54 protein-coding genes and 1 tRNA gene (1 of these 55 running past the window's edge) are annotated in these 57671 nt (G+C 41.6%); 23 read left to right on the top strand and 32 right to left on the bottom strand.

Annotated elements, in window-relative coordinates; all coding sequences use genetic code 11:
* Positions 1 to 2624: the 3' portion of a M16 family metallopeptidase gene (locus OFO12_RS07650; RefSeq protein WP_270870065.1), read on the top strand. The gene continues 112 nt to the left of window position 1, outside the view; only the last 2624 of its 2736 coding nucleotides appear in the window; its start codon lies beyond the left edge, outside the window; it ends in the stop codon at positions 2622 to 2624.
* 6 nt (positions 2625 to 2630) lie between these two features.
* Here OFO12_RS07650 and OFO12_RS07645 read toward each other — a convergent pair whose 3' ends face one another.
* The 8 genes from OFO12_RS07645 to gatC form a co-directional block, all read right to left on the bottom strand.
* A complete protein-coding gene (locus OFO12_RS07645) occupies positions 2631 to 3422 on the bottom strand; it encodes a shikimate dehydrogenase (protein ID WP_270870064.1) in 792 nt (263 codons plus the stop codon).
* Positions 3422 to 4435, bottom strand: coding sequence for an SPOR domain-containing protein (locus OFO12_RS07640; protein WP_270870063.1), 1014 nt, complete (start codon positions 4433 to 4435; stop codon positions 3422 to 3424). The genes OFO12_RS07645 and OFO12_RS07640 overlap by 1 nt, the downstream gene beginning before the upstream one ends.
* A gap of 87 nt (positions 4436 to 4522) precedes the next feature.
* Entirely contained in the window at positions 4523 to 5764 is a 1242-nt protein-coding gene (locus tag OFO12_RS07635) for a serine hydroxymethyltransferase (RefSeq protein ID WP_270870062.1), read from the bottom strand.
* A gap of 2 nt (positions 5765 to 5766) precedes the next feature.
* Positions 5767 to 7260, bottom strand: a complete 1494-nt coding sequence (gene lysS, locus OFO12_RS07630) for a lysine--tRNA ligase (protein WP_270870061.1) — start codon at positions 7258 to 7260, stop codon at positions 5767 to 5769.
* A gap of 1 nt (position 7261) precedes the next feature.
* Positions 7262 to 7729 carry a Fur family transcriptional regulator gene (locus OFO12_RS07625; RefSeq protein ID WP_270859740.1) on the bottom strand — a complete coding sequence of 156 codons (468 nt, stop codon included), beginning with the start codon at positions 7727 to 7729 and terminating at the stop codon, positions 7262 to 7264.
* Positions 7729 to 8397: a CvpA family protein gene (locus tag OFO12_RS07620; protein ID WP_270868871.1), complete on the bottom strand. Its 669-nt coding sequence runs from the start codon at positions 8395 to 8397 to the stop codon at positions 7729 to 7731. Before OFO12_RS07620 ends, OFO12_RS07625 begins: the two co-directional genes overlap by 1 nt.
* Positions 8398 to 8399: 2 nt before the next feature.
* Complete coding sequence (locus tag OFO12_RS07615) at positions 8400 to 9482, bottom strand: type IV pilus twitching motility protein PilT (protein WP_270859742.1); 1083 nt, start codon at positions 9480 to 9482, stop codon at positions 8400 to 8402.
* An 11-nt stretch (positions 9483 to 9493) separates the two neighbouring features.
* Positions 9494 to 9781, bottom strand: coding sequence for an Asp-tRNA(Asn)/Glu-tRNA(Gln) amidotransferase subunit GatC (gatC, locus tag OFO12_RS07610; protein WP_270859743.1), 288 nt, complete (start codon positions 9779 to 9781; stop codon positions 9494 to 9496).
* Between the two features lie 116 nt (positions 9782 to 9897).
* Between gatC and OFO12_RS07605 the strand changes: the two genes are divergently transcribed.
* Genes OFO12_RS07605 through hisG form a run of 5 tightly spaced genes read left to right on the top strand, consistent with a single transcriptional unit; the run spans position 9898 to position 12996 of the window.
* On the top strand, positions 9898 to 10449 hold the full coding sequence (locus OFO12_RS07605) for a hypothetical protein (protein ID WP_270868872.1): 552 nt from the start codon (positions 9898 to 9900) through the stop codon (positions 10447 to 10449).
* Positions 10449 to 11459, top strand: a complete 1011-nt coding sequence (locus tag OFO12_RS07600) for an L-seryl-tRNA selenium transferase (RefSeq protein WP_270868873.1) — start codon at positions 10449 to 10451, stop codon at positions 11457 to 11459. Before OFO12_RS07605 ends, OFO12_RS07600 begins: the two co-directional genes overlap by 1 nt.
* 13 nt (positions 11460 to 11472) lie before the next feature.
* Positions 11473 to 11781, top strand: coding sequence for a hypothetical protein (locus tag OFO12_RS07595; protein ID WP_270870060.1), 309 nt, complete (start codon positions 11473 to 11475; stop codon positions 11779 to 11781).
* Positions 11768 to 12388 carry a type III pantothenate kinase gene (locus OFO12_RS07590; protein WP_270866574.1) on the top strand — a complete coding sequence of 207 codons (621 nt, stop codon included), beginning with the start codon at positions 11768 to 11770 and terminating at the stop codon, positions 12386 to 12388. Before OFO12_RS07595 ends, OFO12_RS07590 begins: the two co-directional genes overlap by 14 nt.
* Positions 12385 to 12996, top strand: coding sequence for an ATP phosphoribosyltransferase (gene hisG / locus OFO12_RS07585; protein WP_270866573.1), 612 nt, complete (start codon positions 12385 to 12387; stop codon positions 12994 to 12996). The genes OFO12_RS07590 and hisG overlap by 4 nt, the downstream gene beginning before the upstream one ends.
* Before the next feature lie 148 nt (positions 12997 to 13144).
* Here the strand turns inward: hisG and OFO12_RS07580 are convergent, their stop codons facing one another.
* On the bottom strand, positions 13145 to 13342 hold the full coding sequence (locus tag OFO12_RS07580) for a hypothetical protein (protein ID WP_270870059.1): 198 nt from the start codon (positions 13340 to 13342) through the stop codon (positions 13145 to 13147).
* Positions 13343 to 13450: 108 nt separating this feature from the next.
* On the opposite strand from OFO12_RS07580, the gene OFO12_RS07575 reads away from it, so the two are divergent.
* On the top strand, positions 13451 to 13630 hold the full coding sequence (locus OFO12_RS07575; RefSeq protein ID WP_270868875.1) for a hypothetical protein: 180 nt from the start codon (positions 13451 to 13453) through the stop codon (positions 13628 to 13630).
* A 403-nt stretch (positions 13631 to 14033) separates the two neighbouring features.
* The gene (locus tag OFO12_RS07570) at positions 14034 to 14420 is read left to right on the top strand and encodes a hypothetical protein (protein WP_270868876.1); all 387 of its coding nucleotides are present in this window, start codon (positions 14034 to 14036) and stop codon (positions 14418 to 14420) included.
* Between the two features lie 4 nt (positions 14421 to 14424).
* Here the strand turns inward: OFO12_RS07570 and OFO12_RS07565 are convergent, their stop codons facing one another.
* The gene (locus OFO12_RS07565) at positions 14425 to 14577 is read right to left on the bottom strand and encodes a hypothetical protein (RefSeq protein ID WP_270868877.1); all 153 of its coding nucleotides are present in this window, start codon (positions 14575 to 14577) and stop codon (positions 14425 to 14427) included.
* 230 nt (positions 14578 to 14807) lie between these two features.
* Here OFO12_RS07565 and OFO12_RS07560 point away from each other — a divergent pair, with 230 nt between their 5' ends.
* From OFO12_RS07560 to dnaE, 4 genes are all read left to right on the top strand, one after another.
* A complete protein-coding gene (locus OFO12_RS07560) occupies positions 14808 to 15983 on the top strand; it encodes an OprD family outer membrane porin (protein ID WP_270865382.1) in 1176 nt (391 codons plus the stop codon).
* A gap of 78 nt (positions 15984 to 16061) precedes the next feature.
* Positions 16062 to 16631, top strand: a complete 570-nt coding sequence (locus tag OFO12_RS07555) for a cytochrome c (protein ID WP_270868878.1) — start codon at positions 16062 to 16064, stop codon at positions 16629 to 16631.
* Between the two features lie 9 nt (positions 16632 to 16640).
* Positions 16641 to 17183, top strand: a complete 543-nt coding sequence (locus tag OFO12_RS07550; RefSeq protein WP_270865380.1) for a DJ-1 family glyoxalase III — start codon at positions 16641 to 16643, stop codon at positions 17181 to 17183.
* Between the two features lie 831 nt (positions 17184 to 18014).
* A complete protein-coding gene (gene dnaE / locus OFO12_RS07545) occupies positions 18015 to 22142 on the top strand; it encodes a DNA polymerase III subunit alpha (protein WP_270870058.1) in 4128 nt (1375 codons plus the stop codon).
* Between the two features lie 89 nt (positions 22143 to 22231).
* On the opposite strand, the gene OFO12_RS07540 is transcribed toward dnaE, so the two are convergent.
* A complete protein-coding gene (locus OFO12_RS07540) occupies positions 22232 to 22912 on the bottom strand; it encodes an aspartate/glutamate racemase family protein (protein WP_270868881.1) in 681 nt (226 codons plus the stop codon).
* Entirely contained in the window at positions 22913 to 24232 is a 1320-nt protein-coding gene (locus tag OFO12_RS07535; protein WP_270865378.1) for a dicarboxylate/amino acid:cation symporter, read from the bottom strand.
* A 156-nt stretch (positions 24233 to 24388) separates the two neighbouring features.
* Here OFO12_RS07535 and OFO12_RS07530 point away from each other — a divergent pair, with 156 nt between their 5' ends.
* A complete protein-coding gene (locus OFO12_RS07530) occupies positions 24389 to 24592 on the top strand; it encodes a desulfoferrodoxin family protein (RefSeq protein ID WP_333720448.1) in 204 nt (67 codons plus the stop codon).
* 93 nt (positions 24593 to 24685) lie between these two features.
* Here the strand turns inward: OFO12_RS07530 and OFO12_RS07525 are convergent.
* The 3 genes from OFO12_RS07525 to OFO12_RS07515 form a co-directional block, all read right to left on the bottom strand.
* Positions 24686 to 24762: transfer RNA gene (locus tag OFO12_RS07525), tRNA-Ile, on the bottom strand.
* Between the two features lie 434 nt (positions 24763 to 25196).
* Positions 25197 to 25763, bottom strand: coding sequence for an elongation factor P (gene efp / locus OFO12_RS07520; protein WP_270859759.1), 567 nt, complete (start codon positions 25761 to 25763; stop codon positions 25197 to 25199).
* A 71-nt stretch (positions 25764 to 25834) separates the two neighbouring features.
* Positions 25835 to 26662 carry a DUF234 domain-containing protein gene (locus tag OFO12_RS07515; protein WP_333720447.1) on the bottom strand — a complete coding sequence of 276 codons (828 nt, stop codon included), beginning with the start codon at positions 26660 to 26662 and terminating at the stop codon, positions 25835 to 25837.
* Positions 26663 to 26768: 106 nt separating this feature from the next.
* Between OFO12_RS07515 and OFO12_RS07510 the strand changes: the two genes are divergently transcribed.
* From OFO12_RS07510 to OFO12_RS07500, 3 genes are all read left to right on the top strand, one after another.
* The gene (locus OFO12_RS07510; protein WP_270870057.1) at positions 26769 to 28082 is read left to right on the top strand and encodes an aminotransferase class V-fold PLP-dependent enzyme; all 1314 of its coding nucleotides are present in this window, start codon (positions 26769 to 26771) and stop codon (positions 28080 to 28082) included.
* A gap of 115 nt (positions 28083 to 28197) precedes the next feature.
* Positions 28198 to 31029 carry a tetratricopeptide repeat protein gene (locus tag OFO12_RS07505; RefSeq protein WP_270870056.1) on the top strand — a complete coding sequence of 944 codons (2832 nt, stop codon included), beginning with the start codon at positions 28198 to 28200 and terminating at the stop codon, positions 31027 to 31029.
* Between the two features lie 34 nt (positions 31030 to 31063).
* Entirely contained in the window at positions 31064 to 31216 is a 153-nt protein-coding gene (locus OFO12_RS07500) for a hypothetical protein (protein ID WP_270870055.1), read from the top strand.
* 91 nt (positions 31217 to 31307) lie between these two features.
* Here the strand turns inward: OFO12_RS07500 and OFO12_RS07495 are convergent, their stop codons facing one another.
* The 6 genes from OFO12_RS07495 to OFO12_RS07470 form a co-directional block, all read right to left on the bottom strand.
* Entirely contained in the window at positions 31308 to 32084 is a 777-nt protein-coding gene (locus tag OFO12_RS07495) for an undecaprenyl-diphosphate phosphatase (RefSeq protein ID WP_270870054.1), read from the bottom strand.
* Positions 32071 to 32685 (bottom strand): thiamine phosphate synthase, encoded by a 615-nt coding sequence (gene thiE / locus OFO12_RS07490; RefSeq protein ID WP_270870053.1) that lies wholly within the window; start codon positions 32683 to 32685, stop codon positions 32071 to 32073. Before thiE ends, OFO12_RS07495 begins: the two co-directional genes overlap by 14 nt.
* On the bottom strand, positions 32678 to 33280 hold the full coding sequence (locus OFO12_RS07485) for a hypothetical protein (protein WP_270870052.1): 603 nt from the start codon (positions 33278 to 33280) through the stop codon (positions 32678 to 32680). Before OFO12_RS07485 ends, thiE begins: the two co-directional genes overlap by 8 nt.
* Before the next feature lie 63 nt (positions 33281 to 33343).
* Positions 33344 to 34072 (bottom strand): basic amino acid ABC transporter substrate-binding protein, encoded by a 729-nt coding sequence (locus OFO12_RS07480; RefSeq protein ID WP_270862778.1) that lies wholly within the window; start codon positions 34070 to 34072, stop codon positions 33344 to 33346.
* Positions 34073 to 34083: 11 nt separating this feature from the next.
* The gene (locus OFO12_RS07475) at positions 34084 to 34812 is read right to left on the bottom strand and encodes an amino acid ABC transporter ATP-binding protein (RefSeq protein WP_270870051.1); all 729 of its coding nucleotides are present in this window, start codon (positions 34810 to 34812) and stop codon (positions 34084 to 34086) included.
* On the bottom strand, positions 34805 to 35512 hold the full coding sequence (locus tag OFO12_RS07470; protein ID WP_270859767.1) for an amino acid ABC transporter permease: 708 nt from the start codon (positions 35510 to 35512) through the stop codon (positions 34805 to 34807). The genes OFO12_RS07475 and OFO12_RS07470 overlap by 8 nt, the downstream gene beginning before the upstream one ends.
* Before the next feature lie 99 nt (positions 35513 to 35611).
* On the opposite strand from OFO12_RS07470, the gene putP reads away from it, so the two are divergent.
* Positions 35612 to 37117 carry a sodium/proline symporter PutP gene (putP, locus tag OFO12_RS07465; RefSeq protein WP_270870050.1) on the top strand — a complete coding sequence of 502 codons (1506 nt, stop codon included), beginning with the start codon at positions 35612 to 35614 and terminating at the stop codon, positions 37115 to 37117.
* Positions 37117 to 37659: an HD domain-containing protein gene (locus OFO12_RS07460; RefSeq protein ID WP_270870049.1), complete on the top strand. Its 543-nt coding sequence runs from the start codon at positions 37117 to 37119 to the stop codon at positions 37657 to 37659. Before putP ends, OFO12_RS07460 begins: the two co-directional genes overlap by 1 nt.
* Before the next feature lie 486 nt (positions 37660 to 38145).
* Here the strand turns inward: OFO12_RS07460 and OFO12_RS07455 are convergent, their stop codons facing one another.
* From OFO12_RS07455 to aroQ, 10 genes are all read right to left on the bottom strand, one after another.
* Positions 38146 to 39174, bottom strand: a complete 1029-nt coding sequence (locus OFO12_RS07455) for a GDSL-type esterase/lipase family protein (protein WP_270870048.1) — start codon at positions 39172 to 39174, stop codon at positions 38146 to 38148.
* On the bottom strand, positions 39167 to 40249 hold the full coding sequence (locus OFO12_RS07450; protein WP_270870047.1) for an SGNH/GDSL hydrolase family protein: 1083 nt from the start codon (positions 40247 to 40249) through the stop codon (positions 39167 to 39169). The genes OFO12_RS07455 and OFO12_RS07450 overlap by 8 nt, the downstream gene beginning before the upstream one ends.
* A complete protein-coding gene (locus OFO12_RS07445) occupies positions 40250 to 41767 on the bottom strand; it encodes an MBOAT family O-acyltransferase (protein WP_270870046.1) in 1518 nt (505 codons plus the stop codon).
* Between the two features lie 58 nt (positions 41768 to 41825).
* Entirely contained in the window at positions 41826 to 44102 is a 2277-nt protein-coding gene (gene metE / locus OFO12_RS07440) for a 5-methyltetrahydropteroyltriglutamate--homocysteine S-methyltransferase (protein ID WP_270870045.1), read from the bottom strand.
* A gap of 632 nt (positions 44103 to 44734) precedes the next feature.
* Positions 44735 to 45766: a tRNA 2-thiouridine(34) synthase MnmA gene (gene mnmA / locus OFO12_RS07435; RefSeq protein WP_270870044.1), complete on the bottom strand. Its 1032-nt coding sequence runs from the start codon at positions 45764 to 45766 to the stop codon at positions 44735 to 44737.
* Entirely contained in the window at positions 45763 to 46365 is a 603-nt protein-coding gene (locus OFO12_RS07430) for a TIGR00730 family Rossman fold protein (RefSeq protein WP_270870043.1), read from the bottom strand. The genes mnmA and OFO12_RS07430 overlap by 4 nt, the downstream gene beginning before the upstream one ends.
* 14 nt (positions 46366 to 46379) lie before the next feature.
* Complete coding sequence (locus OFO12_RS07425) at positions 46380 to 47153, bottom strand: nucleotide-binding protein (RefSeq protein WP_270870042.1); 774 nt, start codon at positions 47151 to 47153, stop codon at positions 46380 to 46382.
* On the bottom strand, positions 47150 to 47668 hold the full coding sequence (gene folK, locus OFO12_RS07420) for a 2-amino-4-hydroxy-6-hydroxymethyldihydropteridine diphosphokinase (protein WP_270870041.1): 519 nt from the start codon (positions 47666 to 47668) through the stop codon (positions 47150 to 47152). The genes OFO12_RS07425 and folK overlap by 4 nt, the downstream gene beginning before the upstream one ends.
* Positions 47668 to 48699: a M24 family metallopeptidase gene (locus tag OFO12_RS07415; RefSeq protein ID WP_270870040.1), complete on the bottom strand. Its 1032-nt coding sequence runs from the start codon at positions 48697 to 48699 to the stop codon at positions 47668 to 47670. Before OFO12_RS07415 ends, folK begins: the two co-directional genes overlap by 1 nt.
* Positions 48700 to 48708: 9 nt before the next feature.
* Entirely contained in the window at positions 48709 to 49176 is a 468-nt protein-coding gene (gene aroQ, locus OFO12_RS07410) for a type II 3-dehydroquinate dehydratase (protein WP_270859780.1), read from the bottom strand.
* A 121-nt stretch (positions 49177 to 49297) separates the two neighbouring features.
* Here aroQ and mqnF point away from each other — a divergent pair, with 121 nt between their 5' ends.
* The 3 genes from mqnF (at position 49298) to luxS (ending at position 52055) form a co-directional block, all read left to right on the top strand.
* On the top strand, positions 49298 to 50512 hold the full coding sequence (gene mqnF, locus OFO12_RS07405; protein WP_270870039.1) for an aminofutalosine deaminase family hydrolase: 1215 nt from the start codon (positions 49298 to 49300) through the stop codon (positions 50510 to 50512).
* Positions 50500 to 51372: a signal peptide peptidase SppA gene (sppA, locus tag OFO12_RS07400; RefSeq protein ID WP_270870038.1), complete on the top strand. Its 873-nt coding sequence runs from the start codon at positions 50500 to 50502 to the stop codon at positions 51370 to 51372. Before mqnF ends, sppA begins: the two co-directional genes overlap by 13 nt.
* Before the next feature lie 179 nt (positions 51373 to 51551).
* A complete protein-coding gene (gene luxS, locus OFO12_RS07395) occupies positions 51552 to 52055 on the top strand; it encodes an S-ribosylhomocysteine lyase (RefSeq protein ID WP_270870037.1) in 504 nt (167 codons plus the stop codon).
* Positions 52056 to 52119: 64 nt separating this feature from the next.
* On the opposite strand, the gene OFO12_RS07390 is transcribed toward luxS, so the two are convergent.
* The gene (locus OFO12_RS07390; RefSeq protein ID WP_270870036.1) at positions 52120 to 55563 is read right to left on the bottom strand and encodes an acyl-[ACP]--phospholipid O-acyltransferase; all 3444 of its coding nucleotides are present in this window, start codon (positions 55561 to 55563) and stop codon (positions 52120 to 52122) included.
* A 100-nt stretch (positions 55564 to 55663) separates the two neighbouring features.
* Between OFO12_RS07390 and OFO12_RS07385 the strand changes: the two genes are divergently transcribed.
* Both OFO12_RS07385 and OFO12_RS07380 read left to right on the top strand, forming a co-directional pair.
* On the top strand, positions 55664 to 56191 hold the full coding sequence (locus tag OFO12_RS07385; RefSeq protein ID WP_270870035.1) for a hypothetical protein: 528 nt from the start codon (positions 55664 to 55666) through the stop codon (positions 56189 to 56191).
* 526 nt (positions 56192 to 56717) lie between these two features.
* Positions 56718 to 57671, top strand: a 954-nt coding sequence (locus OFO12_RS07380; RefSeq protein WP_270870034.1) for a hypothetical protein, incomplete at its 3' end; no start/stop codon positions are given.

Genomic DNA, 57671 nt, shown 5'->3' with positions numbered 1-57671 from the left:
AAAACGGCCTAAAATACTTCATACAGCAAAACCCCGTCCCCAAAAACAGCGCATATTTTTACCTAAATGTAAATGCTGGCAGTATCGACGAAAACGACGACGAGCAGGGATTTGCGCACTTTGTCGAGCACATGGCATTTAACGGCAGCGAAAATTTCGACAAAAACGAGCTAGTCAAAAAATTAGAAAGCCTAGGCGTGAAATTTGGCGCAGATTTAAACGCGCAAACTAGCTTTCAAAACACGACCTACAATATCCAAGCAAGCGTGAGCGATGAAAATTTAAACGACATTTTCACGGTATTTAGGGACTACGCTAGGGGCGTAAAATTTGATCCAGCCGAGGTCGAAAAAGAAAAAGGCGTGATTTTAGAAGAGGCGAAAAAGGATTATAAAACCAGATTTTACGAGCAAAGAGCCAAGTCCCTGTATCCAAACTCGATCTTTCAAAGACGCTTCCCAATAGGCAAAAACGAAGCCATAGCGGGTGCGACGAGCGAGAGTTTGCGGGCGTTTTATGATAGAAATTATGCGCCAAATTTAATGAGCGTCATCGTCGTGGGTGATGTAAATTCGACGCAAATCGAAAATTTAATCAAAGCTAAATTTAGCGATTTAAAACCTCGCTCTAAAAAAATCGCGCGAGATACGAGCCTGCAAAAATTCGGCGCAGGTTATGCAAACATCGTAGAACCACAGATTGGCACAAATGCCGTAAATATCGTGTTTGCCGGCGAGCACAGCCCCTTAAACAGCATAGGCGAAATGAAAAAAGCCTGGCTTGATACCTACATCGCAAAACTTCTTAGCCTTAGCTACGATGCCCTAAATATAGGCGCGAAAATCCCCCTAAAAGCGGGATTTGACAGCGATGATTTATTCGGTGAGCGCAGACTTTACTCTTTTAGTGCAAACATTTTTGATTTCGACGCAAATGCCACGCTGACTAGCCTATTTAGCGCGATTAAGGGCGCTAGGGAGCATGGATTTTCGGCTGGGGATTTTGAGAGTGCAAAGGCAGAATTTATCAACTCCGTCCAAACCAATCTCATCAAAAACGACACGCAAAACAAGCAAATTTATGAAATTTTGGATTTTGTAATAAACGGCAACACTAAGCTTGACAAGCAGGATAAACACGATTTAAGCCTTGCGATTTTGGGCGAAATTTCGCTAAGCGATGTCAATGAATACTTCAAGCAAATCACGAGTGGAGCGCACTTTACGGAGATAATTTCGACGAAAGATCTAAATTTAAGCGCAAGGGAAATAGATAAAATTTATCAAAACGCAACCCCATTTGATTTTAGCAAAAATGGTCAAAATGATAAAAAACTTTTAGAAAACGAACCTCTTCCAGCCAAATTTAGCCAAAATTTTGACAGCGATAAAAACATAACCACGCTAAATTTCGATAACGGCGTCAAGGCGATTTTAAAGCGAAATTTGGGCAAAAAAAATAGCATACAAATCAGCGTGAAAAAACTAGGCGGAATTTCGAATTTTGCGAGCAAGGCTGAGGCTGAAATTTTAAGCGCATTGCTAAATTCAGGCACTATTGGCGAGTTTAACGAATACGAGGCTAGGAGGCTTACTAGCGGGTTTAACTACTCTTTGCGCTTTGGTATAAACGAGCTTTCTAGCGGGTTTAGCGGGGAGTGCGCTAGCAAGGATTTCGAGGCGATGATGAGGGAGCTGTTTGTGAAAATGAGCACGCCAAAAATCCACGCAAATTCGCTGGAAAAATACCAAAGTAGCGCGCTTTCTAACCTTGCGCTCAGAGATGAGACGATAGATTTTCGCTTCAACAAACAAATCGTAAATTCGCTATTTAGCGGGGATTTGCGCTTTAAAGCTCCGCTTGAAATAAGCGATGTAAAAAGCGCGAATTTAGCGTATTTTGGGGGCTTAGCAAATGAAATTTTCGCTAATGGAGGCGAGTATTTGTTTGTGATAAGTGGCGATTTTGACGAGGATAAAATCACCGAAATTTTGGCCAAATACGCAGGAAATTTAAAAGGCAAAGCTGGCATTGGCGAAATCGCCCAAACAAAGCTTAGCGCAAACGCCGTAAAAATCGAAGAAAACTACGGCGATAGCGATAAAAGCGAGGTTAGAATGATTTATCTAAACTACGATTTGAGCGAGTTTGATATTTTAAACTCATACAAGCTCAAAGCCTTCGAAAGTGCCGTAAAAACGCAAATCACCGAAAAAATCAGAGAGGCCAAAGGGCTAATCTACTCAGCCAGCGTGAGTGCCTCATACGCGCAGTTTCCGCAGATAAAATCTGGGCTAAATATCTCGTTTTCGTGCAACGAAAAGGACAAGGAAGCGGTGATTGAGGGAATCAAAGAAATCGTCGCTGATATCGCGCACAACGGCACTAGCGCAGATCAGCTAGAAAATTTCAAAAAAGCGCAAATTTTATCCATGAAAAGAGCCAGCGAAAACAACGATTTTTGGCTAAGCAACATCGCTTCGCACGAGCTTTTCGGCTATCCGTTTTACGATGATGAAATTTATGCTGCGCGCATAAACGCCCTTAGCAACGAGGATGTGAAATTTGGGGCAAATTTAATCGCAAAAGAGCCGTTTATCGCGATTTTAAATCCGAAAAAGTAAGTAAATTTAGCCTTTTAACGATACTGCGCGCGCCATAAATTCGGCAACTTGCGCAGTGTCAAATTTATTATCATAAAAAAGATTAAACGCTAATGCGCCTTGGTTGATTAGCATTTCGCGTCCGTCTTTTGTGCGAACGCCCTGAGTGCTAGCCAAATCCAAAAACGGCGTAATCTTGCCATAAATTGCGTCAAATGCGAATTTTGCTTCCTTGAAAACAGCGTCCAAAATTTCGGCTGGGGCTGGTAAAAAATCATCTTTTAGCCCTGCGCTTGTGGAATTTACGACCAAATCGTAGCTTTGAAATTTGAAATTTTCGTAGGTATAAAAATTCTCGCATTTAAAATTTTCTGGCTCTTTTTCGCTGCGGTTTAAAATGTCAAATTTAACGCCATTTTTCGCCAAAATATAACCAATCGCCCGCGTCGTGCCACCAGCGCCCAAAACAAGCACGCGCTTTAAACTTCCAAACTCCCTAATCGCCTCGTAAAATCCGGGCGCGTCAGTGTTGTATCCGTAAAATTTGGAGTTTTTTCGCACGAGAGTATTCACTGAGCCGATCTCGCGCGCCGCCTCGCTTAGCTCATCGCTTATCCTATAAGCTTCTAGCTTAAAAGGCACGGTGATGTTCGCGCCATTTAAGCCTAAATTCAGAAATTTTTGTTTCAAATCCGTAGCTGTTTCTAACAAAACCCGCCCATAAAAGGCATCAAGGCCTAGCTCTTTAATCGCCAAATTGTGCATTAAAGGCGATATAGAGTGAGATATCGGATTGCCAAAAACGGCAAATTTGTGCATTATTTCACTCTGTAAATGTATGCGCCACTATTAACCGCACGCATGTCGCTAATAGCCTTGTTTAGCTCTTCTCCACTAAATGGACCGACCAAAATTTTAACCACATCTTTGCCATTTACTTGGGTTTTTAAACCCACTGGATTATAGCCTTTGGCTGTGATTTTGCGCACATCTGAGCTGTTTGGATCGTAAGAGTTCGAAGCGAAAACTTGGATATAATTTCCAGCCCCCACGCTCGAATTTGCAGTTTTTGCCGCAGTGCCTACTTTGGCAGGTTCTTTTTTAGGCTCAGTTTTTGGAGTCTCTTTTTTGACTTCGGCTTTTTTAATTTCCTCTTTTTTAGGTTCAGGTTTTTTCGCCTCTACCTTTTTAGGCTCATCTTTTTTAACCTCAGCCTTTTTCACCTCTGCTTTTTTAGGCTCAGTTTTTGGAGCCTCTTTTTTGACTTCGACTTTTGGGGCTTCTTTTTTGATTTCAACCTTTGGAGCTTGCAACTGCTCTTTTACGGTTTTTACCTCTTCTGGTTTTGGTTCTTCTTTTTTAACCTCGATTCTTTGGACTACGACAGGCTTAGGCTCTTCTTTGACCTCGGGTTTTTTAATCTCTACCTTTGTTTGAGGGGCGGTGTTTTGCACCACTGGCTTTGGCTCATCTTTTACTTCACTTTTGATTTCAACCTTTGAAATTTGAAGTTCGCTTGGTTTTGGCGCAGGGGCTGGCTCTGCCTTTGGAGCTTGGGTTTGAGGCTGCGCGTTAGAAGTATCACTGCTAACCACATTGATCTCTGGCTCTTTTTTTACCTCTTCTTTTTTAGTAAGTTCTTCTTCGCTAGGCATTGTTAGGGCTGCGTTTGTGTCAATGTCGTTTTTGTTGATAGCTTTCATTATTATAAGAACTATCAAAAACAAAACTATAATTCCAGCCGCAATAGTCAAAAGCTTTTTTAGGCTAGCTGTGCCGTCTCCTGGCGCTCCGTTCATAGTGATATCGCTCATATCAAATTTATCTGTCATAATATCTCCTAAAAATTTATTTACCCTTTTTAAAAAATTTAACAAATCTTTTAAAAAGGGTAATAAGGCGCACGAAGCGCCTTAAAATCAATACATCGCTTTATCGTAAATGATAAATTTATGCGCCAAATCAACAATCTCTTTTTTAACTTTTGCTTGAAGTTCAGTGTTTGTTATGTCGCTAAGCACATCTGCGATTTTATTTGCGATAAACTCAAACTCAGCCTCTTTCATACCGCGAGATGTCAGAGCAGGGCTTCCTACGCGAATACCGCTTGTGATAAACGGACTGCGAATCTCGCCCGGGACTGTGTTTTTATTTACGGTGATTCCTGCATTTCCAAGAGCTATGTCGGCGTCTTTGCCGCTAAATTCTTTATTTAGGAAGCTTACTAGGATTAAGTGATTATCCGTGCCGCCGCTTACTAGATCAAATCCCCTTTTTACCAAAGTTTCGCCTAAAATTTTTGCATTTGCTTTGACCTGTTTTGCATAAACTTTCCACTCAGGGCTTAGATTGTGTTTGAAGCCAACAGCCTTTCCTGCGATGACATGCATTAGGGGCCCTCCTTGAATGCCCGGGAAAATCGAACTATTGATTTTTTTAGCAAATTCTTCATCATTTGTCATAATGATACCGCCGCGTGGTCCGCGAAGTGTTTTGTGAGTGGTAGAGCTAACTACATGGCAGTGCGGGAACGGATGAGCGTGCTCGCCAGCTACAACTAGACCTGCGATGTGAGCCACATCGGCAAAAAGATACGCACCCACGCTATCAGCGATTTCTCTAAATTTAGCAAAATCTATCTCTCTTGTATAAGCACTTGCGCCACAAACTATCATTTTTGGTTTTACGATACCAGCTATGTCTGCTACGCGGTCGTAGTTTATGCGACCATCAAGCTCGACGCCGTATTCAAAGCTCTCGTAATATTTTCCGCTACTTGAAACCTTTGCGCCGTGTGTTAGGTGTCCGCCGTGGCTTAGCGACATACCCAAAATTTTATCACCCGGTTTTAAAAACGCTCCATAAACGCCTTGATTTGCTTGTGAGCCTGAGTTTGGCTGAACATTTGCGAATTCGCAACCAAAAAGTTTTTTACATCGCTCAATAGCGATTGTTTCGATTTCATCGACAAATTCGCAGCCGCCATAATATCTTTTGCCAGGATAGCCCTCTGCGTATTTGTTTGATAACACTGAGCCCATTACCTGCATAACCTCTGGGTAAGTGAAATTTTCGCTTGCAATCATCTCTAAATGGTCACACTGACGAGCTAGCTCCTTGCTCATCAAATCAAAAATTTCTTTATCAAAATCTGCCAACATTTTTACTCCTTATCTGAATTTAACGGTTTCATAGCTGGAAACAAAATAACATCTCGAATCGATTTTTTATTTAATAAAATCATCACCAATCTATCAATCCCAAGCCCCCAACCAGCGGTAGGTGGCATAGCATAACTTAGTGCTTTGACATAATCAGCATCCATTTCGTGCGCTTCGTCATCGCCTGCGTTTTTCGCGTCGATTTGCGCCTTAAATCTCTCAAATTGATCAAGCGGATCGTTTAGCTCGTTAAATGCATTTGCAATCTCCTTGCCAGCGATATATAACTCAAATCTCTCGGCGATTTTTGGATTTTCGTCGCTCCTTCTAGCAAGCGGGCTAATCTCGATAGGAAAATCCACGATAAAGGTCGGATCTATGAGCTTGGCTTCGACATAATTATCGAAAAGTTCGCTTTGCAAGTGGCCCAAATCTAGCTTTTCATTGACTTCGAATTTATCGGCTTTAAGCTTTGCTAAAATTTTGTCTTTATCATTTATAATCTCAGGATCCAATCCGCCTATTTCAACCAGCGCGTCAAGGTATTTTATGCGCGCAAAAGGCTTAGTAAAGTCGATTTCAAGCTCGTCGTATTGAAGCTTTTTATCAAGTCCTAGCTTATCCATTACAGCCCAGATTAAATTTTGTGTCAGATCCATGACATCATTATAATCATGCCATGCCCAGTAAAACTCAATGCTGGTAAATTCAGGATTGTGCGTTAAATCCATGCCCTCGTTGCGGAAATTTCTATTGATTTCAAAAACAGCTTCCATACCGCCTACAATCAGCCGTTTTAGGTAAAGTTCAGGTGCGATTCGCAGGTATCTATCCACATCAAGAGCGTTGTGGTGCGTGATAAAAGGCTTCGCGTTTGCGCCACCTGCGATTGGGTGCATCATCGGAGTTTCGACCTCCAAAAATCCATGCGCCTCAAAAAAGTTGCGAATTTCACGGATTATGACAGAGCGTTTGATAAAATCGCTTCTAACCTCTGGATTCATTATCATGTCAAGGTAGCGTTGGCGGTATCGCATTTCGATATCTACTAGGCCGTGGAATTTCTCAGGTAGTGGAGAAATCGCTTTTGAAGCTAGTTTGATATTTGAGGCATGTATCGAAAACTCGCCAGTTTGCGTGATAAAGGCGTATCCTGTAACGGTAATAATATCGCCTACTTCGAGATTTTTCTTAAATTTAGCGTAATCTTCCTCGCCGATACTGTCGCGCGAATAATAAATTTGAATATTTCCGCTTTCGTCTTCGATATTTGCAAATGTCGATTTTCCCGCAACTCTTTTTAGTTTCAAACGCCCTGCCAAAACTACAATCTCATCTGATTTTTTTTCTTCTGTATTTGCAATACTAGCGAATTTCTCGCGAAATTCTACGATTTTCATATCTCGTTTTAAAAAATGAGGGTATGGATTTACCCCTAAATTTCGCAATTCGTTTGATTTATCTATTCTTTGGATTTCTAATTGTGAGTCGAACAAATTATTTCCTTTTTGCCGCGCAATCAGCGCAAATTCCGTAAAGCTGCATAATATGGCCAGTTAGGACAAAGCCATTTTCTTTGGCGATTTGGATTTGTTTTTTCTCGATACTAGCGTCGCGGAATTCGACGATTTTATTGCAACTTTTGCAGATTAGGTGATCATGGTGTGGTTTGTTTGCAAGTTCGAATTTTTTGCCTTGCGCGCCGAAAGTAATAGATGTCGCCATGCCTGATTCTTCGAGCAAATTCAGCGTGCGATACACTGTGGCGATACCTACATTTAGCTCAGGATTTTTCGCCTTGATCTCGCTATGCAAAGCCTCTGGCGTAAAGTGCATATTGCTATTATAAAGCGTTCTTAGCAAAACCTCGCGCTGTTTTGTGTATTTTAAGCCATTATCGCTAAGTGCTTTTTTAAATTCAAGCAAAAGTGCGTCAAATTCTAAATTTTCGATTTTAGCGTCCATTACAATCTCCCTTCACTTACATTTAAATCCAAGCTTTGATTGATATCAAAAACCTCGTTTGAAATATTGTTTTGAATTTCTGTCGTATTATCTTCGCTTGGGGTTAAAATTTCACTAGCTTTTTGCTCTAAGCTTTGCAAATTTTCTTTGACTACTGGGTCGTCTTTTAAATCCATAATCCACTTACCCACGCTTAGTAGCACTGGGGCAACTGCGCTAGTTTCGAAAAATTTCTTTGTCTGCTCGTTTAGCATCATAGGACCTCTTGCAAAGGTTACGATAACGGCAAAAATTAAGAAAATTTTAGCCACGCTAAATGCAAATCCACCGATTCTATCGACAAATCCTAGCCCACTCCATTTAAAGAGTTTTGAGATAATCTCGCCCAAAATCAGGCAGATTATCCACACACCAAAAAGCACAGCCAAAAATCCGATTAAAGTCTGAGTAGTATCGCCAGAGAAAATTCCATTTGCATTTTGCAATGCAGGGACTTTACTAGCTATCCACGCCCCTGCCATCTCTTTGTAGCGCACAGCGATCCACAAACCACCAATCAAGCCTAAAATTCCAAAAATTTCCTTCATAATGCCATTTGTAAGACCCCTTAATCCAAAAAGGATTATCAGACCCACTACAATGGCGTCAAACCAATTTATACCTTCCATAATCACGCACCCACAACGCCGATAAGCTCTTGTAAATTTGTAGAGTAGCGCAATGCCGTTTCTTTGGCGATTTGATTTGCTCTGATTGCCTTAACCATAGCCTGTGTTTGCGTAATCATACCAGTGCTTTGTTGGTTAAGTTGCATTTGTGAGTAAATTTGATGAACTTTGTTTTCGCGGATTAGGTTGGCAACCGCGTTATTGTTAATCAAAATTTCATGCACTGCGATACGACCGCCACCAAGCTTTGGAAGCAAAGATTGCGAAATAACCGCAGTTAGTGAAACTGAAAGCATGTTTCGCACTTGAAGTTGTTCGCCGCCATCAAAGCTATCGATGATACGGTTGATTGTTTGGATTGCTGAGTTTGTGTGAAGTGTGCCAAAAACCAAGTGTCCTGTCTCAGCCGCAGTAATCGCGATAGAAATCGTCTCCCTATCACGCATCTCACCGACCAGGATAATATCAGGGTCTTCACGAAGTGAGAATTTCAAAGCTTGCGCATAAGAGTGCGTATCCGTGCCGATATTTCTGTGAGAAAATAGAGATTTTTTGTTTTGATGCACGAACTCGACTGGATCTTCAACCGTGATAATGTGCTTGCGCTCTTTTTCGTTGATTTCATTTAGCATAGCCGCCAAAGTCGTTGATTTACCAGATCCTGTCGGACCAGTGACTAAAATCATACCCTTTTCGCGTTTTACAACCTCTTTAAAAATGCTTGGAGCCTTCAAATCATCAAGGCTAGGGATATCGATAGGAATAATACGAAACGCAGCGGCCAAATCGCCGTTCATAGTGTAATAGTAGTTTCCACGAAAGCGTCCGATATTTGGCAACTCAATCGCGAAGTCAAGCTCTTTGTTTTCCTCTAAATCGCTTTTTTGTTGATCTGTAATCATCGCATAGCAAATATACTCGATATCACTTCCGCTAAGGCTATCCATAGCCAAAGGACGAAGCGTTCCATCTATTCGGATTTGCGGTGCTGAGCGAGAAACTAGGTGTAAGTCAGAAGCTTTATTAAAAACAACTGTCTTTAATAAGGTTTCGATATCTACTAAATTTTTTCTTGGATCTTCCATACTTTTCCTTTCTAATCAATAATTTTAGGCACTACAAAATAATCACCCTCGCTTGAAGGTGCATGTCCCAGAATAATAGAGCGAACATCGCTAGCGCGTGGCTCATCCTCGCGAAATGGAGTTCCGCCCTTTAAAGTAGTTATGGCTACTTCCTCACCATCTAATTTTAATTCGTTTAAAATTTCGACAAAATCTACTACCTTATTTAACTGACCGATAAACTCATTTCGTTTTTCATCAGGGATTTTTAAAGCAGCTAATTTTTCGAGCCTTGATAATAAAATTTCATCTATTATCATAAATTTTCCTTTTCTGATAAATGCGACATTATATCATAAAAATTCTTGTCTTTGGGCATATTTAAATTTTTTTATGCTACAATTACCGCCAAATTTAATCACAAAAGGATACTACTTTGGCTTTAAAAGACGACATCGAAGGCGTTAAAAAAGAAATAGGCACAGAAGAGCAGTTTTTAGAAGGCGTTATCAAAAGCGAAATTTTCATTAAAAAATACAAAAAACCTTTAATCTTTTTCGCTACCCTTATAATGGTGATTTTCGTAGGATACTGGGCAAACGAATTTATCCAAAATTCTCGCATAAACAGCGCGAACGAGCTATACTCAGAGCTTTTAGAGGCGCGAGATGACGCAAAACTAGCCAAGCTAAAAGACAAAGATTTCAATCTATACGCGTTATATATGCTAAATCACGGCACAGCTGACGATTTAACTTCCCTTGCAAACGATAGTAAGGTCGATTATTTGCTAAAAGAGATTATCAGCGTGCAAAACGGCAAACAAAGCCCGCTTTTGCTTAACGATTACGACGCTATCGTCAAGGGATACGAGCTTTTAAAAACAGGTCAAATCGAGGCTGCAAACGCCGAATTTGACAAAATCGCCATAGATTCGCCAGTGCGAAATTTAGCGTTAAATTTAAAACATTACAAAGGAAATAAATAATGAAAAAATCAATCATATTTACACTTCTGCTTTCGTTTTTATTTTTCGGTTGTTCGACCAAACGCCAGTATTTCGACCCAGGCGATGACAATATCACAGGCGAAATGGTCTTTAACGGCTCGCTTCCAGCCGAAATCGTCTATGCTGCCAAAGAGGGCGCCACACTATCAAACGGCGCAGTTATCACCAAATCAGGCGTAAATGAAAATATCAAACTTAACGAAAATGAACGATTTTTAGGCGAGTATAATGGAAATTTCATCGCCACAGACACAAACGGCACGACTAGGGTTTTGGGTAGCGATGGCAGTGTGAAATTTGAGCGAGATCTCAAACGCTATGCCCTAAGTGGCGCGATTGACGGCGATGATTTGGCACTTGTGATGAGCGATAATAGCGTAATGCTCTTTCGCCTAAGCTCGGGCGCTATGGTGCTAGATGATAAAATCGGCGACGCATTTGCCATAGATTCACGCACAGCCGCTCCGCTTTTTATCAACCAATTAGTAGCCTACCCAGCCCTTGATGGCTTAGTAAATATCGTAGAGCGCACAGGCGGTCGCTCTGTGAAGGATTTCGTCGTATCAAATCAACCATTTTTTAACAACATAACCACGCTTCAAGCCCGTGGCGATGACCTTTATGCAGGCACAGGCACAAGGCTAGTTCTCATCAGCCCAAATGGCAACAAAACCTACAACCGAGACATTAGAAATGTCCTATTTGACGGCGATAGAATCTATCTTTTGCTAAAAGACGGCACGGTCGAGCTTTTGGATAAAAACCTAAATTTAATAAAATCTCGCAAATTTACCTTCGCTCAGCTATTAGAGGGTGTATTTAGCGGGGAATACCTTTATATCGTGGAGCGCACAGGTTTTGTTATCCGCACGGATAAAAATCTGCAAAGCGAGGCGATTTTTGAGCTAAATGATGAGATTGACTCTCGCGCATTTAGCGCAAATTCGTCATTTTACTACGATGATAAAGTGCTAAATTTTGCTAAGTAAAATTTCCAATCTCATGGTTAGCCATGAAATTTTGCTTAAAAATTTCAAAACCATAGATTTGAAAATTTTCACTCGCTCCCGCGCATACAGCGCCTATTTTGGCGTGGATTTATCTGGGTTTAATACCATGATTTTCATGCGCGAGGCATCATCTCGCTTCATTATGCGAGATAGCGAATTTTTATTAAATTTAACCGAACAAATTTGCGCAAATTTAGGCAAAACTATCAAAAAACGAGTTTTGTTTCACAACAGCCAAATTTGCTCAAAAAGTAAAAAATTTTTAGAAGAAAACGGATTTAAAACCTATGCTTTTATGTGATATCGGCAACACACATGCCAAATTTTATGATAACGGCGCAACCTTTGCTATGGGTATCGATGAGTTTTTGAACTACGAACCAATCGAGAGAGTGTATTGTATAAATGTAAATGCCAGAGTGCAACGCAAGCTAAACAATCCCCTATTTATCGACATTACGCACCATTTCCACATAAACACCACCTACCAAGGGCTAGGAATAGATAGAATCGTCGCGTGCAGTATGGTCGAAACTGGCGTCATCGTCGATGCAGGCAGCGCTATCACGGTCGATGTCATGGAGGGTGGCACCCACCTTGGCGGATTTATCCTGCCTGGAATCCACGCTATGCTTCGCACTTATGGCGAAATTTCATCTGTCTTAGATGTCAATCTCTCGACGAAAATTTCCCTAGACTCGCTTCCGCAAAAAACAAGCGACGCCGTGAATTACGGCATTTTCAAACCAACAATCCTAGCCATAGCCGACATTGCTGGCGATAAACGCATACACTTTACCGGCGGGGACGGCGCGTTTTTAATGCGACATTTCAAAAACGGCGTTTATGATAGGGATTTGATTTTCCGCGCTATGAAAAATTTAATCTCACAAAAAGGACTTTTATGATTACGATTGCGCTACCAAAGGGTCGCATTGCCGATGATACACTCAAAATTTTCAAAAGCATTTTTGGGCTAGAATTTGCCTTTGAAGACCGCAAATTAATCATGCAAGAGGGTGATTTTAAATTTCTTTATGTCCGCAACCAAGACATTCCCACCTATGTCGTCGGAGGCGCAGCAGATATCGGCGTAGTGGGGCTAGATGTGCTCGAAGAGCACAAACCAGATGTTTTGCGCCTGCTAGATCTCAAAATCGGCAAATGCAGAGTTTGTGTGGGCGTGCCAAACGAAACCGAGCTTGATTACAACACCCCAGGTATCAAAATCGCAACCAAAATGCCAAATATCACGCGCGAATACTTCGCCACCAAAGCCGTCGCCACTCAGGTCATCAAACTATATGGCTCAATCGAGCTAGCTCCGATTATAGGGCTATCAGACGCTATCGTCGATGTGGTCGAAACAGGCGCTACGATGAAGCAAAACGGCCTTAAAGTCGCCGAGGTTATCATGCACAGCTCAGCGCACCTCATCGCCAACAAAAACAGCTTTGTCATCAAACGAGATGAAATTTTAGATTTGCGCGACAAACTCCAAACCGCTATCGCTTGAAATTTTAATTTGCCATTGCGAGCGAGCACGCCAAATTTGTCATTGTAAGACGGCAACGCCAGGGGAGCAATCCAGTAAAATTCCCTAATCCTAAATCTGTCGTTGCGAGAAATGCGAAGCATTTCAGTTAAAATAAAACCAGCTAAATTTAAAGCGAAGCTTTAAATTTAGCCACTTCTAAGGTTTTACAGGGGTGGGGGTTGGTAAGGGGGAGGGTAGCGTCTCCTAAAAAGCGCGCCCTCCCCCTTACGAGAAAAGCACGGCGCAATCTAAAATTCAAAAAATCGTTCAATGCTAAATTTGGATTGAATTTTGAATTTAAATTTCTCTGGATTGCTTCGCTCATTACACTCGCTCGCAATGACAGCAAATTTGCAAAATTTAAATTTTTTACTCATAGATTGCTTCGTCGCTTCGCTCCTCGCAATGACAAATTAGACAAAATTTGCTCTTTATGTCATTGCGAGACGGCAACGCCGTCGGAGCAATCCAGAAAAATTCCATTGCCTTTAATCTGTCATTGCGAGAATTTTGCGTAGCAAAATTCGTGGCAATCTACGAGTATAAAATTCACAGACACTCTAATCCATATCATTGCGAGGAGCTGTTTTACAGCGACGAAGCAATCCAGTAAAATTCCCTAATCCTAAATCTGTCATTGCGAGCCGTGCTTGCACGGCGTGGCAATCTACAAGTATAAAATTCACAGACGCTCTAATCCGTGTCATTGCGAGGAGCTGTTTTACAGCGACAAAGCAATCCAGCACAGCAAGCCGTAACGAAAAATAAAACTAGCTAAATTTTAAAAAATCGTTCAATACAAAATTTAAATAGAATTTTGCTTTAAATTTTACTGGATTGCTTCGAAAACTTCGTTTTCTCGCAATGACAGCAAATTTGCAAAATTTAAATTTTTCGCTCGTAGATTGCTTCGGCGTCGTAATACAACAGCTCCTTGCAATGACAAAATAGGCAAAATTTGCAATTTTTCCGAAAAAATTTTAAAATTAAAAACCAAAATTTAAAAAAGGAAAAAAATGAAAAACCTAATCCTACCCTGCCTAATCGCGCTAAGCTTCTCAGGTTGCGCCTTTTTCGCGCCACGCACCACGCCACTTTGCCCAGACACCACCGCCAGCAAAATGCAGATTTCTAGCTACACAAGACAGAGCAAAGTCGCATATACATATAAATTTATAAATGGTAGCGAGCAATGCAGTGCCAAATCAAATAAATACTTCGCCAACCCAGGCGATGTCGCACTTATCAGCGTTGCAAACGGCAGTGTTTCTAGCGCGCAAATACTCTCTCGCAAAATCACCCCGGGCAAGAAAGAGAGCTACACACCGACCAAAATCATCAAAAAACAGGTCCGCAAAAACGAAAATATCAAAGCCCCAACCGAGGAAAAAATCAGTTTTTGATAACTTACGCCCGAATTTCGCCCTTTAAATTTAACGCAAAATTAACAAAAAGGGCAAATTTCGCGCCAAAAATTATAAATTTTGCATAAATTTTATGAATTTTATCAGCCAAATTTAGCTTAACTACAAATTTTTCACTATTAAAAATAATTCTCATTTGTTGCCATATATTTACTCAAATTTAGCTACAATCACCCTATCGAAATCAAACTCCTTTCAATATTTGCGAGGCGCAAGAGCGTCTCGCTTTTTTTATGCAAAATTCAGCGATTTTGGTTAATACTCGGTAACAAAATGGTTATATTTCAGTAAAATTAAGATTGTTTTAAGCAAATAATTTAGTATTTTGTGCTACTATTACGACCATAACTTTTACAAGGAGTTCAAATGAAATTATTCAAACTTAGTTTAGCAGCTGCATTAGCAGCAGGTGCATTTGCTACATCAGCAAGTGCTGTTGCATTAGAAGATGCAATCAAAGATGTAGATGTAAGCGGTTTCGCTTGGATGCGTATTGATTCTACAAAAACAGATGATGGTCTAAAAACAGAAAACGATCACAGATGGAGATTCAAAAGCGTTGTTAATACAAATGTAAAAATCGATGACAACTTCTTCTTCGTAGCTGGTATTCGCTATGCTCACGACAATGACTGGGCAGAGGGCAGAACAGCTGATGCGGTTACAACAAAATTTGATTTATACCAAGGATACCTAGGATATAAAATTGGTGGCACTACATTCCAACTAGGTCGCCAAAAACTAGGCACATTCTTCACAGATGATATGTTTGGTGATGGTTTGAAAGTCGTTAATCAAGATATCGAGGGCTTAACTCTTGCAGCTCTATATATGGATACATTAGAGAGCGATGGCGATATCGATTTAAATGCGGCAGCAGCAACTCTTGCAGCAGATGGCAAAAGACTAGATCAACACGACCTATGGGGCGTAGCTGCTATCGGTTCTTATGATCCAGTATCTTTCCAACTATGGTATGCTGGCTTAGAGGATGTTGTTGATTTATTCGCAGTTGAAGCTGGTCTAAGCTTCGATGTTACAGAAGATATCAACCTAGGCTTAACAGCTCAATACGCTTACTCAAATTTCAGTGATGAATATGTTGCAATCGGTGCAGATGATGCTGATTTCTTTGGCGTAGAAGCTAGCACAAGCCTATTTGGATTTGATTTAACAGCTGGTTATGTTCAATACGATACAGATTCACAAGTTCATTCAAGAGTATCATTTGAAGACCAAGGCTCTTTCATCAGCCCAGGTGAAGACCTACTTAATTACAGAGATTTCAGAGGCGACAACCACGCTTGGTTCATCACAGCTGCTTATGCTATCGCAGACACTGGTCTAACAATCGGCGATGACTTCGTTAGCGGTGAATTCAACGATGAAGACGCTTGGGAAAATGTTGTTAGAGTTAATTACAAATACAACAAAAAACTTAGCTTCACAACTTTCTGGTCACATGTTAAATATGACGGCAAAGCTGGCGTGAAAGATAGCGAAGAAGATCACATCAGATTCCAAGCTAGATACGCTTTCTAATCATTTACTCTGATTAGTTATAATCCTAGGGCGAGGGCAAAACCTCGCCCTTTTTAAATTCTATCGACAAGGTATCAAATGAAGATTTTAAAACTTTCGTTTTTAGCATGTTTTTGCGCGGGTGCGCTTTTGGGGGCTAATGAGCCAGAAGAAAGCTATGTGTTTGAGGCAAAAGGCGAGTTCGCAAAAGAGCTAAAATCACTCATCGAAAAGCATTCCAAAGACGAAAATATCACAGTCAATGTCTATAAAAACGACGGCTCAAAAGGTGGCGTGCTAAATACTATTAAGCATAGCCCTGCCGCTGCCAAAGAAGAGGGAGCTAAGATTTTCGCTGCTAAATGCGCCTCATGCCACGGCTCAAAAGGCGAAAAGCGCGCTCACGGCGTCTCTAAAAAAATCAAAAATCTATCCGCAGGCGAGATTGCTATGGCTGTGAGCAACTACGGCACAGACCATGAATTTGGCGGTAAAAAAGCGTATTTGATGAACCCTATCGCACTATCTACAACCTCGACAGAGATAGGCTATATCATCGCATTTTTGAAGGGCGACACTTCATTTTTGCCTGGCGGTTCAGGCTCTGCGCGTGGTGGCAATACAGATATTTCGACCACTCCAAGCGAGCAAGGCTCATATCTAAAATAAAGGACAAAAATGAAAGTAGCTGTCATTTTGGCTAATGGCTTCGAGGAAATCGAAGCAATAAGTGTGGTTGATTTACTAAGACGCGCCGGGATCGACGCTAAATTTCTCGGTTTAGAGAAAAAATGCGTCACAGGCTCTCACGGCGTGGAAATCATCGCCGATGATTTACTCGTAAATTTAGACATTAACGAATACGAAATGATAGTCTTACCAGGCGGTTTGCCAGGTGCCGAGCATTTGGCAAAAAGCGAAAAACTAGGCGAAATTTTACGCAAATTTGACAAAGCTGGCAAAAAAATCGGCGCAATCTGCGCTGCACCTTGGGCTCTGGGCACAGCCGGTGTTTTAAAGGATAGCTACACATGCTACCCAGGCTTCGAGGGCACGGTCGCGCACGCCGGCTACACCGCTAGCGCAAATGTCATAATAGATAAAAATATCATTACCTCTCGTGGTCCAGCCACCGCAATGGAGTTCGCACTCACAATCGTGCGCGAACTAAAAGGCGAGCAAGCTTTTAGCGCACTAAAATCCGAGCTACTTTTTAACTAAAACAAATATTTTCACTAACTCTCAATGACAAATTAGGCAAAATTTACGCTTGATTTGTCATTGCGAGAATTTTGCGTTAGCAAAATTCGTGGCAATCTACGACTTTAAATTTAGAGCATGCGAATTCCGTGTCATTGCGAGGCGACGCAGTCGCCGTGGCAATCCAGTAAAATTCCCTAATCCTAAATCTGTCATTGCGAGAAATGCGAAGCATTTCAGTTAAATAAAACCAGCTAAATTTAGAAAAACACAGTTTTTCTAAATTTAGCCACCTTAAAAGCGTCGTCGGGGGTTGGGGGATTGTAAGGGGGAAGGGGCGCGACCTCGCAATTCAAGCCCCCATTCCCCCTTACGAGAAAATCAAAATTTCGCCTAAAATTTAAAAAATCGTTCAAGGCTAAATTTGGGTTGAATTTTGAATTTAAATTTCTCTGGATTGCTTCGAAAACTTCGTTTTCTCGCAATGACAACAAATTTAGTGCAAGAAATTTTAAAGTCGTAGATTGCTTCGTCGCTTCGCTCCTCGCAATGACAATAGCGAGCAAAATTTGTTTAATTTGTCATTGCAAGAATTTTGCGTTAGCAAAATTCGTGGCAATCTACGAATATGAAATTTAAGGTCAGTATTTTTGCAGAATTTATCAAATTTTGCAAAAATTTTATAAATCGTTCAATGCTAAATTTAGGTTGAATTTTGAATTTAAATTTCCCTGGATTGCTTCGCTTTCTGCGAAAGCTCGCAATGACAAATTTAAGCAAATTCTCCAAATTTCAAAAAGCCAAAATTTAACCCCTTTTTGCTAAAATGAGCGCAAAATCAAAGGACATTTTATGAGCGAATTCACACATTTACACCTGCATACAGAATACTCATTGCTTGACGGGGCCAACAAAGTCAGCGAACTAGCCAAAATCCTAGCCGAGCGCGGCGCCAAAGCCTGCGCAATCACAGATCACGGCAATATGTTTGGGGCGATCGATTTTTACCAAACCATGCGCAAAAACGGCATAAAGCCGATAATCGGTATCGAAGCCTATATCCACAACCACGATGATATCGCCGATAAAAGCGACAAAAATCGCTTCCACCTAATTTTGCTAGCCAAAAATGAAATCGGTTACAAAAACCTAATGTATCTTAGCTCGCAAGCGTTTTTAAACGGATTTTACTACTACCCACGCATAAACAAAAAACTACTTCGCGAGCATAGCGAGGGGCTTGTTTGCTCATCTGCCTGCCTTGCGGGCGAGGTCGAATTTCACCTAAATTTAAGCGAACGAAACCTAAGACGAGGTGCAGGCGGATACGAAGCCGCCAAAAAGGCCGCCGCAGAATACAAAGAGATTTTTGGCGATGATTTTTACCTAGAAATCATGCGACACGGTATCGGCGAGCAACTAAATATCGAAAAAGATCTAATTCGCATAGCGCGCGAGCTTGATATCAAACTCATCGCCACCAACGACGCCCACTACGCCTACAAAGAGCGCGCCACAGCCCACGATGTGTATCAGTGCATAGCCATGGGCAAAACCATAAACGACGGAGATCGCCTAAAACATGTCGTAAGCGAATTTTATGTCAAATCAGATGAGGAAATGCAAAGGCTCTTTGCCGATATGCCAGAGGTCATCACAAATACGCAAGAAATAGTCGAAAAGTGCGATTTGCACTTTGCTTTCGAGGAAAAGGGCTACGCTCCCACACCGCCAAATTTCAAATTTACCCTCGAATACGCTAGCAAACACGGACTAAGCTTACCTGAGCCAGAGGCTAGATATAGCTTTGCCAATGATGATTTTTTGTTTGATTATCTATGCCGTGAGGGTTTGAAAGAGAGATTAAAATTTATCGATGAGGCAAAACACCAAATTTACGAAGAAAGATTAAACAAAGAGCTTGAAATCATAAAAAGCATGCACTTTTCAGGCTATATGATTATCGTGCAAGACTTCATCAACTGGGCCAAAGACCACGATATCCCAGTAGGACCCGGCAGAGGCTCTGCGGCTGGCTCGATTTGTGCGTATGCGCTTCGTATCACCGACCTAGATCCGATACCTTATAACCTGCTTTTCGAGCGATTCTTAAACCCTGCTCGTATCTCTATGCCAGATATTGATGTGGATTTTTGTCAAGCAAGGCGTGGCGAAGTAATTGATTATGTCATAAAGCAGTATGGCAAATACAATGTCGCCCAAGTAGCGACCTTTGGTAAATTGCTAGCTCGTGGCGTAATCCGCGATGTCGCCAGAGTCTGCGATATGCCTCTCTCACAAGCTGACAAAATGGCAAAACTTATCCCAGAAGGCCCTGGCGTAACCCTAACTGGCGTCGGAGATCCCGCTAGTGATAAATACAAACCGGGCGCTTACGAGCAAGAGCCAAAAATCGCCGAGCTTTTGCAAAGCGATCCCACAGCCGCGCAAGTATGGGAGTTCGCGCTTCAATTAGAGGGCTTAAACCGCAACGCTGGCATGCACGCAGCAGGCGTGGTTATCTCAAACGAAGAGTTATGGCACAAGGCTCCACTTTTCAAGCAAGATAAAGGCGATGACGCGCGTATCGTCACGCAGTATATGAAAAACTACCTAGAAGATGTGGATCTCATCAAATTTGACTTTTTGGGGCTTAAAACTCTCGATGTCATCGACAGCGCGCTAAAACTCATAAAAAGGCGATATGATAAAGACATAATCTGGGAAAAAATAGATTTTAACGATCCTGCGACTTATAAAACAATCCAATCAGGCAACACGCTTGGAATTTTCCAAATCGAGGGCGCTGGCATGCAAGATTTAGCCGTAAATTTAAAGCCAGATAGATTTGAGGATATCATCGCGATGATTTCGCTATATCGCCCAGGTCCAATGGATCTAATCCCGCGCTTTATAGATATCAAACACGGACGCGAGGAAGCCTCGTATATGTTCCCGCAAATCAAGGAAATTTTAGAGCCGACTTATGGAATCATCGTCTATCAAGAGCAGGTCATGCAGCTAGTGCAAACTATCGGCGGATTTTCGCTTGGCGAAGCTGATTTGGTGCGTAGAGCCATGGGTAAAAAGGACGAAAAAAAGCTAGCCCACATGAGAGAGCAGTATTTAGAGGGGGCTAAGACAAACGGCTTTGATGTGGCAAAGGCAAACGAGCTATTTGATATGATTATGAAATTTGCCTCTTATGGATTTAACAAATCTCACGCAGCGGCTTATTCGATGATTACATTTCAAACAGCCTATCTTAAAACCTACTATCCAGCCGAATTTATGGCTGGTTTGCTCACATCTGAGGAGGGAAACACAGATAAAGTTGCAAAATATATCGATGAAGCAAAACGGCTTGGTATCGGGCTAAAACAACCATCAATCAACCAAAGTTTGCGCGGATTTAGCGTAATCGACGATGAAGCAAGCGAATCAGGGCAGTCTATCATCTACGGACTTGGCGCGATTAAGGGCGTAGGATCTGCTGCAATAGAAAATATCTTGGAACTTCAAAACGAAAGGCTTTTTGAAAATATCGATGATTTTGCCACCAGAGTGGATAATTTCAAGGTCAATAAAAAGGTCATCGAGTCCCTAACCTACGGCGGTGCGATGGATTGTTTGGGTAAAACTAGGCTTAGTATTATCCAAAACATGGAAAATATCCTAGATGTGATGAAAAAAATCACAGAAATCAAAAAAGACGCTCAAAACTCGCTATTTGGCGAAGATGAGGAGATGACCGAGGGAATAAAAGTAAGCTTCGTGGAAAACGCTGAGGAATTTGCGCAAAGTGAAATTTTAAAATTCGAGCAACAAACCGTGGGCGTGTATCTCTCAGGTCACCCGCTCGATGATTATAAAGAGCAAATGAGCGGTATAGATTACCTGCTCTCATCGCAATTTGGCGAGATTACAGGCGATAATGCCGAAATTTTAAGCGTTGGGCGGATCGAGGATATCACTACTCGTATCACAAAAACTGGCAAAAAAATGGGAATTTTGACCATTTTGGATTTGCACGGCTCGTATGAACTAGCCGTATTTGACAACACGCTAAAAACTATCGAAAATTTAAGCCCTGCTGAGCTTGAAAAACCATACGCTTTTATGATAAAAATCAGCAAAAGTGCCGCTGGCGAGGGAGCGTATCAGGTCTCCTTCCTTTCAATGCTAAGCCTAGAAAACGCCAAAGACGCTGGGTTTAGACCACGCTCTGGCGTATTTTTAGAGGGAAATCCGCTCAAAGTTTTCGAAAGCGAAATTTCGCCTATCGCACACAGCAAATCGAGCGAATTTGATGAAATTTTGCAAAATGATGGCTCATCAATGAAGCTTTTGTGTATCGGCAAAATCGAAAGCGTAAATTCTCGCACCACAAAATCTGGTTCGCAAATGGCGAATTTAACCATACTCGATTTATCAGGGAGCTTCGAAGTCGCGGCATTTGGCGATGTGTGCGAAAGCGTGCTAGCCCTAAGCGATAGCGACCTAGAACGCCCGCTGGCATTTTGGGTAAGACTTGCGAAAAACACAGGAACTTACGGCGGAAAATACCAAATTTACCTAGATGAAATTTTATCGCTCGATGAGGCGCGAAATATCGAAAACTACGCCCCTAGCGAAGCGAAGGCTTATGGCGGCTCTGCGCGCAAAGAGAGGCGAAATTTTGGCGATAATGGCTTTGACAAGGGCGAAAACGCCGCACTTGTGGCCTTGCAACAAAGCAAAAAAGAGCGCGAGGAACAGCGAAAAAAGGCCGTGGATTTCGAGTTTGAAATAAGTGCTAGCGAGCTAAACCGCGACAAAATTCAAAAAATCTACTCCCTAGCCTTCAACGACCGGGATTTGAAAAACTCCAAACGGCTAATTTTGCGCGTGAGGTTTGAAAACGAGGTTTTGATCTATCCTACCGAATACATCGTCGGCGACGATTTTGGCGAGAAAGTGGGCGAAATTTTAGCTGCGTGAAATTTCTGAAATTTACGAATTTTAAGAATTTTAGAAATTTGAAATTTTAAAATTTAGCCCAAAATTTGGGCTAAATTTATTAAATTTGGCTATGAACGGGCAAATTCCACAATCGCGCGCGCAAGTTCAAGCGTAGCGTCAAGGAAAACCTTATCCGTCTCAATGAGTGGCAAAAACAGCGGGATCTCCGTGCAACCAGCGATATAAACATCCGCGTCAATGCTATCTAGCACGCTTTTGAAAGTCTCCACATATTCTGCGGTTTTGCCAGCTTTCACACCTTTGTAAATGCAATCCATTAACTTAGCTTGATTTTCCTCGCCAAGCTCTACGCTGATTAATCCAGCATTTTCGAGATGCTCATCATACACCCTAGCCTTTTTCGTGCCAGAAGTAGCCAAAACTGCGATTTTTTTGGCATTTGGATAACGAGTCTGTATCGTGCTAACTGCGTTTTTTGCGATATGGATTAGTGGCAAATCCACAGCCTCCAAAACCCTTGGCGCGAAATAATGCGCTGTATTGCAAACCATGACAAACGCCTCGCAACCTGCGTTTTTAAGGCGAGTTGCACTTTCGATTAGCTTTGGCGTAGGATCCTCGCCCTCGCCGAAAATGCACGCCGTCCTATCCTCGATTTGCGGATAGCTATCAATTAGAAGCGGGATATTTTCTTGATCGCTTCTAGCCCCCGTTAATTCTATCGTTTTTAGATACAAATCAGCACTTGCTAGCGGTCCCATACCGCCGATTACTCCGACTCTACGCATTTAATTCTCCCATTTTGAGGTATCTAGTTTGCCCTCTGTTTTAGCCACATATAGTGAAGCCACGACATCACCTGTGACATTCATAGATGTGCGTCCCATATCTAGTATCGCGTCAATGCCTAGTATCATACCATAAGCCACCGCCACGGTTCCAGTTACGCTGATACCTACTGATTCTAGTATCAAAAGTAGCATTAGCGCGCCAGCACCGGGCACACCGGCTGTTCCGATAGCTGCTAGCATAGATGTGATGATAATCGTAAAGTAGTTTTGAGCGGTTAGGTCGATACCGCACGCATTAGCGATAAAAAGCGTGCAAACGCCCAAATATACGGTCGTTCCGTTCATATTCACAGTCGCACCCACAGGCAAAACAAAACCATAAATCGATTTTGGAATTCCCATTTCCTCATCAGCAGTCCTCATTGTAATCGGAAGTGTGCCGTTCGAGCTTCTGGTAACAAACGCCGTAAGCATAGGCGCACGGACTTTTTTGAGGAATTTCGCAGGATTTATGCCAATTAGCATACAAACCACGCAGTATATCGCAAATACCTGCACCGCAAGTCCCACATATAGCGCAATCGTAACGGTCAAAAGCGAACTAATCGCGCCAATTCCAGCTTTGTTAAACACAACGAACATTAGCGCAAAAACGCCGATTGGTGCGTATTGCATAACCCAGCGAATGACCTTAAACATAATCTCACTCATACCATCAAAAAACGCATACACGGTCTCTGCACTACGCGCAATGCGCTCATCGTCGCTACTTTTGCAATACGCTAGACCAATTCCCACAAAAATACAAAATGCGATAATAGGCAAAATTTCGCCCTTAACGATAGCTTCAAACGGATTTGTAGGGATAATATTTAGCAAAATTTGGCTCATCGCAGGAGCGTTTGCGCTCTTTTCCACAGCTTTGGCAGCATCTAGCTCCAACCCACTACCAGGGCTGAAAATCAATCCGCACGCCAAACCTATCGCGATCGCAAACAGCGTCGTAATCGCGTAGAAAATTATCGTTTTGACGCCAACCTTACCAAGGTGAGCCGGATCAATCGAACTTGTGCCAATTATCAGTGAGCAGACGATTACAGGCACCATAATCATTTTGAGCATTCGCACAAAAAGATCACCAAACGGCGTTAAAATCGATACCCAAGTGGTATCGCCAACGGTGGCATTTTGCGGTAAAATTATACCCAAAACCGAACCCAAAACAAGCGCAATCATTATGCGCCAAAGTAGGCTTGACTCAAAATACCATGCAAATATACCGCGCTTTTTAGGCGCATTAGCGTCACTTTGCGACATTTTTTCCCCTTTTAAATATAATGTTCTTACGATTTTACAATAAATTTGCATAGAACAAATTTAATTAGGGCTGAATTTATAACGAAAGGTTAAAATTTCATTTGTTTTCTAAATTTTGCACCATAAATTTGGCGAATTTAAATCGGATAAGGCGGAATAATCCACCCAAGCGACGCTGATCACTGGATTTATGCGATTGAGCTTTACGCAGACGATAAACTCGTAGCCAAAGCCTCGTTAGAACCGGTCGCAAGCAGGGGATTTTTGAGCGCAAGACTAAATCTAAAAGATGTCAAAACCCTAAAAGCGATCTCTCGCTGTAACCTGCACGGAAATTTTACATTTTCGATAAATTTATAACCACTAAGCTCCAAATTCGGGGCTTTAAATTTTATTTTTTAATTTTATATAATTGTTTTTAAAAAGCTTATAAAAAAGGTTGAAATTGTGTGGTGGTGGGCTCACCAGGACTCGAACCTGGGACCATCCGGTTATGAGCCGGATGCTCTAACCAACTGAGCTATGAGCCCGATTGAATAAATTGGATAAGCTGTAATTTTACAAAAAATTTCTTAAATTTGAGTTAAAACGCAAAATTTCGCCAAACGCCAAATTTCTTACATGCAATACGCAATCCAACCCGCACACGCAATTTTGGCGCCAAATCACGACACATTATGACGCAAGAACCGCGCGCATTTCAGCGCAGTATAATCCACGCAAACCCACGCAAACCCACGCAAACCCACGCAAACGCGCTTAAAAATATCGCCCAAATTTCGGCGCAGTGTTAGCCCAAAGCAAATTCAAGCCCAAACCAAAATTCGGCGCAGTGTTTAAAAGCGCAAGAGCATTTAACAAAATTTAACAACAAATTTTAAGGATTAAATTTAAAATTCCCCGCTAAATTCGGCAAATTTAACAAATTTCGCAAATTCGCCAAATTTAATCAGGGAAGGAAGAATTATTTGTTTGCTTTTTCGATATATTCGCCACGCACGGTATCTACGCGGATAACCTCGCCTTCAAGCACATGAAATGGGATTTGCACGACCGCGCCAGTTTCAAGGGTCGCTGGTTTTTTGTTGCTTCCTTGTGTATCGCCACGGAAATTTGGCGCAGTTTCGACGATTTTTAGCTCGACTACTTGCGGAACTTCCACACCGATCGCTTTGCCGTTGTAAAACATAATGCTAACCATCATGCCATCAAGCATCCATTTTTTCGCCTCGCCCACATCCTCGTCAGCGATTGCCACTTGCTCGTAGCTCTCTGTATCCATGAATTGGCAATACTCGCCGTCATCATAAAGGTATTGCATATCTTTTTGCTCTAAATTTGGCTCCTCGCATTTATCGCCTGCGTGGAAAGTTTTTTCCAAAACCTTACCGTCGATGAAGGATTTTAGTTTCGCGCGCACGAAAGCCGCACCCTTGCCCGGTTTTACATGTTGATACTCTACGATTTTAAACGGAATTCCATCAACTTCGATTTTAAGACCTTTTTTCAAATCGCCCATTGAATAAGCCATTTTTTCTCCTTAGTTTGGTTGCATAAAACTGCGATTATACTAAATTTAGCTTTAAATTTAGCCAAATTTAATCAAAGTAAAATTTTAAAATCCTCTATATCAAAAAGCAAAATTCTATCATTTTTGATTTTTTCTAGCTCGCCTGAGAACCCAGATTTCGAAAACAGCGCCACCATATCGGGCGCAAGCGCGGAATTTTCGCACTTTGCGAGCAGTTCGTTTAGGACATTTTTTGAGATTTTGCGCTCTTTATATTTGCACTCGCCCACGACTAAAAACCCCTCAAATTTCGCAAAAATATCAATCTCACTATTTTTATCCCAATAACTCGAAATTTGCGAAATATCGATATTTAGGTAGTTTGCGAGCAGTTCGCGGCAGAGTATCTCATAGCCAAAACTCGCGTAATTATCGAAATCCTCCCTAATCTCGCCGATGACTTTTTCGTATTCACCCTGCGCCAAAATTTGCAAATTTGGCTCGATAAACCTGAACCAAAACCGCGAGAAATTATCGTTAAAATGGACTTTGTCTGTGATTTGATAGCGTCTTAAAATTCGTGGTAATTTATCATTTTTATGCAGTTTTACAGGGCGTTTTTCGTGCGATTTTTCTAAATTTAAAAACCCAGCTTCTAACAAAATTTGCGTGATTTTTTGCGCAGTGAAGCGGGGCAGTATCTTTGCGACACCGATTTTTTTGCGATCTGATCTAGCAAATTTCATCAGAGCTTGTTTTAGCTCTTTTTCATACTCGCCGCCGAAACTAAACTTCTCGCCAATCTCCCTAAAATTCGGCAAAATTTCAGCCTCTATCGCGCTAAATACATCGTCATATTTCGCGCAAATATCAAAAGCATCGAATACGAAGTGAAATTTCAAAATTTCACCCAGTTCCAAATGGCCAAATTTGCTAGCCGTGTGTTTTAACCCTAGAATTTCACCCCTCCTAAAACGGCTAATTTTAGCAAGTTTAGGTATAATTTACAAAATTTTGGAGTAAAAAATGCAAATCGAAAAAATAAAAAATGATTTAATACTAAAAGAGGGGCTCAAATACTTCGATTTCGCCGCGTCTGGGCTAGCGTGCAATAGCGTCGAGCGCGAAATCGAGCGGGTTTTGCGCACTTATGCCAACACACACTCGCTTGGCGGCGAAAACGCCCACATCACGAGCGAATACTACGAAAACGCGCGCGCCAAAATCAAAGAAATGCTAGGGTGCGCTGGCAGATACTACCTCATCTCGTGCGGATTTGGCGCGACAGCCGCGATTAAGAAGCTATGGGAAATTTTAGGCATTTACCTGCCACCAAACACCAAAAAACGGCTAAATTTGACAAATTTCGCCACAAATGAGCGGGCAAAATTTCCACTAATCGTAATTTCACCTTACGAGCACCACTCGGTCGAAATCAGCCTGCGTCAGGCTCTGTGCGAACTCGTGCGCGTGCCACTGGGTGCAGACGGGCTTATGGATTTTGGCAAATTAAATGAAATTTTAAGCGCAAACAAAGGGCGCGAAATTTATGGCGTATTTAGCGCGTGTTCGAACGCCACTGGGATTTTAGTCGATTATAAGCGGGTGTTTTTGGCGCTGAAAATGCACGGCGCGAAGCTTTTCATCGACGCTAGCGCGCTTGTAGCGCATGATAATGTGGATTTGGGCTTTTGCGACGGGCTGTTTTTTGGCGCACACAAACTAATCGGCGGAGTGGGTGCGTGCGGGATTTTGGCACTGAAAAAAGAATTTTTAGAAGGCGCAGAGCCCACATTTGCGGGCGGTGGCGCGGTAAAATACGCTGATTTTAGCACGCAAAGCTTCGTCATCGACAAAGAGAGGCTAGAAGAGCCAGGCACGCCGGGGATTACGGCGCTCATTAGGGCGTATTTGGCGCTGGATTTGCGCCGCAAGGTGGGCTTTGCGGCAATAAAAGAGCGAGAGCGCGCGCTAAATGCGAAATTTATCGATGAAATTTCAAAAATCAAAGAGATTAAAATTTACGGGAATTTGAGCGCACCAAGGGTGCCGATTTTTGCCTTTAATATGCAAAATTTAGACTCTGACGCCCTAGCCTCCGTGCTTAGCTCGAAATTCGAAATCCAAACGCGCTCTGGGTGCGACTGCGCAGCACCGTATGGATTTGATCTGACGGGGCTTGCGCCAGATCCCATAAATCAGACCAAACCAAGCTGGGTGCGAGCAAGCTTCTCGTGGCTAAACGACGAGGACGATATCGCCTACCTCGCCCACGCGCTCAAAGAAATCGTCAAAATCCGCACAAAGATAAATTTCGTAAGCGGAAAGTATCGTTGCTAATCGCCCCCGCAAGGCGGAAATACTGCACCGAACCGCACGCACGATAAATTTCAAGCGTTAAATTAGATTTTGTATAATTTTGGGTTTAAAATTTAAATATTATAAGGAATTTAGTATGGCGCTAAAACCAAATAAAATCGGAAGCGATAACCCCAAACCAAGAGCTGAGCGAATTTTCACAGACAGAGTGGAGCCAAAAGAGGCATTTATAGAAAGTCTAAAAAGCGTAAATGAAAAAGATTATTCAGTTTTAGCTTTTTACGGACTTGGCGGTATCGGCAAAACGGGCTTAAAAGAGCATTTTTGGGATATGATACAAAAAGATGAAAAGCTAAAAGACGATGATATTGTATATTCGTATTATGATTTTGAAAAAGACAAAAATTCCACACCAAGCGAAGTATATAATAAACTTTCCAGCCGTTTTAGCAAAAATTTTAAGGTAAAATTTACTGCTTTTTCTTTGGCATATTTGATTTATCTTAAAAAACAAAATTCAAATTATGAGTTTAAAAAAGAAACTCTGCCATTTTTTGAAGAGGGAGATATTATTTCAAATGCCATTGGGTTTTTAAGCCAAAATGCTGGTAGCGTGGCAGGACTAGCGACAAAACTTGCAGGATATTTATATAAAAAATTCGCAGATATCATAAATCCTATGCTAAAATCAGAATTAGAAAAGCTTGAAAGCAAAGAACACTACGAAATCGAGCAAGAACTTCCTAGATTTTTCGCCTATGATTTAGAGCAATTTAAAGAGAAAAATCCCGACAAAAAGGTCGTGATTTTCCTAGACACATACGAGCTTTTGTGCAAAAAACAACCAAATGATGCAGACACACTAAAACAAGATGAGTGGGTTAGAGATTTTATAACACAAAACCAAAAGGTTTTATTTGTCATAGGTGGCAGAGAAAAATTAATTTGGGATTTAGATGATGACTGGAAAGAAGTTTTAACGCAGTTTAGGTTAAAAGAGTTAAGCGATGATGATTGTAGATATTTTTTAAATCATTGTGGTATTACAGATGAAAAAATCCAAGATAATATAATAAAATGTAGCTGTGGAGTGCCGTTTTACCTTGATATTTGCGTTGAGATTTACGAGAAAAACAATGGCGCCGAGAATTTTGAAAATTTAAAGCAACATGATGTTACGGAAAGGCTTTTGCGTTACCTTGATAGAAGCGAAAGAGCGACTTTGGAGTTACTATCGGTAGCAAACTACTTTGACAAGGAAATTTTTAAATTAATCATAGATAAATTCTCCACTGGCTACCCCGCTACGATGATAAACGAACTAGCCAAATTTTCGTTTATTTCACAAGACGATGGACGATACTATATACAAAGGCTTATGAAGGAGTGTCTAAAAAACCAGTGCAACACCGAGTTAAAAAGTGAAGTTCATAAATTGCTTTTCGACTATTTTAATGCCAAACTTAGCGACCTTAGCGTCCAAACAGCTTGTGGCTACTATATAGAATTTATAAACGAAGCATTTTATCACAAAGAAAACATTGAGGGCGTAGAAAAAGCGATAGACTGGCTTTTGGAGAAATTTGAAATTTATTTAGAAGCTGGTGTTTCGTTTCATTTTATAGATATTTTGTTGAATTTATCAGATAGAGATATTGATTATGGAGCAGAAGCTGTTTTTTCATATCTTGGTCTTGCGCATCAAGATAATTCAAAATATAATCAAGCCATAAAATATCATAAAAAATCGCTCGAAATGACAAAGGGCCAATTTGGTGAAAATCATCCAAATATTCCCAAATCCTATATAAATTTAGGAGTTTGTTACTACTCTCTTGGAGATTATAATCAGTCAATAGAGTATATTTTAAAGGCTCTCGCAATACAAAAAGAAACATTTAAAGAAAATCATCTAGATATTGCTATGTCTTACAACAATTTAGGACTATGCTATAACTCACTTGGAGACTATAATTCGGCGATAGATTATAATTTAAAAGCACTTAAAATAAACAAAAAAATCTTTGGCGAAAATCATCCAAATATTGCCGTATCTTATAACAATTTAGGACTATGCTATAACTCACTTGGAGACTATAATTCGGCAATAGATTATAATTTAAAAGCACTTAAAATAAACAAAAAAATCTTTGGCGAAAATCATCCAAATATTGCTATGTCTTATAATAATTTAGGTAGTTGCTATTTATCTATTGGAGATTATAATAATGCAATAGATTATCTTTTAAAAGCTCTTGAAATAAACAAAAGAATTTTTGGAGAAAGTCATCAAAATATAGCCAATTCTTATAATGATTTAGTAAGCTATTATTGTTCTCTTAGGGATTATGATACAGCAATAGATTATTGTTTAAAAGCACTTGAAATACAAAAAGAAATTTTTGGAGAAAGTCATCCAGATACTGCTAATTCTTATGATAATTTAGGAATTTGTTATGGCTCGCTTGGAGATTATAACACTGCAATAGATTATCTTTTAAAAGCTCTTGAAATAAACAAGGAAATTTTTGGAGAAAGTCATCCAAATATTGCTGGTTGTTATAATAATCTAAGTAATTGCTATTTATCTATTGGAAATTATAACGACGCAATAGATTATCTTTTAAAATCCTTAAAAATACAAAAAGAAATTTTTGGTGAAATTCATCCAAATATTGCCGCTTCTTATGGCAATTTAGGAAAATATTATAGCTCGCTTGGAGATTACAGCACTGCAATAAATTATTTTTTAAAAGCTCTTGAAATAAACAGGGAAATTTTTGGAGAAAGTCATCCAAATATTGCTGCTTTTTGCAATATTCTGGGAGCTTGTTATTTCTCTCTTGAAGATTACAACAAAGCAATAGATTATTATTTAAAAGCATTAAAGATATATGAAATGCTTGACGATGATAATAATGCTGAAATTTTAAAACAAGTTATAGAAGAATTAAAGCAACGCCTATAATTCCACTCACAACTTCTCGCAATGATACTTAAATTTGCCATTGCGAGTGAGCAAAACGAACGAAGCAATCAAGCATTTTAAAATTTCAACCGCTAAATTTGCGGAATTTTATGAAATTCTACAAAAAACACTGACCTTAAATTTCATACTCGTAGATTGCTTCGACGGCGTTGCCGTCTCGCAATGACAAATCAAGCAAATTTTATAAATCAGCTCGCAATGACAGATTAAGCAAAATTTCGGCGCAGTATCCCAAAATTTGCGAAGCGAAATTTAAATCACAAAATTACAACCAAAAACAAAATTCCTACAATAATGCGATAAATTCCAAACGGGATAAAGTCAAATTTGGCTACAAAGCTCAAAAATAGCTTGATTGCGATTAGCGCGACCACGAAGGCAACCGCGCCACCAAGCATAAAAATCCAAATATTTTGCGAATTTTGCGCGAAGGTGTCGAGGTTTTTGTAAGTATCATACAAAGTCGCCGCAAACATCGTAGGAATCGCAAGCAAAAAGCTAAACCTAGCGGCTAAATTTCGGCTAAGCCCACAAAGAAGCCCGGCGATAATGGTCGCTCCCGATCTAGAAGTGCCCGGCACCATAGCAAAACACTGCGAAAGCCCGATTATAAAGGCTTGTTTGTATGAAATTTCGCTGAAATGCTCACTTTCACTCACAGGCGGATTTTTCTTGCGAAGTAGCTCGACCACGATAAAAATCACGCCCCAAATGACAAGCATATACGCAGTCGTTGCAGGCGAAAATAGCGATTTTATCGTCTTATACATCAAAAAACCGATGATTGCTGTGGGGAAAAATCCGACCATAAGCTTCACCCAAAGCGAAAAATCCTGTTTAAGTCGCTCAAAAAACATAAAAACTACCGCTAAAATCGAGCCTAGCTGGATTACGACTTCAAAGCATTTTAGCGTATCGGTTTGCTCCAAGCCCAAAAAATGCGACGCCAAAATCATGTGTCCAGTCGAGCTTACGGGCAAAAATTCGGTCAGCCCCTCGACAACGCCTAAAATTATCGCACTAATTATATCCATTGATTATGCCTTGTAAATTTTTTATGTTTTGCGAAATGCTATTTGGTCTGTAAATCGCACTCACAAGCGCGATATAATCGGGATTTAACGCCAAAATTTGAGCTAAATTTTGCTCGCTAATCCCGCCAATTATCGCAACTGGGATTTCAAGCTCACGCTTTGCCATTTGCACGATTTCGTGCGGACAAAGCGGGGCCTCTTTTTTAGTAGAGCTTGCAAACATCGCCCCAAACGCAGCGTAACTCGCACCGCAGCTTTGGGCGATTTTAGCCCTTTTTATGTCGCTATAACATGTCACACCGATGATTGAGCCTGCGCCCAAAAATTCGCGCACATTTTTTATTTCGCCGTCGTCTTTGCCGATATGCACGCCGTGAGCGCGGAGTTTTTTCGCCAAAGCGACATTGTCATTGATGATTAGCTTCGCGCCGTAATCCTCGCAAAGCGAGATTAGCGAGGCGATGAGAGTTTCGTCTTGGCGCGGGAGTTTGGAGCGATACTGCACGAGTTTGACGCCACTATCTAAAATTTCACGCACCTGCGAAAAAACGCTAGAATTTGGCGTCAAAACATCATCGGTAAGGGCGTAAATTTCACTCATTGATTGACATTTCTATCGTTGGTTTTTCTTCTGCATTAATGATAGTTAAATTTTGACTAGCATTATTTTCTTCTTCATTTTTTACTTTTTTTGGCTCATCTTTAATCCCAAGAGCACATTTGGTGAGTTTTTCATATTTTTTTCCAAACAAACCGCGCTTGTTTTCCATAGCATACACACTAGCCTCTATTAGCGCTTCGCTATCATCATTTTTTAAGCTCGCAACACCTTGTCTTACAAGTTCTAAACTGAGATTTTTTTTATCTGTACTAAAATCGCAATATAATTTTTTAGCTGTTTGCTTGCGTATGGTTACGAAATATCTTACGCCCGGTTTAATAATATTTTCTATCATTTTTTTTTGATTTTTAATAAAATTTTTAATCTCTTGATTATTCGCTTTACATCTATTTAAGTCTTTCTCGTTTATTAAATAAATTTGATTTGGCGTGCAAACAAATCTGCGATCACCTTTTTTAAACAAAAAAAGATTTTCATCTTGAACATAAGCTAAAAATTTCGCATACATCACATCATTTCTCGCACATGCACTCGTAACCAAAAGCGATAAAAATATAAAAATCAGTTTTTTCATAAAAGCCCTTTAAATAGAAAAAAGCGCAAAATTTAAAAGGCTAAATTTTGCGCCAAATTTGGATTATTTTAGGTTGTATTTTTCTAAAAGTTTGTCGTATGAGCCATCTTTCTTCATCTCGTCGATTGCTTTGTTAAATTTCTCCACAAGCTCAGGATATTTGCCCTTATCGAAAGCAAAGGCAAATCCGTCGCTTCCGTCAGACTCTCTCATAAACTCCACGATATCGTCGTTTTTCTTCAAATACTCCACGCCCACAGATGAATCCACGCAAAGCGCATCGACTTTTTTGTTTTTTACTAGTAGCACGCCAGCAAACACGGTCTCGGCTGGATTGACATCTGCGCTAGGAATTTCGCGGATTGCGTTTTCTTGGATTGTGCCAAGTTGCGCTGTTAGGCGTTTGCCTTTAAGATCGTCTTTGGTTTTTAGGCTATCGTCGTCTTTGTGTTTGATATATAAATTTTCGACTTCATAGTATGAGTTTGTGAAATCCACAGCGTTTCTTCTCTCTGCTGTCGCGCTCATACCTGATCCTGCTAGATCGATTTTGCCGCTTTTTAGCGCTGGGATTAAGCCGTCAAAGCTCATATTTAAAATTTCGATTTTCAAATCGGCTCTTTTTGAAATTTCATTTACCAAATCAATATCAAATCCAGTGATAGTTGAGTTTTCATCTACGAACTCAAATGGCGGATATTCGGCGTTTGTGCCCATTACATAGACATCTTTTGCACAAGCAATTGAGCCAACCAAGCTAGCTGCCAACATAAATTTAAGAAATTTTTTCATTTCTGCTCCTTTTAATGGTTTAAAATTTTATTTAAAAAGTCTTTTAAGCGCGGATTTTGCGGATTTTCAAAAACATTTTTAGGCGTATCATCGACTAAAATATTTCCGCCGTCCATAAAAAATATTCTATTTGCCACATTGCGTGCAAAGCCCATTTCATGGGTTACGACAAGCATTGTAATACCCTCTTTGGCAACCTCTTTCATAAGAGCTAAAACCTCGCCTATCATCTCAGGATCTAGCGCGCTTGTCGGCTCGTCGAAAAGTATCACATCTGGGTTCATCGCTAGACTTCTAGCGATTGCGATGCGCTGTTTTTGACCGCCTGAGAGTTTGTGCGGGAAAGCCTCCGCCTTGCTTTCCAAACCCACTTTTCGCAAAAGCTCCATAGCCTTTTCTTTGGCTTTTTCTGGGGTATAAATTCCAGCTTTTACCGGGGCTAGGGTTAAATTTTGCAAAACATTTTTATTCGCAAAAAGGTTAAAATGCTGAAAAACCATGCTGACTTTTTGGCGAATTTTATTGATATCGGTTTTTTTATCAGTAATATCTGCGCCACCGATTTTGATACTGCCCTCGCTTGGGGTTTCGAGCAAATTTAAACATCTCAAAAATGTCGATTTTCCACTACCACTTGGTCCGATGATTGCGACAATATCGCCTTTATTTATGGTTTTTGAAATGTTTTTCAAAACACAAAGCTCGCCATAATTTTTGCTTAAATTTGAAATTTCAATCATGTCTATTTAGCCTTGATTCTAAAATTTTAACCAAAAGCGAGAAAAATTTCACACTCGCATAATAAATCACACCCGCGAAAAGTATCGGCTGAACCGTATATAGCGAGGCTTGCAGGCTTTTTGAATAAAATGTCAAATCCGTAATCGCCACAAGTCCCACAACCGAAGTTTCTTTAAAAAGGCTGATAAATTCGTTCGCCAAAGCCGGCAAGATATTTTTTATCGCTTGCGGGAAAACAATGACTTTCATCGCTGTCGAATACGACAGACCCATAGCGCGCGCAGCCTCCATTTGACCGCGATCGACGCTGTTTATTCCACTGCGGACGATCTCACAAACATAGGCTGAGCTGTTAAGACCTAGCGCTACGATTGCGGCGAAAATATTGTTTTGCCAAGTCGCAAAAACAACAAAAACAAAAATCATAAGCTGTATGATTATCGGCGTGCCACGGATGATATCGACATACTCGTCGATAATAAAATTTAAAATTTTATTATCCAAAAATTTCAAAAACGCCAAAATAAATCCCAAAACTATACCAAGCGCGATACCGCCACTTGTGAGTATCAGCGTAACGCCATAAGCATTTACAAGCGCCATTTTGCGCGCGTCTGTTAAGTTATCTGGATAGCAAAAATAAATTCCTGCGCAGATGATAATCAACGAAAAAACAATCTTTAAAATTCTCTCGTTCAATCCCCAGCCTTTAAATTAAAATTTAGCCTAAAAGCATACTAAAATTTTGATAAATTTCAAGTAAATTTTGATAAAATCGCACCTTTTAAGGAGTGGAAAATGAGTTATTGGATCTATGCCTCGATCGCTATGTATTTCCTAGCCCTCGTCATCATCGGCAGACACTACTACGACAAAAACGCAAGCCTGAGCGAATACCTCATCGACAATCGCAGATTAAACCCCTTTGTAACCGCACTTAGCGCGGGTGCTAGCGATATGAGCGGCTGGATGCTTCTAGGGCTTCCTGGGGCGTTTTTTGCTACTGGAATTAGCACGGTTTGGATTGCAATCGGGCTTTGTATCGGTGCATGGTGCGCGTATAAATTTCTCGCAAAAAGGCTTAGAATTTACACCGAAGTCGCAAGCGATAGCATTACAATCCCCGATTTTTTGGAAAATCGTTTTAAAGACAAAACAAAATCTCTTCGCATAATCTCTGGACTTTTGATTATCGTATTTTTCACGCTATATGTTTCTAGTGGAATCATCGCAGGCGGAAAGAGCTTTGAGACATTTTTCGGGCTAAATTTCGCTTACGGCGCAATTGCGACGATTTGTATCGTTGTGTTTTATACATTTTTTGGTGGATTTAAGGCTGTGGCGATAACAGACGCTTTCCAAGGCGCGTTAATGTTTATCGTGCTGATTATGATTCCAGCATTTTCGTTTAATGCTCTACAAATCCCCGATAGTTCGAGCTTTTGGGGCGAGGTATCAAAAATCAGCCCGTCGCATTTGGATCTGTTTGAGGGGCAAACTTTTCTTGGAATTTTGGGGCTTTTGTCATGGGGGTTTGGCTATTTTGGACAGCCTCATATCATCGTGCGATTTATGGCGATTAGAAATTCAGCCGAGATGAGTTCTGCGCGCAGAATTGGCATTTCGTGGATGGTTTTTGGACTGCTTGGGGCGATGGCTAGCGGACTAATCGGCCTAGTGTATTTTCACCAAAACTCCCTTTCTATCAGCGATCCAGAGAAAATTTTCCTAGAACTTGGCAAAATTTTCTTCCACCCATTTATCCTTGGCGTGATTATTTCAGCCGTGCTAGCTGCGATTATGAGCACGATTTCTAGCCAACTTTTGGTCAGTGCTAGCTCGGTTACGAAAGACTTCATTTTCGCATTTTATAAAAAAGAAGTCTCATCAGCCACGCAAACCCTAGTCTCCCGCCTCGCAGTCGTTTTCATCGCGGTGCTAGCTACGATTGCGGCGTTTTTGTGGGACGATAGCGTCTTAAATGTCGTCGGACACGCTTGGGCGGGCTTTGGAGCGAGTTTTGGTGCGGTGCTGCTTTTTAGCCTGTATTCAAAAAATATGAGCGCATTATCGGCGCTTTGCGGTATGATTGTAGGCGGTGTAACGGTCATAATCTGGATAATTGCTGATTTATCGGGCTATATTTATTCGCTACTGCCTGGATTTACATTTTCGATGATTGCCATAATGCTAGTCAATAAATACAACTCCGTGCTAGATAAAATGGCGGACGAGCCAAATTTAAACGAAATTTCAATCGAATTTGAAAAAATGAAAGCACGAAACGAAAGCGAGAAAAAATAATGTTAAATTTGAAAATGGCAAAAGATTTAATCTCGGGCGCAATTTCACAGCCAAATTTAATCGCGCATTGCGAAAATGTAATGGCCGCAATAGGGGCTATGGCGGAGCATTTCGGCGAGGATAAAGAATACTGGCAAGCAATCGGCTATCTGCACGATTTCGACTACGAAAAATTCCCAGACGAACACCTAGCGCACACAGCTGGGCCACTTTTGGACGCCGGCGTAGATGAAGCTAGCGTGCGGGCGATACTCAGCCACGGATACGGCATTTGCACTGATGTCGAGCCGATTTCAAATTTAGAAAAAAGCCTATTTTGCGTCGATGAGCTAACAGGCATAATCGATGCCTGCGCCAAAATGCGCCCAAACGGCTTTGCGGATTTAGGCGCTAGCAGTGTAATGAAAAAATTTAAAGATAAAAAATTCGCCGCCAAATGCGATAGAAGCGTGATTTTAAAGGGGTGCGAAATGCTTAGCATGGATATCAAAGAGGTCGTAGAAATCTGCATAAAAGGCATGAGAGAACTGCACCACGCTTGATACAGCAGTGAAATTTTAAATTTCTGCAAAACACTGCCCCGAAATTTTAAATTCATAGATTGGCACGAATTTTGCTCGCTATTGTCATTGCGAGAGCCGAAAGGCTCGAAGCAATCTACGAGTATAAAATTTAAAGCGTGTAAATTTGCTGTCATTGCGAGAAAACGAAGTTTTCGAAGCAATCCAGTGAAATTCAGATAAATTTCAATTCAAATTTCTAACACTCCCTAAATTTTACTGGATTGCTTCGTCGCTTTGCTCCTCGCAATGACACGGAATTCACATGCTCTAAATTTAAAGTCGTAGATTGCTTCGAATTTTTGCTTCGCAAAAATTCTCGCAATGACAAATTGGAAGTAAAATTTAAGTTGAAGTGTGCTGAAAATTTTACTGGATTGCTTCGCTTTGCTCGCAATGACAGATTATACAAAATTTACAAATTTCGGGGCAGTGTTTAAAGGTTGCGCTAGCGGATTATGCTAAATTTTAAAATTCTATCAAATTTCGCTTCAAAAGCCTGGCTAGATTTCGCCCAAGCCTCTCGTAGCCCCCAGCTTCTAGGTGGATTTCATCGGGTCGAATTAGCCCCATTTTGCGCCAGCCCTCCCAGCCTCCATCCTCGCTCATCGCCATATCAAAATCATAAAACATAAGCCCCATATCGCTGGCTAGGTGCCTTATCACGGCTGCTGCGCGAGAGGCGTTTGGCACTTTGGGGCTGCGAGGCGGAGCGAGTAGCAGGATTTTTGCCCTGCGCGAGCCTTTGCGAAGTGAGCGCACTAGCCCCCGCAGAGTCGCGTAAAATTTCGCCTCGTCAAAGTTGCTATCAAGGGCATCGTTTGTGCCATAAGCGATGATAAAAAGCTCGTAATCAAGTCGCGCTAAGTCCCTGATAAAGGCGTTTTTACCCCATTTTTGATACACGCTCGAATACGCGCCATTGCTAGCGCAACTATCGGCGAAACTACCATTTTTGCGGTAAATTTTATACCCGCCAAGCTCCGCACCCTCGCGCAAAGAGCGGATTTGCACTGGAAAAGCGAGCGTAAAGCGCGTGTATTCCCAAGAATTTCGCAAAAGATGATTTATGCGAAATTTCCGCCCATTAGCGTCGATAATCTCGAAAATTTCGCCATTTCCGCCCACTCTGTGAAGCACTTCGACCTCGAATTCGCCACTTAGCTTTTTAAGCTCAATTTGCAAGCTCGCCCCATTTCTCGCCCTTGCGATGACCCCGCATAGCGGGAAATCTGGGTCTGTATCCCTGCGCGATGAGATAATCTCAAAGCCCTCGTTTTTAAATCTCAGCGCCTCGCTAGCGTGAAATTTAGGCATTAGCGGGGCGATAAAGCCCACACTATCGTCGCTTCCGCCAAAAAATTCATCTCTAAATGCCTGTATTAGCGCGTCGCTTCCAAGGTGTGAATCGCCCAAAAACTTCACCCCAAAGCCCTGCGCTAGCGCGCCACTAATGCAGAGCAAAACCGCAAAAAGCACGCGAGCAAGGCTATTCAACGCTAATCCTTGCTAAGATTTTTTGGGTTATGATTTCACAGCCTTTTTTGCTGATGTGGATTCCGTCGTCTTGGCGAACGCGAATTTGATTTTTGCCGTTTTTGAGATAGACCTTGTATGCGCCATTTTCGCACACAAATGGGCTTGTAGGCATGTAAATTTCGCCGAATTCTTTATTCACGCTTTTATAGACTTTGTTAATCGCCTCGGTTTTTTGCTCAAATTTTGCTTCGTTCATGCACGGAAGCCCCAGCCACAGCACCTTTGCGCCGTATTTTTCGGCAGTATCGTAAATCTCCCTGACCCTGCTAGCGTAAAATTCGCTCCAAACCTCGCTCCCTACGCTTCGCACAGCTCCGTTAATCTTGCGCGGGTGAGTATCGTTCGCACCCAAAAACACCACCACTAGCCCGATATTTTCGTTATTTGCTAGATTTTCGGATAAAACCTGTTGCCAGTTGTGCCCCTTTTTATCGACTAGGCCAGTTGATTGCTTGCTAAGATCAAGCACTTTTAGCCCTGATTTTGGGAAAAATTTCTTAGCGCTCATACCCACATACTGCATTAGGCTATCGCCGATAAATAGCACGGTTTGACCGGCTTTAAGTGCTATTTTATCGCTAGATTTTTTCGCAACTTTTGGCGCGAGAGCAGGAGCTGTTTCGTTCGCCTCGCTAGGCTTTGGCACGCTTAAATTCGCGCTTTTATTATTATCAATTTTAGGTAGAGTTGTATCGGTTAGCTTAACTGCTTCGATTTTTTTGAGCTCACGCTCGATGATTGCGTCTTTATCGCTTGGAGCGATAATGGGCGCAGTGTTACTAGCGAGCGTGTAAGTGGCTGTTTGCGGAGAGAAGCTCGCAAATTTCGCCTTTAAATTTGGCGTGAAATTTTGGATTTTTTGGCTAATGTTTGATTGCAATTCGCCCCCAAATCTCAAAGGCGAATTCGCCAAATACTCTTCCAAACCAAAATTCGAGCCAAAGCGCGAATTCGCGTAATAAATCAATGAATTTTGCGCAAAAAAAGCCAAAATCAAAAACGCCACAACCAACGAAAACAAAAATTTAATCATCTAAAAACTCGCATAAATAAAATTTGGAATTCCACTTGGCATCAAAAGATAAATCGCGCAAAAAACCGCGCCCAAAACTATACCTTTTAACCAAAATGGCAATCTCTTTAAAAAGCCCTCAATTAGGCGGTTTGTAACCAAAAATTTAGGATAAATCAAAACAAAAATCAAAACAGCCAAAACTAGCAAAATTTCAAATTTGCTCTGATAAAGTGGAGATGAAATAAGAGCCGAGAAAATCGCGCCAATCTCGCTAAAATCAGTGTTTGCGAAAAACACCCACGCAAAACTGACATAGATAAATGTAATCAGCCTAGAAAAGTGTAAATTCAGCGGCTTTACTTTGCAGGCTCTAAGGCATTTTAACCACACGCACGCTAAGCCATGCAACGCCCCCCAAATGGCGAAATTTAGCCCCACTCCATGCCAAATTCCAGAGAGCAAAAACGCTAGCATTATATTAAAATTCATACGCCAAAACTTCCACGCACCGCGCACTTCGACAAATTCGATTATCTCTTTTTTGGCTTTTTTCTTTTTCTTTTTCTTTGCGCCGATTTTGAGCTTTACTGGCAGTTTTTTGCCCCAGCCACAATTCCCGCCAAGCGGGATATAAATGTAATCGCGGATAAAGGTAGAAAGGCTGATATGCCACCTATCCCAAAACTGATCGATATTTCGCGCAGTATATGGCATGTGAAAGTTGCGTGGCAAAGCAAATCCAAGTGCGAGTGCTAGGGCGCGCGCAATGTCGATAAATCCGCTAAAATTCGTATAAATCACAAAAGAATAAAGCAAAATCGCCAACACAATTTTTAGCGCGCTAACCTCGCTAAAATCGTAAATATTGCTAAAAATCTCACCCACAAACGGCGTGAGATGACCGCAAATGATAAGAACTTTAAAAGCGCCGATGATAAAAAGCGCGAGAATTTTATCGCCGTTTTTAAAGCTCTTTTTTTGGTTAAATTGTGGCAAAACTGGATAAATTTTAGTGTATCCTTTGGAGTTTTTATGCGCGACTGCCCTGCCTATGGGACCCATTACCACACTTGGGAAAAACGCCAGATAGCAAAGCAAACTCAAAAAATCCGCGCTATCGCAGTGCTTTTTACCCACAGCCACGAGATAGGTTATCGACATAAAAGTATAGTATGAAATGCCCAGTGGCAGGGCGATTGACTCGATTGGGGAGAGACCAAAAAAATTTGTAACAATGGCGAAAAATTCTCTAATATGGCTAAAATATTTAAAAAAACACAAAAAACAAATAGAGCCAAAAACTGCCGATAAAATGGCGGAATTGCTGGAATTTCGCCTCAAAAATTTCCCAGCAAAATAGACAAAGCACGAGTAAGCAAACAAAATCGCGCCAAATTTTGGGCTTACAGAGCAGACGAAGCCGTAACTTGCAGCCAAAATTAGGATTTTTTGGATAAAGACGCTGTCTTTTTGCGACCAATACAGGGCAAAAAACAGCGTAAAAAGCAAAATAAACTCGGGCGAAAAAAATGTCATTTTGATTGATTATGAAGCGCGCAGGGCTTTGCACCGCCCTGCTCGCGCCACATTACTCCTATCCTCTTACGATTTTCACAGCTTCTACCATATTTTTTAGGCTTGGCTTTACCTCTTCCCATTTGCGAGTTTTAAGCCCGCAATCAGGATTTATCCAAAGCTGACTTTTTGGCAAAACTTCCAAAAGCGCGTTAATTTGCGCTACCATTTCCTCTACGCTCGGCACTCTTGGGCTGTGTATATCATACACACCCGGACCTACTTCTTGTTTGTAGCCAACTGATTTAAAAATTTTAAGTAGCTCGTTGCCAGAACGCGCCGTTTCTATGCTGATGACATCGGCGTCCATTGCCTCAATCGTTTTGATAATATCGTTAAATTCAGAATAACACATGTGAGTGTGAATTTGCGTCTTAGCATCTGCGCTTGAAACAGCCAGTTTAAACGCGCCCACCGAGAAATTTTCGTATTGGCTGATATTTTCCCTGCGTAACGGATAGCCCTCTTTAAATGCTGCTTCATCGACTTGGATTATCTTAATCCCTGCAACTTGCAAGTCAGAAATTTCATCACTAATAGCAAGAGCTAGTTGCTTGACAACCTCGCTTCTAGGCTTATCATCACGCACAAATGACCAGTTCATAATGGTTACTGGACCAGTCAGCATACCCTTCATAATTTTGCTTGTTTTAGATTGTGCGTATTTTATCCACTCCACGGTCATCGCCTTTGGACGGCTAACATCGCCAAATAAAAGTGGCGGTTTTACACAGCGACTGCCGTAGCTTTGCACCCAGCCGTTTGCGCTAAATGCGTAGCCTTTGAGCTGTTCGCCAAAATACTCAACCATATCATTTCGCTCAGGCTCACCATGGACTAAAATATCAAGCCCAATCTCTTCTTGAAACGCCACACACTCATCGATATAGGCTTTTATATCTTTTTCATAGGCTTCCTTGCTAATTAGCCCTTTTTTGTAGGCGTTGCGAACTTGGCGAAGTTCGGTTGTTTGTGGGAAAGAGCCTATCGTCGTGGTCGGCAAATCGCCGTAAGCAAGGGCTTCGCGCTGAATTTTAATGCGGTCTTCAAATTTATCACTTCGCTCAAATTTGGTTAAATTTTTCACGCGATTTTGCACCGCTATATCGTGGATTAACGGCGAATTTAGGCGTGTTTTGGCAGATTTGCGATTTTCTTCATATTTTTTGATACCGCTATCGCAGATTGGAATTTTAAAGAAAAGGTGGGTTAAAATGCAGACTTCTTCGAGTTTTTCACACGCAAAACTTAGCCACGATTTAATCTCAGAGTTTAGTTTTTCTTCATATTTTAGCGTAAAAGGCACATGCAAAAGCGAGCACGAAGTTCCTATATAAAGGCGATCTTTGCTGACATATTGCGCGATGAATTCCAAAAATTCTAACTTTTTATCAATGTCGCTTTTCCATATATTTCGTCCGTCGATTACCCCAGCAAATAGCGTAGTTTTCGCATCTTTTAGGATTTCAAGCTCGGTTTTGATATTTTGCGCACTTGCATAGACAAAGTCTAACCCCACAGCCCAAATGTCTGTTTTAACGACTTCTTTCAAAGCTTCTGTGGCGTGCTCAAAATATGTCATAAATACGATTTTAATGTTTGAAGCGACCGAATTTAGCTTGTTATAAACAGGTGCGATTTTTCCAGTTAGCTCCACGCCCCTATCGGTTACGAAAATCGGCTCGTCGATTTGGACGACGACTTCGCTATCAAGGGCTGAAATCTTGCCTAGAAGCTTAGTGTATTGTTCTACTAGCTCATCAAGTTTGGCTAGCGGTTCGCTTCCGTCCGTGCTTTTTGAAAGTGCTAGATAGGTTATCGGTCCGATTAAATTTATCTTTAACGCGCAACTATCCTTAAAATCGTTATTTTTAGCTGCTTTGTATTCGTTTAGAATTTTGTCTGCATTTAGGCTAAATTTTGTGTTTTTGCTGATTTCAGGCACGATGTAGTGGTAGTTTGTGTTAAACCATTTTGTCATCTCCATTGCCACGGCGTCTTTGTTTCCACGCGCCATCGCAAAATACTGCTCTTCGCCACTCAAAGATGCAAATCTTTGGGGCACTGCGCCAAAAAGCACGCTATTATCAAGCATTAAATCATAAAATGAGAAATCATTTACGCTAATTAAGCCCGTCCAAGCATCAAGTTGATATTTTATATGACGATCTTTTAGCTCGTCTGTTACCTTATTTAATGCGCCCAGTTCGCACTTTCCTGCCCAAAAGCTTTCTAGCGCTTTTTTAAGTTCTCGTTGTTCGCCAATGCGCGGAAAACCTGTGATATAACTTTTCATTTTTATCCTTTTTGTTTTAAAATTTTATAAATTGTGTTGAGAAAAAGTCTGAATTTTGCGCCGCTAGCGCGGCATGAATATGCGTGAATAAATGATTAGCCCTAGAAAAATACCGATAATATCAAGTCGCCATGGGACAGTGCATTTATTGCTTCCTTTAAATTTCAAATTAATCTGAGCATTTTAGCCTTATTTTGCTTTGATATAGATAAAATTTGAAATTTTAATTTCCACAAACACTGCCCTGGAATTTTACTTTGCAATTGCACAGAAATGCGAAGCATTTCAGTTAAATAAAACCAGCTAAATTTAGAAAAACACAGTTTTTCTAAATTTAGCCACCTTAAAAGCGTCGTCGGGGGTTGGGGGATTGTAAGGGGGAAGGGGCGCGACCTCGCAATTCAAGCCCCCATTCCCCCTTACGAGAAAATCAAAATTTCGCCTAAAATTTAAAAAATCGTTCAAGGCTAAATTTGGGTTGAATTTTGAATTTAAATTTCTCTGGATTGCTTCGAAAACTTCGTTTTCTCGCAATGACAGCAAATTTATCGGTGGGAATTTTTTACTCGTAGATTGCCACGCAAGCAAGGCTTGCTCGCAATGACAATGGCTAGCGTTACAATTTTAAAATTTCACTCAATAAACCCGCTGGCTAGCACGCGGTCTTCTTCGTCGTAAAAAACCGCCAGCTGTCCCCCAGCTACGCCATTTGCTGGGTAGGACAGCACTCCATTAACCCCGCCACGCTCATTTAGCGCGATTTTTACAGGGATTTTCGTGCTTCGATATCTAAGTTTCACGCCCAAATTTGGCGCATTTAAAATTTCATCTACGCTCACAAATGCGTTTAAATTTCGCGTCGAAAACTCGTAAGTATCGAGCTCGTCGCGCCCGCCGACGATGATTTCGTTATTTTGCGCGTCGATTTTGAGCACGAAATGTGGCTCATGCGCGCCGTCTATGCGAAATCCGCGCCTTTTGCCGATTGTATAGTGCATATAGCCCTCGTGAGTGCCGATGATTTCGCCATTTGTGTTTTTCACCACGCCCGGGGTTTTGGTGTTTGTGTGGCGCTGTAAAATTTCGATATATGTTTTATCCACGAAGCAAATCTCGCTACTTTCGCTTTGCGAAGCGATTTCGATGAGCTCTGGATACGCGCTAGCCTTGGCTTTGACCTCGCTTTTAAGCATTTCGCCAAGCGGGAAAATCATAGATTTTAAGGCATTTGGATTAACATTTGCCAAAAAATAGCTTTGATCTTTGCTCTCATCGCGCGCCTTTTTTAAAAGTCCATTTTCCACTCGCACATAATGCCCAGTAGCTAGGCGTTCGCAGCCGTTTTGATGGGCAAATTCCAAAAGCTTGCCAAGTTTGATTGTGCGGTTACACAGCGCGCAGGGATTAGGTGTAAGGCCGTTTTGGTATGTGCGCACGAAGGGCTCATAAACCTCGCGCCTAAACTCATCTTGCAAATCCAAAATATGCGTTTTTATCCCCAAAAACTCCCCTACTTTGCGCACTTTTTCGATATTTTTCTCGTGATAGCCTGGCTTTTCGTGTAGCTTCATATAGCAGCCCTCGATCTCGTGCCCAGCGTCCTTTAAAAGCTTCGCGCTCATCGAGCTATCCACGCCCCCGCTTAGGGCGACCATGATTTTCAAATTTTCTCCTTTTTGATATGCTCTATTATCTCTTCTACGCTAGAACAGAGCCTAAATCCCGCCAAATCACCCTCATCAATCGTGCCCAAAGCTAACATTGAGCTTTTGAAAAACTCCACCAAAGGGGCGTAAAATTTGGCGTCGTATAGGTAAATTTGGGCTGTTTTAAAGCCTGTTTGTTTGAGGGTTAATACCTCAAACAGCTCGTCCATCGTCCCAAACCCGCCCGGGAAAATGACGAAAATTTCACTATTTGCGATGAGCGCGCCTTTTCTAGGGGCAAAGGTTTTAAAATGCACATCGTGAGTCAAAAACGCATTGCTTTTTTGCTCGAAAGGAAGCTTTATGTTAAAGCCCACGCTTGGGGCTTTTGCGCGAGCAAATGCGCCTTTGTTTGCCCCGCGCATTATCCCGCCTCCTCCGCCTGTGATGACCGCATATCCCATATCAGCGAGTGCCGCGCAGAGTTTTTCTGCGTCTTTGACATATTGATTGCTCGCATTTAGCCTCGCTGAGCCAAAAATCGTAACGCCTGGTTCTATGAAATTTAGGCTATTTTTCGCCGTTCTGATATCTTGTAAAATTTCTCGTATTTGCATTGTGTGATTAAAATTTAGATTAAATTACTAAGCTTTCCTAGAAAGCCACCGAAAGCACCGCGCTTTGGCAAAGCTTCAAGCCCAAGTGCCACCAGCGTCCTGCTTACGCTATCACGAAGCGCGATACTAGCCTTGCAAAACGGGCGCGAGATACTGAAAAGCTCCCTATTTTGGGCGTTTATAAAGACATATTTATCATAAGGCATGAAGCCAACTAGCCCAAATTTTACCTCGCCCAAATTCTTTTGCGCCACGGATTTTAGATTTTCGAATATCCCCACAGCCTCGTCCTCGCAAGAGGCGAAATTCATCAAAAACAAAATCTCTTTTTGTGGCAAATTTAGCGATTTCAAAAACGCGTAAGTGTTGCTAATAGCGCAGGGTTCGTTCGCGCACACCACAATCGGCTCGGTGTCAAATTCTACTAGTTTTTTCGCGTAATCTAGCGAAGCGTCGATCAAGATGAAATCAAACATATCCGCGCCAAGCGTTGCGCCCAAAAAGCTCTCTATCGCGCCATTTTCGCTCAAAAACACGCCGTCATTTGGCGCAATCAGCGTCAAATTTGGCAAAATTTTAAGCCCCTTGGCCTGAGAGTTTGCGAAAACAAAAATTTGGTTTTTGTCGATTTTAGCGTTTAAGATTATCTCTTGGTTGTTGAAATTTGGCACTTCTAGCACAGCCACAGCGTATCCTGCGTTAGCTAAAATTTGAGCGAAATTCGCCACAATCTGGCTCTTGCCAACTCCCCCTTTTGCGCTTAGAAATGTTAGAATTTTATTTTTCATACCAAACCTTTTTCAATCATACTTCCAAGTGGATAAATCACGCTTATGCGCTCCGCTGCGCCCATGTGCGGCACGATTAAGCGCTCGTTTCGCCTAACTTTCGCGCTAGAATACAAAATGTCAATGTCTAGCGTGCGCGGGGCGTTTTTGAAACTTCGTTTGCGCCCAAATTTAAGCTCGATTTTTTGCATAGTTTTTAGCATTAAATTCGGCGCGAGCGAGCTTTGCACGCACAGCGTAGCGTTTAAAAAATTGCTCTGCTCTAAAAACCCAAATGGCTTGTTTTCTAAAATTTGCGACGAAGCGCAAACGAAAAAATTCGGATTTTTTTGTAGCAGGTGATACACACGCTCGAACCTCGCCCTGCTGTCGCCGATGTTTCCGCCAAGCCCTAAAATATAGCAAAATTTAAAATTCTCTTTTTTTGAGAATTTGCGCGGGAAATTCCGGCTTTTTATGACCCTCACAGCTTCATTTAGCCTTAAAAATCCGTTTTTTTGCGCTAGAATTTGCATTATTCGCTCATAACCTCGCAACCATTTTTTGTCACGATTACGGTATCTTCGATCCTCACGCCAAACTCGCCTTGCAAATAAATCCCAGGCTCTATGCTAAAAATCATGCCTTCCTCTAAAATGGCCTTCGAGCGCGGGCTAATAATCGGTAATTCGTGGATATCCACGCCCACGCCATGCCCCGTAGAGTGCAAAAACTGCGCCCCAAAGCCCTCGCTTGCGATATAATCTCGCGCGATTTTATCTATTTCGCGCGCAGCGACACCGGGTTTTACGGCGTTTATGGCGCGTTTTTGGGCTTCTTTGACAATGCTGTAAATTTTATCTTTTTTAATGTCGCCAAAATTTTGATTTTTGCTAAAATTTATTCCCTCTTGTGCGCTAAATTTCGCCGTTCTTGTGCGATCTGAGCAGTAGTTTTTATACTTCACCCCAGCGTCCAATAAAAGCAAATCGCCGTCTTTTAAACGCTCATCGCTAGGCAGAGCGTGAGCCTTGGCGGCGTTTTGGTTAATCGCCACGATTGGCTCGAAGCTAAGAGCTAAATTTCCGCTATCTTTGAAAATCAAAGTCGCGTTATAAAATAGCTCTTTTTCGCTCATACCAAGCCCATTTTCGCTCACAAATTTGGCGAATTCATCAAATTTCTGCGCGCCGATTTTAGCCGCAGTGCGCAGTATTTCAAGCTCATTTTCGCTTTTTATCGTGCGACGAATTTGGCTAAAATTTGGCTTTGGGATAAAGTGCGTTTTTAAATTTTTACTTAGTGCGTTAAATGCGCCAAAACTAAAATCATTAGGATCAAAAATCACAGCCCTCACCTTATAAGAGCGCAAAATTTTACGCGCAGAAAGGGTTAAATCCGAGCTTTGCACGATTTGCGCATTTTTGGCTAACTCGCTAGCTTCGAGGCTGTATCTAGCGTCTGTGATAAAAAACCGCACGCCATTAAGGGCTAGAAATATGCAGTTATCGCACGCATATCCACACTCCCAAAATACGGCGTTAGTATCCCTTAAAATATAGTTCATCTGCTTTGATTACGCCTCTTTTTTCGCCTCTTTTGCAGCCTTGATTTGCTCGAAAATTTGAAGCATACCAATCATCGCTAAATGGTATCCCACAGGGCCAAAGCCGATGATTTGACCAGCTGTAACAGGGGCTATCATTGATTTTTCGCGGAATTCCTCTCTGCGGTTGATGTTTGAGATATGCACCTCAATCGTAGGCAACGCCACAGCCATAAGCGCGTCTCTCATAGCGATTGATGAGTGAGTGTAAGCGGCTGGGTTGATGATGATTCCATCGCATGTGCCGTAGCACTCTTGGATTTTATCGACTAGCTCGCCTTCAAAATTGCTTTGGAAAAACTCGATTTCTACGCCACTTTGCTCTGCTACGACTTGCATTTGTCTGTGGATATCTTCCATTTTCATACGGCCGTAAATTCCTGGCTCGCGTAGTCCTAGAAGGTTGATATTTGGTCCTTGGATTACCATAATTTTCATTTTTTGTCCTTTTTAAAAAAATTTAATCGCTCATTATAGCCAAATATTGCTTATTTTTGACTATCTTAAATTTTTACTAATTTATTGTAAAATATTTCATCACAAATCACAAGGATTAATTATGAAAATTTTAAAGGCGAAGTGGATTTTAACCTGCGATGAAAAATTTAAAATTCACCGCGATAAAGCCGTAGTTTTCGACGAAAAAATAGAAGAAATTTTAAAACCAAATGAAGCTAGGGAAAAATACCCCGAGGCTGAATTTATCGATTGTGGAAGCGATATCGCTATGCCAGCGTTTATCAACACACACACGCATTTAGAATTTAGCGCGAATCGCACGCACCTAATTTATGGCGATTTCGTAAAATGGGTCGCCTCTATCGTAAATGCCAGAGAAGAGCTCTCCAAACAGGCCTTAGAAACGATAATCGAAAAAGAAATTTTAACCATGATGAAATCAGGCGTGGCTACAATCGGAGAAATTTCTAGCTTTGGCACAGAGGCTCAAATTTGTGCCAAATCGCCTGCGCGCTTCGTGTTTTTCAACGAAATTTTAGGCGCGGATAAAAACACAATCGACGCAAATATAGATAAATTTAGCGAGCGCTTCACAAGGTCTGCTGAGCTTGTAAGCGATCTGTTTATCCCGGCAGTCTCCGTGCATGCGCCATACTCCACACACCCAGAAATCACGAAATTTGCCACTGATTTTGCCCGCGATAACGAGCTTTTGATGAGTTCGCATTTCATGGAGAGCAACCACGAGCGCGACTGGCTCAAACACGGCAAAGGCGCGTTTAAAGAGTGGCTTGGGGCGTTTTTGCCAAACCCAAAACCATTTTATTCGCCAAAAAGCTATATCGAGTATTTCAAGGGCGTGCGCACGCTCTTTACGCACTGCGTCTTTGCAGATCTCAAACTTTTTGATAAAAAACTCCACTCTATCACGCACTGCGCGGTCTCAAACCGCCTTTTAGGCAGAGATAGATTAAAGCTAACTAGCGTTATCAAAAACGGCTATTTATTTTCTATCGGCACAGACGGGCTAAGCTCGAATATCAGCCTAAATTTCCTCGACGAGCTTAGGGCAAATCTCTTTGTGCATGACGGATTGGAGCTTAGCAAGCTTGCGCGCGAACTTTTGCTAGGTGCGACAAACCGCGCGGCAAAATCGCTGGATCTAAATTTAGGCGAGCTAAGTAATGGCAAAATCGCAGATATCGCCGTATTTGAGGGATTTGAATGCGATGAGAGCCAGCTAGCATTACAGCTGATTTTACAGAGTAAAAACGCAAAATCACTATATATCAAAGGTAAAAAATGCAATTTCTAAAAAACCTTTTTACGCCCATTTTAGCGGTGCTTGGCTTTATAAATAAATATTTTAAATCAATGATATTTTTACTCATTGTGTTTTTGATTTTTAGCGGGGATAAGAGCGCGCAAAGTCCAAATGCAAATTTAGCCACGATAAATTTGACCGGCGCGATTATGGACGATAGCCAAATTTTAGAAAAAATCAAAGAAATCGAAAACAACGGCGCAATCAAGGGCGTTTTGCTCATCATTGATAGCCCAGGCGGAGCTCTAAGCCCAAGCGTAGAAATCTCACAAGCGATAAAAGCCCTAAACGCCAAAAAGCCAGTCGTAGCATACGCTAAGGGCACAATGGCGAGCGGAAGCTATCTTAGTGGTGTGTGGGCTAGTAAAATTTACGCAAACCCGGGCTCGTTTATCGGCTCAATCGGCGTGATTATGCAAGGGCTTGATGTTTCGAATTTAACCGAAAAAATCGGCATTAGCGAGCAGGTCGTAAAGGCTGGGGAATTTAAAGAAGCTGGAACCATGATGAGGCCGTGGAGCGAGGCTGAGAGAGAAAGTCTGCAAAGCCTAGTAAATCAAAGCTACGAGCTGTTTGCGCGCGAAGTGGCAAGTGCGAGAAAGCTTAAATTCGACGAGCGAGAAATTTGGGCGAACGCTAGGGTCTTTTTAAGCGCGCAGGCCAAAAAACTAGGCCTAATCGACGAGGTCGGCTCACTGCAAAGCGCCAAAACAGCGTGTGAAAAGCTAAGTGGCGTATCAAATCCAATCTGGCTAGAACCAAGCCCGTATGAAAAAATGCTAAATAAACTCGCCACGCAGGGCTCTGCGATGATTTATAATCTAGCTCACGCGCGTTTAATGGCGTTTTAAGGGCTTTTCGCGCATGCTAATAATTCGCAAGATAATTTTCGCGGTTTTGATTTTTATGGCTATCGTCACGACCGCGGTGTTTTCGATGTTTGTTTATAATGTCTTTTTCTCTGATGAGAAAAGCCCTAGCGAAATTTTATTTGAAAAAAAAGAAATCAAACGACTTTAAAGGAGAAAAAATGCCACTACTTGATAGTTTTTTAGTAGATCATACCAAGATGAAAGCCCCTGGCGTGCGACTCGCCAAAAAAATGACCACAAAGGGCGGAGATAAGATTTGCGTTTTTGATTTGCGATTTTGCAGGCCAAATTTAGAGATTATGAGCGAGCGCGCCACACACACGCTCGAACACCTTTTTGCGGGCTTTATGAGAGCGCATTTAAACAGCGCCGATGTCGAAATCATCGACATTTCGCCAATGGGGTGCAGGACTGGATTTTATATGAGTTTGATCGGCGAACCGCGCGAAGAGGAGATAATTCACGCATGGAAGAGCTCTATGCACGATGTGCTAGCGGTAAAATGCCAAAGCGACATACCAGAGCTGAATAAATTTCAGTGTGGCACCTGCGAAATGCACTCTTTGCAAGGCGCCAAGCAAATCGCACAAAATGTGCTAAACAAGGGCATTTGCGTCATCAAAAACGACGAAATCAAACTTGATTTATCTTTGGTGAAGTAAATTTCACTCGCAATGACAGTAAATTTACTTAATCTGTCATTGCAAGGATTTGCCTAGTAAAATTTTAAATTCCCATATCCTCTGCCATTTTTTTCACAGCTTTAAAATCCACCTTGCCACTGCCTAAAATCGGTATTTCACCCACTTTTTTTACCACGCTTGGCTGCATTATCGGAGCTAAATTTGCGCCCTTTATCATCTGCGAAATTTCATCTTCGCCAAATTCGGCACTGTATAGTAGCGCGATTTTCTCGCCCTTTTTCTCATCGGCCAAATTTACGCACGAAAAGCTAACCGCAGAGCCTAAAATTTCGCCTATCGCCCCCTCTACTGCGCCCAGACTTATCATCTCGCCACCGATTTTTGCGAAGCGCGAAAGGCGGTCTGTGATAAACAAAAACCCGTCATCGTCGCAGTATCCGATATCGCCGCTGTTATAATACCTCACGCCATCGATCTCCAATATCGCGCGCTCCGTGCGCTCTGGCTCGTCGTAGTAGCATTTCATCACCTGCGCCCCGCCGATTAGAATTAGCCCTGCTTCGCCGTTTCCAAGCTCGGCGAAATTCGCAGGATCGACGATTTTTATTATCGTGCCAGCTAGTGGCAAACCCACGCTTTTTTCGCGGTTGAAGGCAAGTTCTTTGAAAAAATCAGGCTCTAAAATATTTGGCGTATTTACACTCACCACAGGTGCAGTCTCAGTGGTGCCGTATCCCTCGTAGATATCCACGCCAAATTTGACCTTAAAGTCCTTTTTCACGCTCTCGCTCAGTTTTTCAGCACCTGCGATTGCAAGGCGCAAATTTCGAAGCATTAGCGGATTTAGGCGTTTGTTTTTGGCATAAAGTCTAAAAAATGTCGAGGTTCCAAACATGATCGACGCGCCGTATTTCGCGCTCATTTTGCCCACGCAAAACGCGTCTGTCGGGTCTGGGACATGTATGCTTAAAAGCCCGTCATTTAGCGGAAATAGCGTCGTAACGGTTAGCCCAAAGCAGTGAAAAATCGGCAAAGACGCCAAAAGCGCGTCTTCGCCCGTGGCATTTACGAGTTCGGAGATTTGGCGCACATTTGCCATTATGTTTTTGTGCGTGAGCACCACGCCTTTTGGGCGTCCCTCGCTTCCACTGCTAAATAAAATCGTAGCCTCATCGTCGATTGCGTGTGGCGCGATATACAAAACCTCGAATAAAAATTTCGGCATCAAAAGAGCCTTTATCGCCGTGCTTATGCGCTCTTTGCGCGTGATATCTGCACCGATATCCTCCAAATACACTAATCTCTCACCAAGGCTACTTTCTAGCTCAAATCCGCGCGATTTTAGCTTTTCGACAAATTTTTTCGAGCTGATTATGGTGCGCAAATTCGCCTTTGTAGCGCAATACACGAGATTTTCTTCGCTTAAAGTATAGTTGAGATTTACGCTGATTTTTCCCATGGCTAAAATCGTCAAATTTATCGCACTTGCAATCACGGAGCTAGGCAGGATTATGCCTATGTTTTTTTCATTTCCCACGCGCGGTGCTAGGCGCTTTTGAAACATTATTAGCGCGCTCATCATCGCTAAATTTGTAAATTTCACCCCTGTGCTATCGACCGCGATAGTTTTAAATGGCGAAATTTTCGCCTGATTTAGCCAGTTATACGCTAAGGGATCGAGCGAGCTAAGGTATTTTTCCCAGCTAAAAAACGATAGTTCGCGCACGGCCTTTTTGACCTCGTGCGCTTTGGCATTTATATCTAGTGGCGCACCAAAACTCACCCTCAAAGCGTGCGTGCCAAGCTTGGAGATTGTTTTTTTGTAATGTTCGCTAGCCCTTGAAAATGTCGAACCCCAAAGCCCACGGATATAAAACGGCACTATCACGGCATTTGCGCCCTTTGCAGCGTGCTCAAATCCAGCTTGAAACTCATCAATTCTGCCGTTGTAGCTAATATGCCCTTCTGGGAAAAGCCCCACCACTTCGCCAGCGTTTAAGGCTTCTTTTATCGCGCCAAGCGCACTTTTGCTGACCCCTGCGCCGATCGGAATTACACCAAAAATTTTCAAAAACCACTTCAAATACCACAGCTCATAATAGCTTCTATGCATTACAAAGCGCACAGCGCGCGGGCATGCAAGCTGCACGACCGCCCAATCAATCCAGCTAATGTGATTACCTAAAAGCAAAACTCCGCCACTTTGCGGGATATTTTCTAGCCCATCGACGCGGACTTTATATCCAAATTTCAAAAACGGCAAAAGCAAAATTCGCATGAAAAGGTGCGGCAGGTATCTGGCGCTAAAAATTCCACAGATTAGCACGCACAGCGCGCACATTACAAAGATTTCGCCACTATACACGGCAAAATTTACTAGAATTATTGCGATTATCAAAAACAGCACCATAAAGATATTTTGGATAAAATTTGACCCCGCTAGCACGCGCCCCATGCGCTCATCGCGGGTAAAAAACTGAATATTCGCGTTAAGTGGCACGATAAAAATTCCGCCGCTAAATCCGAAAAATAGCGACGCCAAAGATAGCGTAAAAGCCGAATTTGCGTTTGCCAAAATCATTAGCGCAAGTCCTAGCCCAAACGCGCCAAATGGCACGATTCCCAGCTCGATATGTTTTTTGCAGTAGCTTCCTGCAAATACCGCTCCCAGCGCGATTCCGATTGCGCTTAGTGCTAAAATGACTTGGATAATCATCACATTATCATTTCCACTAATGGCCTTGAAATGCGCCGGAAATGTCGCAATCACGAGCTGTGAAACAGCCCAAAACATCGAAAGCCCAAGCGTGCAGAGCAAGATATTTTTATCCGAGGTTACGAATTTTAAATTTTGCCTTAGATACTCGAATTTTGCGAATTTGCCAAATTCAAATTTCGCCTCAGGTTCGGCGGCGTCAAAATATGGAATTTTATAGGCAAAATACGCCTCCACCATAGAGCCAGCCACGAGCAAAAGCCCTATAAACCACACCGAGCGTAAAAGCTCGCCTGCGCCTGCGCCTTGCTTTGCGAAACTTTCGAAAATCACAGAAAACACAAGCGATGAGAGCAAAATCGCGATTATGGTTAGAGCCTGCACTGCGCCGTTTGCCGCGCCTAAATTTTTCGCTCCGACGATTTTTTTGATTAGTCCATATTTCGCGGGCGAGTATATCGCGCTTTGCGCAGCTAAAAGAATCGTCATAAAAAATGCGAAATAAAACCACCCGCAAATGTATCCAAGCGTGATTAGCGCGCACAGCCCCACGCCAAGCAGGGCGCAAGCGCGAGTGATTTTCGTGCGCGAGAATTTGTCGTTTAAAAAGCCAGAAGTGCTAAATAAAAAAATATATGGAAGCAAGATTAGCATATTTACAAGCGCGGTTAGGGCAATGAGCGTGTCGCCCGAAAAGCTCTTGACTAGGACATTTTGGATAGTGATTTTGTGCGCGAGATCTACGCTAGCGTTGATAAACATTATTATCATAAAGGGCAAAAATCCGCTGATTTTGAGTAAATTTTTCATAATTTTTCCTTGTTTTGGCGCGAATTTTAGCCTTTTAAATTTAACATAGAAAATTTAAGCCGAATTTGATAAAATGCGCCAAATTTTATCAAGGAAAATTATGCAAGTAATTATCACCGAGCGCGATGTGAGCGCACTTAACAAATTTATGCTTCTTCACAGCAAAAAAGCAAAAAAACAAAAAATCGTCAGCACCTATGCGATCGCTTTTGAGTTTTTGATTTTTGGTATCATCATCGACGGACTTTTCAAAACAGCCCCGATTGCAAGCATCGCTTCGCTAATCATGGGCGCGCTGTGGCTGGTGTTTTTCCCTAAATTTTATCGCAAAATGCTTCGCAAACATATCGCAAACGCCGAAAATATCGAGCCTTCGAGCGTGTTGATGAATTTTTTGTGGAGCGAGGCTGAGATTAGCTTTTCAAACGGTGAAGCCAGTGCTAGCGAGAAGTTCGCTACTAGCGATTTAAACCGCATAGCTAGGACGAGCGAAAACTATTTTTTGGGCTTTGAGCGTGGATTTCATATAGTTTTGCCTTGCACCGAGGATACTGCGCGCGAAGTGGAAAATTTGGCTAAATTTCGAAATTTAGCAATCGAAAACGTGGATTTAAATCAGAAAATTTGATTTTGCGTTCTTAGTGCTTCGCTTCCTTGCAATGGCAATAGCGAGCGAAATTTGTTTAATTTGTCATTGCGAGAATTTTGCGCTTAATCCGCCAAAAACGCCTAATTTGTCAAATTTTTAAAAAAATGCAAAATTCCCATAAATTCTTTAAATTTTACCGCTTTTTTCTGTAATTTAAGTTATAATTTCAGCTATTTATAAAATTTCAAAGGAGTTTGAGATGAAAGCATTAAACAAAAGCAGAGGAAGCATTGTCTTAGCCACTGTGCTTTTCGCTGTAAGCGCAGTCAGTATCGCAAATGCAGAGACCAAAATCAACGGAGCGAATTATTATAGTGCTGGTAATGGCAAATGGGTCGGAAATAATAATCCTAATGAATCAATTATTGAGATCACCAATGTTACTACAGGCGGAAACTATACAGATAGCGCTAAAGCTCCAATTTATGGCGGTTGGACAGATACTGGTGAGAATGTTCAAAATAACAAAATAATCGTAAATGGCGCAACATTTAAAGCAGCTAGTATGCAGTCTGGTTATAGTGATGGGCAGTCTTCTAATTCAAGATTAGTAGATAACAACTCTATCGAAATAACAAATTCAACTTTCAATGGTAGTATATGGGCGGCTAGAACCGATAGTAATTATGCAGGTAGTGCTAGCTACAATACTACATTAATAGAAAAAAGCACAATTACTCATAAGCAACTAAGAGGCGCTATATCGTATCCACGCAAAGGCAAAGCGGAGTATAACACTCTCTATGTCAAAGATAGCACAATGTTTAGCTCTAATGGTGAGTCATATGAAATAACAGGCGCAATTGTCCAAGAAGACAAGATTAGCGGAGTTCCGTCCTCGAAAGAGATAGCATTTGCTAATTATAATCAACTCATCTATGACGGAGTTACGACATTTGCTGATTCAAGCAAAAATTCTACTAGTAAATATTTATTTGGTGGTGTCGGAAAATTTGGCGAAGCGAACAATAACCGCATATATGTAAAAGATTTAAATAAAGACGCAGATGATAATGCGATAGCTACCAATATTTCAGCTGGTACTACTTGGAGACCAAATTCAGGTGGCGCAGAAGGAAACATAGCTGTCGCAGTGGGCGAGAGTAAAATCTCAAATATCTACGGCGGCGCGGTAGGATTGGGTGGCACCGAAGGAGTTGGCAAGTCAAATGGCGCAAATAGCAACTTGGTCATTTTAGATTTATTAGAGAATAAGGGAAAAGTCAAAGAAAATATATATGGCGGATATATATCCGATACGACTAGCGCGACCACGAAAAACAATGCTGTATTTTTCCTAAATGGAAATGTTTTGGGGGCTGTCATAGGTGGAAACGCAAAGGAAATAACAGGCAACACTCTAATCCTAGGCGACAGCACTAGCACTTGGGGCACACGAAAAGCAGGACAAATTTCAAATTTTGAAAATCTAAATTTCAATGTTTTACAAGAAGGTGAT

This window comes from Campylobacter sp. JMF_04 NA10, from assembly GCF_027737655.1.
In the GTDB taxonomy this organism is placed as follows: Bacteria; Campylobacterota; Campylobacteria; order Campylobacterales; family Campylobacteraceae; genus Campylobacter_B.
This window is presented reverse-complemented; position numbering and strand designations above follow the sequence as displayed.

Bases quoted from the DNA above. Each gene is read 5' to 3' on its own strand.
- OFO12_RS07510 (WP_270870057.1), top strand. From the start codon at position 26,769: ATGCAAATCGAAAAAATAAAAAATGATTTAATACTAAAAGAGGGGCTC.
- sppA (WP_270870038.1), top strand. From the start codon at position 50,500: ATGCAATTTCTAAAAAACCTTTTTACGCCCATTTTAGCGGTGCTTGGC.
- OFO12_RS07555 (WP_270868878.1), top strand. From the start codon at position 16,062: ATGAAGATTTTAAAACTTTCGTTTTTAGCATGTTTTTGCGCGGGTGCG.
- OFO12_RS07590 (WP_270866574.1), top strand. From the start codon at position 11,768: ATGCTTTTATGTGATATCGGCAACACACATGCCAAATTTTATGATAAC.
- OFO12_RS07595 (WP_270870060.1), top strand. From the start codon at position 11,473: ATGGTTAGCCATGAAATTTTGCTTAAAAATTTCAAAACCATAGATTTG.
- hisG (WP_270866573.1), top strand. From the start codon at position 12,385: ATGATTACGATTGCGCTACCAAAGGGTCGCATTGCCGATGATACACTC.
- OFO12_RS07640 (WP_270870063.1), bottom strand. From the start codon at position 4,435: ATGACAGATAAATTTGATATGAGCGATATCACTATGAACGGAGCGCCA.
- OFO12_RS07495 (WP_270870054.1), bottom strand. From the start codon at position 32,084: ATGGATATAATTAGTGCGATAATTTTAGGCGTTGTCGAGGGGCTGACC.
- OFO12_RS07505 (WP_270870056.1), top strand. From the start codon at position 28,198: ATGGCGCTAAAACCAAATAAAATCGGAAGCGATAACCCCAAACCAAGA.
- OFO12_RS07430 (WP_270870043.1), bottom strand. From the start codon at position 46,365: ATGCAAATACGAGAAATTTTACAAGATATCAGAACGGCGAAAAATAGC.
- OFO12_RS07625 (WP_270859740.1), bottom strand. From the start codon at position 7,729: ATGGACGCTAAAATCGAAAATTTAGAATTTGACGCACTTTTGCTTGAA.
- OFO12_RS07645 (WP_270870064.1), bottom strand. From the start codon at position 3,422: ATGCACAAATTTGCCGTTTTTGGCAATCCGATATCTCACTCTATATCG.
- OFO12_RS07550 (WP_270865380.1), top strand. From the start codon at position 16,641: ATGAAAGTAGCTGTCATTTTGGCTAATGGCTTCGAGGAAATCGAAGCA.
- OFO12_RS07445 (WP_270870046.1), bottom strand. From the start codon at position 41,767: ATGACATTTTTTTCGCCCGAGTTTATTTTGCTTTTTACGCTGTTTTTT.
- OFO12_RS07615 (WP_270859742.1), bottom strand. From the start codon at position 9,482: ATGGAAGATCCAAGAAAAAATTTAGTAGATATCGAAACCTTATTAAAG.
- OFO12_RS07475 (WP_270870051.1), bottom strand. From the start codon at position 34,812: ATGATTGAAATTTCAAATTTAAGCAAAAATTATGGCGAGCTTTGTGTT.
- OFO12_RS07460 (WP_270870049.1), top strand. From the start codon at position 37,117: ATGTTAAATTTGAAAATGGCAAAAGATTTAATCTCGGGCGCAATTTCA.
- OFO12_RS07575 (WP_270868875.1), top strand. From the start codon at position 13,451: ATGTCATTGCGAGACGGCAACGCCGTCGGAGCAATCCAGAAAAATTCC.
- OFO12_RS07390 (WP_270870036.1), bottom strand. From the start codon at position 55,563: ATGAAAAATTTACTCAAAATCAGCGGATTTTTGCCCTTTATGATAATA.
- OFO12_RS07450 (WP_270870047.1), bottom strand. From the start codon at position 40,249: ATGATTAAATTTTTGTTTTCGTTGGTTGTGGCGTTTTTGATTTTGGCT.
- OFO12_RS07535 (WP_270865378.1), bottom strand. From the start codon at position 24,232: ATGTCGCAAAGTGACGCTAATGCGCCTAAAAAGCGCGGTATATTTGCA.
- OFO12_RS07560 (WP_270865382.1), top strand. From the start codon at position 14,808: ATGAAATTATTCAAACTTAGTTTAGCAGCTGCATTAGCAGCAGGTGCA.
- OFO12_RS07635 (WP_270870062.1), bottom strand. From the start codon at position 5,764: ATGTTGGCAGATTTTGATAAAGAAATTTTTGATTTGATGAGCAAGGAG.
- dnaE (WP_270870058.1), top strand. From the start codon at position 18,015: ATGAGCGAATTCACACATTTACACCTGCATACAGAATACTCATTGCTT.
- OFO12_RS07480 (WP_270862778.1), bottom strand. From the start codon at position 34,072: ATGAAAAAATTTCTTAAATTTATGTTGGCAGCTAGCTTGGTTGGCTCA.
- OFO12_RS07385 (WP_270870035.1), top strand. From the start codon at position 55,664: ATGCAAGTAATTATCACCGAGCGCGATGTGAGCGCACTTAACAAATTT.
- OFO12_RS07485 (WP_270870052.1), bottom strand. From the start codon at position 33,280: ATGAAAAAACTGATTTTTATATTTTTATCGCTTTTGGTTACGAGTGCA.
- metE (WP_270870045.1), bottom strand. From the start codon at position 44,102: ATGAAAAGTTATATCACAGGTTTTCCGCGCATTGGCGAACAACGAGAA.
- gatC (WP_270859743.1), bottom strand. From the start codon at position 9,781: ATGATAATAGATGAAATTTTATTATCAAGGCTCGAAAAATTAGCTGCT.
- OFO12_RS07620 (WP_270868871.1), bottom strand. From the start codon at position 8,397: ATGGAAGGTATAAATTGGTTTGACGCCATTGTAGTGGGTCTGATAATC.
- OFO12_RS07600 (WP_270868873.1), top strand. From the start codon at position 10,449: ATGAAAAAATCAATCATATTTACACTTCTGCTTTCGTTTTTATTTTTC.
- putP (WP_270870050.1), top strand. From the start codon at position 35,612: ATGAGTTATTGGATCTATGCCTCGATCGCTATGTATTTCCTAGCCCTC.
- OFO12_RS07580 (WP_270870059.1), bottom strand. From the start codon at position 13,342: ATGAGCGAAGCAATCCAGAGAAATTTAAATTCAAAATTCAATCCAAAT.
- OFO12_RS07570 (WP_270868876.1), top strand. From the start codon at position 14,034: ATGAAAAACCTAATCCTACCCTGCCTAATCGCGCTAAGCTTCTCAGGT.
- efp (WP_270859759.1), bottom strand. From the start codon at position 25,763: ATGGCTTATTCAATGGGCGATTTGAAAAAAGGTCTTAAAATCGAAGTT.
- mqnF (WP_270870039.1), top strand. From the start codon at position 49,298: ATGAAAATTTTAAAGGCGAAGTGGATTTTAACCTGCGATGAAAAATTT.
- OFO12_RS07415 (WP_270870040.1), bottom strand. From the start codon at position 48,699: ATGAACTATATTTTAAGGGATACTAACGCCGTATTTTGGGAGTGTGGA.
- aroQ (WP_270859780.1), bottom strand. From the start codon at position 49,176: ATGAAAATTATGGTAATCCAAGGACCAAATATCAACCTTCTAGGACTA.
- thiE (WP_270870053.1), bottom strand. From the start codon at position 32,685: ATGAGTGAAATTTACGCCCTTACCGATGATGTTTTGACGCCAAATTCT.
- OFO12_RS07540 (WP_270868881.1), bottom strand. From the start codon at position 22,912: ATGCGTAGAGTCGGAGTAATCGGCGGTATGGGACCGCTAGCAAGTGCT.
- OFO12_RS07425 (WP_270870042.1), bottom strand. From the start codon at position 47,153: ATGAAAAATAAAATTCTAACATTTCTAAGCGCAAAAGGGGGAGTTGGC.
- luxS (WP_270870037.1), top strand. From the start codon at position 51,552: ATGCCACTACTTGATAGTTTTTTAGTAGATCATACCAAGATGAAAGCC.
- OFO12_RS07565 (WP_270868877.1), bottom strand. From the start codon at position 14,577: ATGAGAATTATTTTTAATAGTGAAAAATTTGTAGTTAAGCTAAATTTG.
- folK (WP_270870041.1), bottom strand. From the start codon at position 47,668: ATGCAAATTCTAGCGCAAAAAAACGGATTTTTAAGGCTAAATGAAGCT.